Below are 55,215 nucleotides of genomic sequence, written 5' to 3'. Positions count from 1 at the left end.
GGTGCTTGAGCGAAACAAGGAGTTGTAGTTGCGGCTCCTTTTGCTTGTTCCACTACCGTGCAGGTTAGTATGACAAGCAAAATTGATACTATTATAAAATAGGTCTTGTTTTCAAGGAGGTAAAACATGGATTACATTTCACCGAAAGAAGCGGCGTTAAATGTGAAACGGTGGCCTAAAGATACCATAGCAGCCGGTCGTCGTCATACCGTTGGTCTTAAATCTGACGGAACGGTGACGGCTGTGGGTGATAATAAATATGGCCAATGTGATGTAAGCGGCTGGCGCGATATTGTGGCGGTTGCGGCTGGTAATGTTCATATGGCGACGAACACGGGTAATGCTCATACAATCGGTCTTAAATCTGACGGTACTGTGGCGGCTGTGGGTTGGAATAAGATATTTACTCCCTTGCAGAAGATGTGAAGTAATGTACATAAACTAACTGACAGGTTTGTTGAAGAAGGATATTTCCTGTTTTAAGCGAATTAGAATTTAAACAAACCTTACACGAATACAGGTATTGAAAATAACAGGAACATAGGAGGTATGAGATATGAAGATCAATAGAATAGATCATGTGAGTATAAACGTAAATGATCTTTCAGAGGCTAAAGCGTTTTTTCTTGATTTAGGACTTGTAGTGCAAGCGGAATGGGAATTGGATGGAGAACAGTTGGACAGAATAGTTGGGCTTAGTGATGTTAAAACGGCATGTGTAGGATTGGGGATGCCAGATGGTCAGGCATGGATAGAGCTAGTCAAATTTTACACGCCATCAGATGAAAAAGATATTCAGCAACCCTTTGCAAATACGCTGGGTATCCGACATATTTGCTTTGCTGTTGAAGATATTGAAGCTATTGTTGCAAAATTGAAAAAGAGGGGCACGGAAATCTTTAGTGAGATACAGCAATATGAAGAAAGCTATAAGTTATGCTACGTTCGTGGTCCAGAGGGAATTATTTTAGAGTTGGCGGAGAAAATCAGATAAATATTGAATGGGACTTTAAATGATTTAGATTTCCAACTTTAAAGATTTCTTCTGAAACCATCGGGTGCGTTGCATGTAAATTGTAGTTTTGCATCTTGTTGAGCTGCGTAGACAGGAAGATGGCAGGGAGCTATATAACGTGGGAAAAGTTCAATAAGATTAAGTCGATTTTTCCTCTAGAGCGTCCTAAACTTTCGATTCCATTTTCGGAATTAAAGATGTACGCGAAACTGTGAAGCAATTTCTGAAGAGCCCGGTGCGGGAAATCCGCACGCCGGGTTCTGTGGGGGTTTGAGTCGCCAATTGGGCGACCTTTCTCCCCGGAGGGTGGAGTACAATTTACAGCAAGGTAGAAAGGCTCCCTTCTACTCGACTAGTTTAGCAAGATTGATTAAGATACTTTATTTCGGCAAAAAATAAGACCCTTTGATTTAGGGAAATCAAGGGTCGTACCTTATAAATAAAAATAAGCTAATTATGAGTCTTTTCAAGAGCTAGTTTTATACCAAAACCTATCAGTATAGTACCTGTGATACCTTCAATAATATCTTGTGTTTTAGGTTTTTTCATAAAAGAACTAATCTGATTAATTAAATAGACATAAAGTAAAAACCATACGGCAGTCAATACAGTATAAGTTATACCCATTATAAGAAACGGTATAAAGGTATTGCTTCCAGAGTCCACGAATTGAGGCAAAAAGGTTAAGAAAAAGACAGCAACTTTGGGATTTAGGATATTTGTAATAAACCCTTGTTTAAAACAAGATGTGTTTACAAACTGGCTTTTTGTTTTCATCTCAACGCTTGCTGTTTCTTCCTTTTTCTTCATTGACCATAAGGTCTTAACACCTAGATAAATTAAATAAACAGCGCCAACGTATTTGAAGACAGAAAATAATATTGCTGATTTCACAATGATGGCTGAAAGTCCTAATACAGCAGCAGAAGTATGGATAAGAAGGGCACAACAAGTACCTAGAGCTGTTTTAAGACCTCCGATTCTCCCAACGGTGACAGTATTTTTTGTAGCAATTGCAGTATCAGGACCGGGTAAAATAATTAGTAAAATACACATTAGGACAAACAGATAAAAATTTTCCATTTTAATATCACCTTTCTGATTATGATGAGTACTGATCACGTGATTCTTACATTGTATTATATATAAATCGTGTTATTAATTGAACATAAACCTTATTGATTTCTATCTAATTATAAAATATTGATGACAAAAAATGACAGGTATGAATCTAACGAAATAGATTACACCTGTCATTTTATATTACAAAAAGTTATTTTAAATAACCTTAAATCACATGTGATTCATATGATTTATGAAGATAACGTTCTATAAACTCAGCTAATCCATCATTTTCGTGGTGTCCTGTAACAAAATCAGCTGCTGCTTTAACCTCTTCGCTAGCGTTCCCCATTGCCACACCAGTACCGACATGACGAAGCATCTCTATATCATTGGGTCCGTCTCCAATGGCTACGACTTCATTTGGACTAATTCGAAATGCGCGAAGTAAGCTTTTTATAGCAGACCATTTGGAAACATTAGGAGCAACCATTTCAAACCCGTCATTCCAATTGATGACTTCTGCTTCCTTTTTAAACAAAGCGGATAATTCAGAACTTGGTCCACCTGTTCGAACACTATATTTAAGAACATCTTGATAATTTGCCAGTCTTAAATCTCCAATATACCGTGGCGGAATTTGCCCAACTGTTGTCCAATAATCGATTTCTTCATTTGTTTTCTTACAATAAAGCCCATTTGCTGTATGGATAATAACATTACAAGGATTTTCAGCGGTCAGACGGTGGAATCGTTCTTCGTTCAGTCGGACGGTTTTCATTTGCATAGCTCTTCCTGTCTCTGCATCATGAATAGCGGCACCATTCAAACAGATCATAGGAGTTCGTAATCCAATTTCTTTATGGTAAGGAGCGGTTACTTCATAGTGTCGACCAGTAGCTAGAAAAACCTTGACTCCCTGATTAATGAGCTTATAAATGGCTTCCATATTTCGGCGTGAAATGTTGTTTGAGGCTTTTAGTAGTGTACCATCCATATCAATAAATATTGCACGAACATTCATTTATACTGCCTCCTCATCGTTGATAAACCAATCCTATCATCTGAATATTAAAGCCTTGTAAACTCAGTGTATAGATTAAATAAAGTTTCAGGATGGGAAAAAACATTGATAATAAGTGGAATAAACAGTACAACAATTATTGCGAAACTTCCGCTCCATGGAGGGCTAACGGGATAGTTTTGTCCCGATAACAAAAACTAACAAAATGAAAACGATAATATATAAAGGAGATTAAATATGCTGAAAAAGATACGGAAAATCCTTCAAGTACTCCTATTTGTATTTTTCGGCGCATGTTTTGTTATGCTTCCTTGGAGTAATATTGACAGAACAGCAGCCGAAAAAAGGATGGTATTTGACCAGCAGCCCATCCAATACCCGATTCGTCAAAGTAATATTACTATGTATACGGACGGGAAACAGTTAGACAATCAATTATTCTCAGATATAAGGAAAGCAAAACATTACGTGTATATCAACTTTTTCTCTATTGCTGATGATAAAGTAAGTCATCAATTTCTAGATTTATTGAGACAAAAAAGCCAGGAAGGTATAGAAGTATATTATGCAGTGGACAGGCTGGGTGGAATTTTACTAAAGAAGAGGGAAAGAGAATTATTGGTTAAAGCAGGAGTGCATTTTACGTATTACAATAAGCCTGCTTTACCTTATCTTTTTGCTTCTTTGGATCGTCGGAATCATCGCCGTATTTCAATTATTGATGGAAGGATTGGGTACATTGGCGGATTTAACATCGGCAAGAAGTATTTAGGAGAAAAAGTAAAACTCGGTCACTGGAGAGATTATCACCTTCAAATACGAGGAGAAGGAGTTCAAGATCTAGAACATCAATTTGTGTTAGACTGGAAGAAAAACACAGAGCAACATATTCCTATACACAGCGCGACAAAGGAAAAGGGAGCAACCTCGCATCGATTTACTGCATATTATAGCGGAGAGAAACTTGGGCAAGATTATGCAATGCTGTTTCATCAAGCAAAAGAGTCCATCATTATAGTAACACCTTATTTTATACTAAATGACAGAACTATTTGGAACTCATTAGTGGATGCAAGAAAAAGAGGAGTTCGTGTTAAAATTCTGTTCTCACCTCATTCGGATGCACTGTTAGTTAAAGAGGCAGCGTATCCATATATTCGAAAAGCATTAAAACAGGGAATAGAAGTATACGGTTATAAAAAGGGAGTGATACACGGTAAAGTATTCTTGATTGATAAAAACGTATTGATGGTAGGGACCGTAAATTTTGATTCGCGCTCGTTTCATTTAAATGAAGAAATGAACTGCTATATCCATGACCCTGTCTTTATTTCTAAAATAAAGCCAGTCATCAATGAAGACATCCAAAATTCAAAGCGAGTAACCTCCTCTGACGTCAATCAATTATCTATAAAAGAAAAACTGAAAGAAAAATTTGCAAAAATGATTGAGTATTATTTGTAAAAACTAAGTATTTTTATTTTAAGGAGTAGTAGACTGCATTTTATTAGAATAAAGTAAATTACTGATACTAAAATAGAATGCTATGGAGAGGGAACATTGTTTCCTTCTCTTTTTTATAATTTTCGAAAAAGTTATCGAAGATGGTTAATAAACTAAACAGATCCTTTAATAAGTTAATAATTCTGTTTTTTTATATGATATAAAAGAAAAAGGTAATTCGTAACCATAAATCTGAATATCGAGAATGCTGGAACCACTGGCAAGCGCAAGTGTTACCAATTTATCTTTCTTTTTCGAAAGAGATCAAATATTCCTACAAAAAAATAAAGCTGGAAATCCGGCTTTATTTGTTTATTGCTTTCTCCATATTTGTTGGAAATAGTAACGTGATGCCTGTCCCTTTTCCCTGTTCGCTTGTTACACTGACTTTTCCCTTCATCGTCTCAACAATTCGGTAAACAACCATCATACCAAGACCCGTCCCTTTGGTATCTTTCGATGAAAAGTACGGCTCCCCGAGCCGATTTTTCTGTTCTTCGTTCATGCCGATGCCTTCATCTTTAATGGTGATTTTAATGGTGGAATCTTTTTGAAAACAAGTAATCGTCAGCTCTCCACCGTTTGGCATTGCTTCAATACCGTTTTTAAGGATGTTAATCAACACCTGCTGGAACAGTCCTTTATTTCCCTTCAGGCTGCAAGCGATGATTTCCTTTTTCAATTGCACACCGTTCATGCTGGCAAGCGGCTCGATAAGATGCAAAGATTTTTCGATTTCTTCCTTTATCTCCAATTCCTCCATATTTTCCGGTGCAGGCTTGGCAAACGTCAAATAATCGCGGATGATGCTATCCGCCCTGTCCAACTCTTGCAGAGCGATACTGATGTATTCCTTTTGTCGCTCATCGGCATCTTTCATCTCGCAAAGAAGCTGCATGAATCCTCTTGCCGTCGTGAGGGGATTCCTCACTTCGTGGGAGATGCTCGCTGCCAAGTGGCTGACCACTTCCATTTTTTCCATTTTCACGACCCTGCTCATTAAAGCATGCTGCTGCCGTACGGTTTCAAGAATATAGCCAAAGACATAAAGTCCACCGGTTTGGCTGAAAATATAAGCGAGACAGAAAAGGGCGGTATAGGAAATATGGTAAAAATAATACACGCATGCCAACCACCAGATGCTGATAAACAGCATGAACGCGGCAAGAAAGAGCAGTCTCTCTTTCATCGCAAGAATTTGAAAGCGGTTTCGAAACAGGGTGAACAGTAGACAAAAAAGCAGAACCGTTGAAATAGTGAGCCATAAATAATCGTTGCCCTCCAGAAACCGCAGGACAAGGAACAGGAATAGGAGGAAAAACCAAACTCTGATAAATCTCATGGCATAGAAACTCCCAAAAGCCAGAGGGATTAGACTCAGGTTAAAGATGAATCCGTTTCCCAATTCGATGGGAAATAGGATGTTCGTTGCGATCATCACACCAATCATCACGAAAACCGCTCTTTCGATTTGAAGCTGCTCAATATTCCTTTTATATAAGGTGTATTGTAGAAATAGGATATTGAACAATATAGCGAGTATATTAATCAAAACATGAGTGGTGTTTTCCATTCTAGATGTCTCTCTCTTTCGACAATATATTTCTCTAAAGATTTCGAGTTTTAAATATAAATTAAAGAGTGATTTTAATACCTATCATTACGTTAATTATATTTGAATTTACATCTAATGAAAAATTAATAAAACTTAACACATTGTTAGTAAAACTGATAAGTAGGATTTTTCCTGCTCCCTTCACGGAGGAATTAAAATTAATTAGACAATGACCATTAAACGAGCATAGCGAACTGAACTTTTAATAAATTTGTTACTTCCTTATCAATAGAGGAAATCGACTTTTTTAGGTTGAAATTTGTATTTTTGACAAAATTCCCAAAATGTTGGTGAGTACTCCCTGTATAAAAAATCTTTCTATACAAAGAATATGTATAGTTTACTACCAGATCAGGAGGGAGTCCCATGGTAAATATAATGGAAACAATCATGGATGCCATGAAATCACTGACAGTTCAAGACGAAGACCAACCTCTTCATGTCGGAGAAGTGATGTCATGCTGGATTTACTTAGCTGGACTTGAATTAGCCAAAGTATCTGTTCAAGCAGGTATTAATACCACGACGGATGATGAACTAAAAGCAATACTTGAAGAAGATATGAAACTAGGGGCCAGTCAAAGGGAACGGCTCCATGATTTCATGATTAAGGAAGGAATTACGTTACCTCCTGCCCCTGAAGATATGCCAAAATCAGACCCTAACAGTATTCCACTTGGTGTTAGATTAACGGATGATGTGATTGCAAACGAATTATCTTTAAAAATCATTAGTTTAATTATGCGTGCTGCTGGTGCTGCTTCCGAATCAATTCGTACAGATGTCGGTTTATTGTTTATTCAGTTTCAAGCAGAGAAATTTGCTTTCGCAACTAGATTAAAACATTTAATGCGCAAACGCGGATGGATTAAGGTGCCACCGTTTTACGTTCCACATGGTTCCCAAAAGCCATTAAGTTAGGGGTAGCGTAGTGGGCAAGAACACACTAAACTCTCCCAAGGCTAGAAGAACCTGAAAAATACTAATAAAAAATATTAAGTTTTATGCAAAATAATTAATCTATTTGTTAAGCTAACGGGGGATTTAGTTTAAAAAAGAAAAAGCCTGTATCGATGATAACTTAGTTATCATCAATACAGGCTTTTAAATTTAATACTTATTGATACTTATCTATAGTTAACTTCCTAGATGGTCTTTAAACGCGTTTTGTCCCAATATATCTTGGATGCCAATATGGGTTGTTTGTGCTTGTAATCATGACTCCTTTTGATGAAGAAGACATAATCATTTTACCATTACCGATATACATGGCAACATGTGTCGGGCGACTTGCTTTGGTTGGAGCAAAGAACATTAAATCTCCTGGCTGGATATAATTATAGATACGATATCCGTTTCCATAGAACATTTGAGCCGCTGTACGGTTTAGCGTTCTTCCAGCTTTTGCATAGGAATATTTAACAAGTCCTGAACAATCAAAGCCATATTGTGACATTCCGCCCCAACGATAAGGTACTCCTAAATTAGACTTTGCAACCGAAACTGCTTTTGAATTATAATATGCTGCTTCCGCTTTATCACCCATGTTAGCAAACAAAGAGCCGCAAGAAACGATAATGACAAATGCTAGAATGAATTTCTTTAGCATGATTGTTACCTCCTAGTGTGATTTGATAGTTTAAATATACTAGGAAGGTGTAACAGTGACATCACAGCCAAATTACAATTTCATTACAAAGTTATATTGGTATAATTTGTATGCTTGTCTCCTTTGTTTAATAAGAAAATCTAACTAACGGTGCTCTAATGTCACAGATGTTTTAATTATTTATTCAGGTATAAATAATTTAATTTTTGGAATTTTTGTATTATAATGGTAGCGTAAAAAATTTTAAGTGGGTGAATAGTGTGCCGTTGTATCAGATGAAGGAAATTTGGACACCGTTGAAATTTATTAATATTAAATTCTTTAAAAGTGAAAACAGACAATTTTTTGTGAAAATTTGGAATGGTCGCAGAAAGAAAATTAGGTTCCTTTAAGACAGTTGGCATAGCCCCATCTGTTTTTTTTATTAGAAGGGGACCGCAATATAACTAACGGAGTTCTTTAGTTACAATGTGGGAGCCTATTGCGACATTTAGCCCTTCTTTAACTTGTCAAATAAATAAAGCTAATCCACTTAAATAATATTAGGGAGTAGCTTTCTTTCACTATATTTACTATATGATTCAACTCGATTGCGACCTTTTTGTTTTGCCTGATATAGTGCCCTATCTGCTTCACGGATTAAATCCTTTGGATTAGAATTAAAATCTGGAATTATTGTAGCAGCGCCAACACTGACTGTAAGGAATTTACTAACATTAGACCCGACATGAGGAATATGTAACTCTTCAACGGTAGAGCGTATTTTTTCTGCCACAATACAAGCATCATTTATAACTGTTTCCGGCAAAATGATTGCAAACTCTTCACCGCCATAGCGAGCAACTGAATCTGTTCGTCGCTTAATGGTCTTCTCTAAAATACTTGCTACTTGTTTTAAGCATTCGTCACCGCCCATATGACCATATGTATCGTTAAACTCCTTAAAAGAATCAATATCCATCAAGATTAGCGATAGTGGTTTACTTGAGTGTACAGCCTGTCTCCATTCTCGAATCAAAGATTCATCAAAATAACGACGATTAGCAATGCCTGTTAATCCATCTCTATTCGAAAGATCTTCCATCTCTTGATAAGCTTCTATAAGGTGCTGTTCAGCTACCTTTCGTTCAGTAATATCAGTTACCATTCCAATGACATAGGATAATTCATCATTTTTTCCAGGAAATAGAGATGAAGTTACTTTACCCCAAACCAATTGTCCGTCCTTACGATAATAACGCTTTTCTAATTGATAATGGTCGATTTTTCCTTCCAATAATTCATTCAAGAGTCCCAAACTTATAGTAGTATCATCAGGATGACTAATATCACCAAAAGTCATATTTCGTAATTCTTTCTCACTATACCCAAGCATATCTTGTAACTTTGGATTAGCCATAACAGGTCTGCTGTTTTTATCCAAGAGAGTAATACCAATAGGCGATTTCTCATATATAACTTGAAACTGTTCATTAATTCTTTGTAATTCCTTACTTTGAATCCTATCTTTTTCCATAAATAATTTCACTTTGTCAAACTGTTTACCACACCACCAAGCGAGTGTTAGCATTATTGGCAAACCTATAAATTCAATAGTATCAACGTATCCATCTCTAGAAAAATAATAGGTTATATACAAACAATTAGTAATTAGAACAAGAATAAACGCAGTTATGCTTCCTTTATATTTCATTTTCATCACTTATCCTGTAATAAACTCTTTTATCTTTTGACCTGTAGCTTTGCGTCCCAGTCTTTCGAAAGGTTTGCTTTTAACTAATTAACGAATTAAAGAATTAAAGCTCATAGTACAATGGTAATATATGTTTTCTAATAAACAAATAAATATAATTCTAAAAAGTTCGACATTAATTGACAGGAACGTTGATTTAACAATAAAAAAAGCAATGCGCTATCTAAAGCATTGCTTTTATAAATGTTTTTATAGTTGCGGGTACTCCAAATGAGAACGGCTTAATATGAACTGTAGGTATTTTCTATTGAAAACCTACTTAAAAATCAACCCCAAACAACTTAAGCTCCTCCGGATCATGAGCGAGCACAATCATCTCTTCAAACTTCATTCCGACCTTTTCAAGCAGTCTCGATGACCCATCATTGTCCTCAGAGGTAATCGCTACAATCCGCTTCAGACCCAGTTGTTCCCTTCCATAGATAAGCGTCGCTGAAGCTGCCTCAAAACCATAACCTTTAGTTTGAAACCTTGATAAAAAAGCAAAACCAAGATCGACATCCTCTAAAGAATCGCGTTTAATCAATCCGCAAATCCCAATCGGGGTCCTTCCTTCATCTTTTAGCTCCGTCATATAAAGACCAAAGCCCAGCCGGGAGTACATCTCCATCGGTCCCGTTACAATGTAGTTCCTAGCATCCTCTAACGTCCGCACCCCTCGATCACCGATGAACCGTATCCAAGAAGGATCATTCAAAAGCTCGAGAATAAACGCGGCATCATCTTGCGTTAACCAGCGAAGGATCAACCGTTCCGTTTCAATCACTTTCAACTAAATACACCTCATTTTATAGTTATTGATGATAAAATCATAACTAAGTCAAACTATATCATGTATCCTGGAAAGGAAGACGCTATATCAACTACCATATCCAAACACCATCTTAAAGGATGAATAATCACAGAGCAAATTAGAGAGGAGAGCAAAATGACGACTAATTTTATAAAATTAACTGAACCTACCTCAAACATCGTTGAGGTGTTTAATCGTTGGGAAAACGACCCAGCATTAATTCCGTTGACTCGCCCGAACCAAAACCAATCGGAAATGGAACGTCGTGATGAAATGTCCCTGGAGGACTTAACCAAACGCTTGGAAGACCATCATATCTATCTTATCTATCTCAATGACCAGTTAATCGGTGAAATGAACTATGTGGTCGATCCAAACTATCTCTACAAAAAAGAGCCTGGGACCGCTTGGATCGGAATCACTATTGGTGAATCCGAAGGACGAGGCAAAGGGATTGGTTATCTAGCGATTCAATATATGGAGGAACAGATTAAGAAGCAAGGGCTGAAGCGGATTGAATTAGGCGTGTTTGAATTTAACAAACAAGCACAGAAACTCTATCAGAAGCTAGGCTACAAAGAAATTGGCCGGATCGAAAAATTTACATATTGGCAAGGTAAAATGTGGACGGATATTCGAATGGAGAAGTATCTATGACACAGAAAGAGTTGTAGGTCGATTGCTGCTAATAATATGGATGAATACTATTTGTAGGGTAAAAAAACGTATGAATATAGTTTGGTTTCGATAGATATACATAAGCACAGGCACCTAAAACGAAATAGATTGGCATTAAGTGGTATTAAAAGATGAAACGAGGGAGAATCATTATGTATATACCTAAACATTTTAAAATCGATGATGAAGATATTATTTATGAATTTATGGAAAAGTACAGCTTTGCAACTTTGTTTTCTCAGCATAATGGAGAACCGTACGCTACTCATCTTCCGCTGATCGTAAATAAAGATGAACGATCTTTAAATGGTCATTTTGCACGACCGAACGAACAATGGAAAGATGTTGAAAATCAACAAGTTCTTGTGGTTTTCCACGGGCCACACTGTTATATTTCACCTTCTTGGTATGAAACCACTAAGGCAGTGCCTACTTGGAATTACGTATCTATCCATGTATATGGAAAGATGGAGATCATCGAAGATAGTAAGATAATATTCAATTCTTTAAATGATATGGTCATTAAATATGAAAGCCCAGATAGTCCATATAATTTAAAAGAAGTAGAACCGAGTTTTATCGAAGGAATGAGTAAAGGAATTGTACCGTTCAAAATAAAAATTACAAAAATAGAAGCAAAAGCTAAATTAAGTCAAAATCATCCTGAGGAACGACAAGAACTGATTATCAAGCATCTTGAAAGTACTTCCAATCAAAATAATCTACAAGTAGCATCCCTTATGAGGGAAAATATCCAAAAATAAGATTAAATCGATCGTTATCTTGTTGATTGATCTAAGGAGACTGTTAAAAAGCAGTCTCTTTTCTATTTATGTATACGTATGTGAAATTTTGTATTTTATTTATAGAATAAATCTCATGGAAAAAAAGAACTATAAAATTAGCTGCTAAAAATGTATGTCTTAGGAAGCAAACGAGCCTTCCTATGTTATTTCAACCTGTGGCTTATTTGAAACTTCAAGGAAAATCTACGCATGATGACAAAGGAGGAAATACAATGACAAACCGTAATAACAATCGAAATCAGCCCCATACTGGAAGTAATAAGGCAGATACAGAATTTGGAGGCGAGCTGACACAAAGTAAAAAAGCTAGGAAACAAGCGGCAAGAGATAGTAAAAAATAGTTAAGTGAAATGGATAACCATCGTCTAAGGAATGGTTATCCATTTTATTCTGTCTTGATGCTTTTACTTCCTGCGTTATCGACATCCCCCGGCTAATGGAGAATAGGCATGAACACCAATCCCGATCGATGCCTCCGTGTGAATCATCGACAGAGTGTCCACATCGGTCAGTACAGACAGTACGGACAGGAAATTTTTAAAAAATGTACTCGATCTTCGTTTCCTATACCTCACGCGAGGCTGGGACCAATCCTTGGCTTCGAGATAAATTCCAGACTCAGAAAACTCGATACTGCAATTGAATTGTTCGCGTGTATCAATCCTGGATACTGCAAAGGAAATCTCACGATTTCCTCCAAAACAAAAACCACCCTTTGTAAAAGAGCGGTTAAAAAACAGGTCTTATATGTGTGAATGACAAAAATTATCATTTAGCTTAGCACCTTTCGTCACCAGTTACCCCAGTTGTCTTTGTAGGTTAGCTTGTGGAACAACTAGTGAATCAAGATTTTTCGGGGGTTGACAGGCACAACTTACTATTTTTCTTGTGCAATCTCTTTTCGATTAGGTGCAAGAGGCGGTTGTTCGAGCCATTTATTTTGGACCATAATATTAAACCATTTCTTCGTTACCATAAGATTTTTTAGAATCGTCTTCTCATAAGCAGCGACAAGGTCTGTTCGCATGGCAGAGGCTAATCCTGTTCCGTGATAGTTTTGGGCTGCTTGAAACAAGAAACCGATATGATACAACATTAGCTTATCGGTAAAAGGAGAGTCGGTTGAATCCGTTACTTCTGTTTCCCATGACTTCGGAGCAGGTAAATTATCCGTTTGCATAATTTTTGAAAACGTTTTTATTTGTTGGTCCGCAACTTTTTCGGCCTCCTCTAAAAATTTCCTTACTTCTTTTGATTGTGCGACTTGACTGAATGCGATGGAAAGAGTTTTTGCCATAATACTTTTCTTAAGATTGAAAGAAATACTGATGATTTCTGTCGCTGTTAACGTTCGACCCTTTCCGAAAAATCCATCCAAGAAATCGTTGCTGGACACATACTCAGGGTTTTTAGCTGGATAAAATAAAGGGTCTCGCTGAAAATTTCCTTTCTCAAGCAATAACTCAATCGTTTGATGATACATTCTTTTCCCGTCATTATCACACGCGTCGTAAAAATACCGTAAATCCTTTCTTACAGAGACGCCTAATGAAGTGGAATGTCCGAGCAGCCCATGTAATGTCATGATATGTAAATAGTTGAGGCAAAATATATCCGTGAACAACCGCTGTTTCCCTTTATAAAGATCAGATTCAGTAAATCCAATCGGAACTGGAAATCCCTCGTTTTCTAAAAAAGTAACCATTTGTTCCCTTTGTATTCCGAAAGTCTCGATTGCATCCTCAAAAATGGCTTTGATTGCCGCGTCCTCAATAATAGTCAACATATATCGATTGATAATATCCACGGCTGTTCCATTGACATACTCTCCCCATAAAGTCCCTATTTCGGAAGATGTGAGTTTTAGATTATCCTTTTCCATGCTGTCACCTCTAGGATATTATTTACCAATTCAGCAAAAGTATGAAATATTATTGGATTTATACTTACTTCTTTTTGAAACTTAGGGACTTCTTTTTTTATATTTTAAGGATAAATTTCATGCCTCCAAAACAAAAACCGCCCTTCATAAAAAGGCGGTTAAAAAACTAGAACGTGGCTTTAGGGTTTGGCCCAAATTGGTTGTCATCGGCTTGGCTATCCATACACATAAAGACAATTAGGACAATCGCACCGATAAAAGGAATCAGAGCAATTAATATCCACGCGCCGCTTCTGCCGGTATCATGAAGTCTGCGGAAGGTCACAGCTAATCCTGGTAACAGGACAGCCAAGGAATAAAGCCCATATAAAAATGGGTCTGTTCCTAAGACTCGGTCTAACACGGTTAGGACAATCATTGCAATTGCATTGAATAGATAAAACATCCAGTATTCTTTCCGTCGTGCTCGTCCTGAAAAGCCTACATACTGCTTTAATACTTTCAAATACCAATCCATTAATGAGCCCCCTTAGTTGACCATGATATGATTAAAACATATTTACTATTGCTTTATTAGTTTAGTATTCTTTGAGAATCTTAAGAACTAAAAATTCGGACTAAATGTAAAATTGTTAATAAAATCTTTTAAAGCTCTCGAAGTGGGCTTGGTAATAAGGGCTTTGCAAATTGGAAATCATTACGCCTGAATCATTGGCGTGGATGAATTGGTTGTTGCCGAGGTAAATTCCCAAATGAGAAATACCTTTTTTATATGTATTTTCGAAAAAGACAATATCACCCGGTTTTGGCGTATCGACATAATAAGTACGGTCATAGAAGCCTGCAGCTGAAGTACGGCTAATCTCCATCCCTGATTGCTTGGCAGCATAATAAACAAACCCGCTGCAGTCAAAGCCAGCCGGAGTACTGCCGCCCCAGACATAAGGAACACCGATTTGTTTCTTGGCACTCGCGATTATCTTCGGCGCGAAATCAGAGTCAACCGTTGGTTCAGTCTTCGGCCCGGTCACAGTCACAGTCGCAGTCGCAGGAACCTTCAGCTTTTGGCCGACAAAAAGTCGATCAGAGCTTAGTTTATTGAGCGCCATTAATTCCTTGACGGTAAGCTGATAGTGCCCAGCGATTCCCCCAAGCGTATTCCCGCTTTTAACGATATAATCCGTCACTTCCGTCTGTACAACAGGTAGTGAAGTAGCCGGTGTTTTCGGCGGTGTGGTCGTCACGGGCGGCTTCGATGTGGCAGGTTTCACAGGAGCTACTGGAGCCTTCTGGGCTGGAACCTTAATCTTTTGGCCAACATAAATCATGTCGGATTTTAGGCTGTTAAGTGACTTCAAATTGCTCACCGTTGTTTTATGGTTCCCAGCAATCTTGCCAAGATAGTCGCCTCTTTTTACGGTATAGACACTGGTCGCTGTTGTAGTTGTCTGCGGTTTGGCTGCAACTGTTTTCGGCTTTACCGTTTGCGTAGTTGGGTTCGTAGCTGGTTTTACTGTGGTAGCTGTCTGTTTAGGGGCTGCCACCGTGAGCCTTTGCCCGATATGAATAATCGTCGTATCAAGCTTGTTCCACAGCTTTAGTTCACCAACAGTCACGTGAAAACGGTTGGCAATCTTAATTAAGGCATCACCTTTTACAACGGTGTAAGTGGCTGGCTGTGAAGCTTGAGCCTGTTTGCTAGCTACTGTAATCTTGAGCATTTGATTGACGGAGATAAAATCCGATTTCAATCCGTTTGCTGATTTTATATCTTTGACACTCGTATGGTATTTTTGAGCGATTTTCGATAAGCTATCGCCTTTTTGGACCTTGTATGTATCGGCCAGGGCAGTTCCTGCAAAAACGGTCGAAAGCAGGGCAGCTGTCGATAAGGCGCGAACAATGGTTTTCTTCATCTAGCAAATCACCTCTTTTTCTACACATTTTTTTAATTTTACCATAGTTTGCTAGTGTTTCGGTGAAAAAATTGTAAATCTTTCCTGATTTGATAGCGAAAAAGGCGATATTAGCGGAATTATCAATCAATTTAGCGAATTTAATAGAAAATCACCGCGATACTAGCGCCAGAATGGAAGTAACCTCCCAGTAATATACTCCTAAACCTATACCCCCTTTTCAGCTGACATCATTCCAAAGACCTAAAAACAATCTTTTACAAATTTCACTTAATTTCAACATAATCCTACTAAAAGGACATATACATCTTGCAATGGTTCTAGTAAAATAAGGAATTATAATAAACATAAGGAGGACGAGAGGTGGAGTTGAAGAAGGGGACTAATAGAGTCAATGTTGATAATTTCTCAGAGATCGTGAGAAAGGCATACGAAACGGGAAAAAGTGAGAATGGAATCACCCCAGAAAAACTAATTGCAGACTTAACAGCAGACCTGAAAAAGTTGATGGTCGGCTAATCACATATATAAACAAAGGGCTGTCGAAACAAAACTCGACAGCCTTTTGTTAGTTGAAGAATACGATAAAAAATCCTAGTTTCTTCTATTATATAGTGTATTAATATTGGTAACGTTTGCATCTGGTAAACAATAAACTAAATTCCACTTTAATAGGGTTGGCCTGTTTTTAAATAGCTTTGATCTTGCGATCACCTGAATAAAAAGCGATTCATTATTCTGATTCGTTCTTGCTGTTAGTTAAAAATTTCAGTATGTACTCACTCCACAATTGGTCGCCTTTTACATTTGGGGCACTCATGTCAGGTTGGAGATAGTCTTTCATTGCTACAGTATTTGAATCAGGCCATGCTGTCCAATGGTCGAGATAGGTAAGTTGCTTTTCCTGTGCATACTTCTTTAACTCGGCTACCTGGTGTGGGTAGATTTCTGCTTGATAAAGCGGGAAGGATGGCTGCAGGATAAAGGCTGTTTCAGGTTTGTCCGCTTGAATGTCATCAATAATCTCAGATGTATTTTGTAAGGTATCTTTAATTAGTACTTCCCCATTATTCTTTTGAATAAACGGCTCAAATATAATTAAATCTGCATTCACTGCCGCAATTTCCGCTTGTTTCTTCTGATAAAGAAATTGAGTGGATGTTAAGTTAAAGGTTTTGAGCTCTACTTTGATATGCTGCTCGCCAAATGTTTTGATTAGCTTCTCCTTAATGAGTGGAAAAGAACCAGCCGTCTCAGAACCAATCGCAGGAGAACCAGCAAAGAGAATTGTAAACGGCTTGTCCTCTTTTAAGGATTGCTTAAATTGATCTACGGCGTTGGCAGGCCAATTACTAGTGAGATTGAGTAATTCCTGTTCTTCAGGGTTCTGATCATCTATCTTGGATGTGGATGACTGATGAAATGGTTTGCTTTTTGCCGTTGCTTGGCGTTCTTGGTCCCAATGGGATTGACCTAAATAGAGCGTAATAAGGAATCCGACGGCTAATAATGCCGTTAAAAATTTCAGCATAACGATAGATACCCCCAAAAATAGATTGCATAACAATTATAGCAGAAGGGAATCGAAAATTTTCTCCATTTCGATTTTAATCTACAAATATTTACAAGGAAGTATTCATATTAGTTTAGCTAGTTAACAAAAAAGAAATTACTGCCAAATAGTCATTTGCTCTTCAAATTTCTGTAAAAAGGGTGTTTAATAGATAGAGTAATAATTAATTAGACAAAAAAACCAAAAAGATGACAATTTATGATATAATTAACAACGTTTTGTATCGTAATATTTAGGAGGCCCAAATGGAAGAGACAATTAGTTTAAAAGAACTGCTTGAAACATTAAAAAAACGATTGCTATTAATCGTGTCGATAACCTTAGTTGCTGCAATTGTTAGTGGAGTGGTAAGTTACTTTTTCTTAACCCCGATTTATCAAGCTTCTACACAAATTCTTGTGAACCAAAAGAAAGATGAACAATCTTTATACAACTCGAATCAAGTACAAACAAACCTTCAATTAATTAACACCTATAATGTAATCATTACAAGTCCGGCAATATTAGATAAGGTTTCAGAAGAACTTGATTTAAACCTGACGGCTGCACAATTAAAAGGAAAGATAACAGTGGGCAGTGAAAAGGATTCGCAAGTTGTCAACTTGTCGGTTCAGGATCCCAATGCAGATGTAGCCGCACAAATTGCTAACAAAACGGCGGAAGTATTCAAAAAAGAAATAAAGAATATCATGAATGTTGATAATGTAAGCATCTTAGCTAAAGCAGATATTACTGAAAACCCTAATCCAATTAAACCAAGACCATTATTAAATGTCGCAATTGCGATCGTTGTTGGGTTAATGGCTGGTGTCGGACTTTCATTCTTACTTGAGTACTTTAATAACACGATTAAAAACGAACAAGATGTTGAAAAAATCTTAGAACTTCCAATCTTAGGCGTGATTGCAACGATTGATGATCAAAAGATGGAAGAAGCGGCAGCACGTCGTGGAACTAAAAAATCAACAGTAAGAGGTGAGACACTTGGCTCTTAAAAAGAAAAAACTTACCAGTAAAGATGCAAGTCGTAAGCTTGTGACGGCGATCGATCCGAAGTCACCAATTTCGGAGCAATACCGGACGATTCGGACAAATATCCAGTATTCCTCGATTGATCAAGAAATAAGATCAATCATGGTTACTTCTTCAGGACCTGCTGAAGGGAAGTCAACGACTGCTGCCAATCTTGCGGTTACATTTGCACAGTTGGGTAAGAAAGTTTTACTTGTTGATGCCGACCTTCGTAAACCAACAGTTCACCATACTTTTGGTGTGAATAACTTGTTTGGCTTTACGACTGTATTAACAAAGCAAAGGGCACTTGAAAAAACGGTGCTTGAAACAGGAGAGCAGGATTTATATATCCTGACGAGTGGACCGATTCCGCCTAATCCTGCTGAGTTATTAAGCTCAAAATCAATGGAACAATTTATTGAGGATGCAAAGGCTGAATTCGAATATATTATTTTCGATACCCCACCATTATTAGCGGTAGCTGACCCGCAGATCCTTGCCAATCAGTGTGACGGTTCAATTTTGGTTGTGTATAGTGAAAAAACAGAAATCGATCAAGCAAAAAAGGGAAAAGAATTGCTTGAAAATGCCCAAAGCAAGCTACTTGGTGTGGTTTTAAATCATAAAGAAGTTCAAAATAGTGATTATTATTATTATTATGGATCCAAGTGACAAGTTTCGACAAATTCCTCCCACTCTAAGTGATACTATTAAAAAAGTTGTTGAAAAATAACAGTTTATTGGAAAAGGTGTGTGACCAATGATTGATGTACATTGTCATATCTTACCTAGTATTGATGACGGGGCAAGGGATTTGTCGGAAAGTATTGAAATGGCAAAGAAGGCTGTCGAACAAGGGATTCATACGATTGTTGCTACACCACATCATTTGAACAACCGTTATGAAAATCCTAAACAGACAATTATTGATAGAGTCAAAGAATTAAACAAGATATTACTAGATGAAAAGATAGATTTAAACGTACTTCCAGGTCAGGAAACACGGATATACGGGGAAATGGCTGAAGGCTATGAAAGAGGCGAAATCCTACCAATCGATAACACACAATATGTATTGGTAGAGTTTTCGTCTAGCCATGTTCCGAGATACACGGAGAAGTTGTTTTATGATTTGCAGACGAAGGGGCTTATTCCAGTGATTGTTCATCCGGAAAGGAACCAGGAAATCATTGAACGCCCAGAACGTCTATATCAGCTGGTAGAAAAGGGAGCGTTAACTCAGGTTACAGCTGCTAGTGTTTGTGGGGATTTCGGGAAAAAGATTAAGACATTTTCTCTGAAATTAATTGAAGCAAATCTCACCCACTTTATTGCGTCGGATGCTCATAATACGAGCAATCGTACGTTTAAGATGAAGGAAGCATTCGATATTATTCAAGCAAAGTATGGAAATGACATGGTGTATTTGTTTGAAGAAAATGCGGAGCTTGTGATAGATGGTAGTCATGTTTACAAGGAAGTACCGGAGAGAATTAAGAAGAAGAAGTTCTTTAACATTTTTTAACCGACTAAGCCGATAAGAGTTTGCAGATTACCATTTAACAACTTTATCAGGCTAATACTGCCTGATCGGCGAGGCTCCCTGCCCGTTATCGATGGGGGCACTCGATTGTGCTGTGGGTCTCTCAGAGGACCTTAGACGCATGTCGTCAAAAGCATGATGTGAGGCCGGGTTAGATGCCCGATTTAAATAAAACAATAAATACCTAATGAAAGATTAAGTGTGAAAGCACTTGCAATTCCATTAGGTATTTATTTTTTGCCCATAGCGCTTTAGTTAGTGAAAGTGTTTATTAGATAAGCGAAATATTATTTGGGGGTATACAAGATGAAAAGAGTAAGAAAAGCAATCATTCCAGCTGCAGGGCTAGGGACAAGATTTCTGCCTGCAACAAAAGCAATGCCAAAAGAAATGCTACCAATTGTTGATAAGCCTACTATACAATACATAGTGGAAGAGGCGGTTGCAGCTGGTATTGAAGACATTATCATCGTCACTGGTAAAGGAAAACGTGCGATTGAAGACCATTTTGACAATGCGATGGAGCTTGAACAGAATTTAATAGAAAAAGAAAAGTATGATCTATTAGAAAGAGTTCAGTATGCTACGAATCTAGCAGATATCCATTACATCCGCCAAAAAGAACCAAAAGGCCTCGGACATGCGGTCTGGTCTGCTCGTAACTTTATTGGCAATGAACCTTTTGCCGTTCTGTTAGGTGATGACATTGTTCAGAGCGAGACACCTTGCTTACGTCAATTGATTAATCAGTATGAAGAAACATTCTCTTCAGTAATTGGAGTGCAACAAGTAGCTGATAATGAAACACACCGTTATGGGATTATCGACCCTTCATACCAAGAAGGTCGTCGTTACCAAGTGAGTAACTTCGTTGAAAAACCAAAACAAGGAACAGCTCCTTCTAACTTAGCGATTATGGGCCGTTACGTCCTAACACCAGAAATCTTTATGTTCCTTGACCGTCAGGAAAAAGGGGCAGGTGGAGAGATTCAACTAACAGATGCGATTCAACGACTAAATGAGATTCAACGTGTGTTTGCATATGATTTTGAAGGAAAACGTTATGATGTTGGTGAAAAGTTTGGCTTTGTCAAGACAACGGTTGAATTTGCACTGCAGCACGAAGACCTCCATGATGAAATGATAGATTACTTGAGAAGTCTAGTTTCTTCATTAGATAAAGAAAAAGTAATGTTATAGAGAGAAGGAAGGGGTCAAAGTTGTCTAATTTGGCAAATCAAGAAGTATCTTATTTAGAAAACCAGAAGTTACCTGTTAATGATAGAAAAACATACTTATTAACAAAAAGATTAATTGATATTTTCGGTTCCTCATTTGGAATTATTCTCTTAGGTTTTCTTTTTATTATTATAGCCATTTTAATCAAATTGGAAGATCCAAAGGGAACCATTCTGTTTTCACAAAAAAGAATTGGGTTAAATGGAAAAGAATTTAAAATGTATAAATTTCGTTCGATGATATCTAATGCGGAGGAAAAGTTACAAGAACTGTTAAAGCATAATGAAGTATCTGGTGCCATGTTTAAAATGAAGGATGACCCAAGGATAACAATAATTGGGAAGTTTATTAGGAAAACGAGTATTGATGAATTGCCCCAGTTATTTAATGTGTTAAAAGGGGATATGAGTTTAGTTGGACCGCGGCCACCACTTCCAAGAGAAGTTGCATTGTACACTGAATATGATAAGCAACGATTAGTTGTAGTTCCAGGCTGTACTGGTCTTTGGCAAGTGAGTGGTAGAAATAGTATTGGTTTTAAGGAAATGGTAGAACTTGACCTTAAATATATCCATACAAGATCGTTATTGTTTGATATCAAAATTATTTTAAAAACAGTTTTAGTATTATTTGGTACAAAGGACGCATTTTAAGAACAGTAGTAAGTGTTCAAGTTTGTTAGGAACAATCTAGTAAACTTGAACACTTATTATTTTGTATTAATTTTGGGAATAACACATATTAATTTGTGATTGAACAAAGATTGGGATGGTTTACAATTTACTCATTAAAAATAGTATACAAATTTGCATTGAGGATTTATGTAAATTACTATGGCAAACGTAATTTCCTCTAATTATTAATTGCTGCTAACGTTAAGATAAATTCGTAAGTGTTATCCTGTTCCATTGTCAATATCACAAAATGTGGTGATGAATCTTAATAGAAGAGATGATGAAATGAAGTTAGTAATTGATTTAACAATAATAAAAAATATTAACCAAATAACTGGTATTGAAAGAGTTGCTTTGGAATCTTCCAAATATGTTATAGAAAAATTAGCAAGTTTTGAGGAAAACTCATTGCATATTATCTGTTCAAAAAAGGGATCTATGTATATTAAGAGAGAGTTTCAAAATCATATTAGTAAAAAGAATATAAAATTTTATAGCAGTCCTTATACTAATAGAATTTTTACTGATCAACTTTGGTTACCGTTTATTATTGATACTATAAAACCTGACAATGTCTATTATACTACTTTAGGCATTCCAATTATTAATAAATATCCTTTTTGCTTTATAATTCATGATGCAGTAGCATGGGCAATACCGGATACTATTTCAAAAGGAATGAAATATTACTATAGACCTTTATTGGAAAGAGCAGTAAAAAATAGGATGGTAAAAAAGGTTATAACTGTTTCAAATTTTTCTAAGAAGGAAATCGTTAATTATCTAAAAGTTGATGAGTCCAAAATAGTTGTTAACCACTTAGGGGTCTCTAATAAATTCAATTTTAGTAACAGAATGAAGGATGAAGTCCAAATAAGTAGAAATCCTATAATTAATACAAGTAAAGATTATATTATTACCATTGGGACATTAGAACCTCGGAAAAATCTCCAACGTTTAATTGAGGCATTTAGGATATTAAAACAAGAATATGGGTACTCTGGATCCTTGATGATTGTTGGGAGAGAGGGATGGTTAAACAGCTTAGTCATTCACGAGGATATTAAGGATTATGTCATCTTTACAGGATATGTTAAGGATATTGACCTGTATACACTATTGAAAAAGGCGCAGGTTTATGTATTTCCGTCCCTATATGAAGGGTTTGGGTTACCGTTAGTTGAAGCAATGCAACTAGGTATCCCTATTGCTTCCTCGAACAGTGGCTCCTTACCAGAGGTGGGACAGAGTGCATGTGAATACTTTGATCCCTACGATATAGACGATATGGCAGCTAAAATAAATATAATTCTTTCAGTAAATGGTAAAAAGGAAGAGTATAGTAAAATGGGTTTAACAATTGCTAAAAATTACACATGGGAAAAGCATGGGAAGAGACTTCTAAATGCTATTTTAGGAGAGACAATATGAAAAAAGAATTATTGTTTGGTGAGTACTTTGTTAAAGCAAATTTAGATGAGTTTATCAATGAACTTTCTAATATTGTAGTTAGTGGAAAAAGGGTTCATGTGCATACAGTAAACGTAGACCATTTAGTAATTGCAGAGGAAAACTACAAATTTAAGGACGTAATGAGAAAGGCAGAATATGTAATTGCAGATGGTATGCCGATAGTATGGTATTCCAAATTAGTGAAAAAACATCTACCTGAGAGAATTACCGGCGTTGATTTGTGTTACTCCATTATTAAAAACTCAAATACAATGGGGTTTAAGGTATTTTTGTTAGGTGCACAAGATGGGGTAGCGCAGAAAGCGAGAGAGAACTTATTAAAAGTTTATAAGGATGCTGAAATTGTTGGCGTATATAGTCCTAATCCTAGTGAATTAGTCAATGAAAAAGAGTCTTATAATATTATTGACATGATAAACAAAAGTGGTGCTAACGTTTTATTTGTGGCATTGGGTGCACCCAAACAAGAATTATGGATATATCAAAATCTTTCTAAATTAGAAACTAATATTAATATAGGAGTGGGAGCAACGTTTGACTTTATGTCAGGAAGTATAAAAAGAGCCCCTAAATTAATACAAAAGTCAGGTTTAGAATGGTTATATAGGATTTCACAAGATCCCAAGAGACTTATTATTAGATATTTAGTAAAAGATATACGATTTATTAAAATAGTTATTAAGGATTTGTACAAAAATTATGTATGTAAACCCGAATAGGATTGATTAAAATGAAAAACATATTAGTAATTTCACCAGAAAATCCTTACCCTGCCTATGGGGGAGGCCAATTAAGGATACTAAATATATTAAAGAAACTTCCTAAGGAAAAGGTAATTCTTGTAATTTTAGGAAACGAGCCTAATAAAGAGGCTACACAATATTTAAAATCTATTGTGAAGGAATTGTATTATTTTCCAATTACGAATGAGGGTTTTTCTTTAAAACTCAAGAAAGTAAAATCTATTTTTACTTTTAGATCGGTAGCAGCAGAAAGGCTTTTTAATATTAATATTGCAAAAGAGATGTTAAACATCTCATTGAAACATAAGATAGAATCCATTTTATGTTGTCATGTTTATACGATGCTTTATAGCAAGTTTATAAAAACAAGACTAGAAAGTCCTATTAAAATTTATCTTGATGCACATAATGTCGAATACAAATTAAGTCAAAGTTTCATGAAGAGTGAGTCTAATAAAATAAAAAAGGCAGTTCGTGGCATTTTTTATTTTAGCTCTCGTAATTATGAAAAGAAAATTTCGAAAAGTGCAGATCAAATTTGGTGTACTTCATTAATTGATTATAGCGAAATAGAAAGTTACAAAAAAAATGAAACTGATTTATTATTATTGCCCAATGGAGTAGATTGTTCTCAGTATGAAATAAGGATAGATGAAAAACCTAAAAAGCATACGATACTTTTTACTGGAACCATGGACTATTATCCCAATACCTATGGGGTAAAATGGTTTTATGAAGAAGTATTTAAAAAATTAAAAGAAAAAGAAATTGACTATCAATTTATTATTGCAGGTAAGAATCCAACTAGTGATATTATTAAGATTGGAAAAAATGATAAATCAGTAATTGTGACTGGTAAGGTTGAATCAATGAAACCTTACTGGGAAATGGCGACTTTTGTTGTTTGTCCATTATTCCATGGTAGTGGAACTAGTTTGAAAGTTTTGGAATCTTGGGCAAGTGGGAAAGTTGTAGTAGCAACTAGCAAAGCCTTGAGGGGTTTAGAATATATAAGTGGTAAACATGTAATAGAGTCTAATACACCAGAAGAATTCTTAGAAAGCATAGATTGGCTGCTTAAGAATGATGCATCTAGAAGAGCAATGGAAAAAGATGCTATGCTCCATGTTCAAACTAAATATGATTGGAATGTGATTTTAGATAAGCTTCCAGGTGAATGGAGAGAAAGGAAGAGGCAATGAATATCTTATGTTTATCAACAGATAAATGGGATGGAAGATGGAAAAGGAAGCAAGTGATCATGAAAGAATTAGGGGATTATAAAGAAGTAGATAGTATATGGTATGTCAATCCCCCTAGATATAAGAACTTCTTTTTCAAGAAATATAAATACAATGATAAAGTTACTATTTTAGAGTTATCTAGATTTCTTTGGTTTTTTCCAAAGGTTTATTACTTTGTTTTAATTTTTTTATTTAAGATTTTTAATAGAAAAATGGCACAGACTAAAGAAAACCTTGTTTGGCTTTATGGTATTAATGCAAGTGAAGTTTATGTAACTAATAAACTAAAAGAAAAAAAATGGAAAATTATTTATGATTGGACTGATGATTGGAGTCATATAACACCTAGGGTAGACTCTCAAGAAACGTATGATAATATTTTTAAAATATCAGACTTGATATTTACCGTCTCAAATGATTTATTTTCAAAAGCAAAAGTTAAAAATAAGAATGTTGTGAAAGTTCCTAATGGTACGTATCCTATACATGAACTTCAATTAAATGATGATAAGCCTTTTTGGGCTAACTCTACAAAAAAGGTTATAGGCTATGTAGGACAGATTACTGATAGACTTGATGTAGAAATTGTGGAAAACATTCTAAAGGAAAATGATTGTATACTTGTTTTAATAGGTCCGATAATGGAACAGAAAATAAAAACTATTTTAGAAGATTTGAAAACGGAGCATGGGGAAAAATTAATATTAACAGGGCTGGTTAATCACAATACCGCAGTAAGTTATACTAAGTATTTTGATGTTTGTGTGATTCCACATGTTGTAAACGAATTAACATTAAGTATGGACCCTATTAAATTGTATGATTACCTTGCATGGGGAAAACCAGTTATAACTACTAAGGTAGGTGGAGTAGATCTATATAGTGATATTATATATATAGTGGAAGAAAAAAAAGAATTTTGTGAAGTTATTAATAAAATTAATGAACTTGAAAATGAGGAATTAATTCAAAAAAGAATTAAAGTAACTAATGAAAATGATTGGAAGAAAAGAGTTGAGAATATTTTTACACATATAAACAAATTATAAAATAATAAATTTGGGTAAGTTTATAAATAGCATCCTTGATTTATTGCTCTTTTTATATTTATTATATGGAATATATTTATGACTAGATAATATCCTAGGTCCTGTTGTATTTCAATACCATTTTATGAATTGTTATGAATTTAATACAGATTGATAAGGAGTTTGAGATGTTAAATAATACGGTTTGGGTTTTATTTACAAATATTTTAGTTCAATCCGTATCTCTAGGTACTACATTACTATTAGCAAAAGTGCTTTCACCTGAATATTTTGGAATTTTAGCAATTTGTACAATTTTTATTAATTTAATCAATCTATTACAAGACGGTGGATTTAGTAATTACTTGATACAAAAGAAAAATGTCCAAAAAAAGGATATTTTTATAGTTAACGTAATTAATATAGTAAGTGGAATAATCTTAGGAGTAGTACTATGGAGCATTTCTCCATTCTTAGGGGACTTTTATAAGCAAGATCAAATCGGTTCACTTCTGAAGTTTTTATCAATTACACTTGCTCTCAGTTCAATAAGTTTAGTTCATAGGGCTATTATGATTAAAGAGATGCGATTTAAAGAATTAAGTATGATTGATTCAATTACTATGGTGTTAGGCGATTTAGTATCTTTAACATTAGCATACATGAATTTTGATTTCGTAGCTTTGTTAGTAAGAATAGGATTTAAACAATTAATATCAACATTATTATTATTATTAAAGAATCGAAGCTTAATTAGGATTGAAAAGTTTAATTTTAGGGAATTCAAAGAGGTTTATGAATTTGGTTTTAAAATATTAAATTTGCAGTTAGTAACTTTCCTAGGCAGAAATATTGATACTTTCCTAATTGGTAAGTTAATAGGTGTTAGGCAAGTTGGTATATATAGTATTTGTATTCAATGGAGTTTTTTAGTTAGGAATTATATTGCTCAGGGGATTTCAAAGGTTGCATTGCCCAATATATCAAAGTATCAAGATGATAACGATAAGGTAAAAGACATTTATTTAAATATGATTTCATGGGTAGCGTTCCTAGGATTTCCAATAATTTTGGGATTATTAATTACTGCTGATAAATTTGTATTACTTGCATATGGAGATAAGTGGAGTGCAGCTATAATTCCATTGCAAATTTTATTAGCTAGTTCAATATTTTCTACACTTGGGACTACAGTGGGCTCTATATTTATCGGGCTTGGTAAACCGGAAATAGAATTAAGAGTCAATATTCTATCAATTATTGGTTTAGTTGTAGGAATAGTTTTAGGAGCTGTTTTTGGAGGGTTAATAGGGGTAACAATAGCAATATTGCTTAAAGAAATAGTAATAGTATATATTTTTATGTTAAATGTTCTTAAATTAATAAAGGCAAGACCTAAAGAACTTTTACAAAGAATAATACCAGCCCTAATGAGTTCGATTATAATGGCAATCTTGATTAAGATGTTAGACGTGTTTTTAAACATCTTTGTTCATATTAATCCTATCCTTGATTATTTAGGTATAGTTTCTTTAAGTGTCTTAGTTTATTTTATATTAACTTTCCTTTTCAATAAACAAATAGTAAATCAGATAACGCCTTTTATACAATCTCAGATTTTCAAGGTATTTAAGTACAGGATTAGAGGGGGATAATAAAATTGTCAAATGTTATAGGAATATGTGTCCCTATGTTTCCAAAACTATCAGAAACATTCATTTTGTCCCAAATAGAACAGCTTATCTATAATGATTACAAAGTTAGAATTATTGCTTATTATCCATCAGGAGAAAAGAAGCAGCAACCTATAATCGATGAGCTAAATCTATTGGATCATACAGTTTATGTAAGTGGAAAAATGAATTTATTTAAAAGATTATTTCGTTTATATAATTACGAAGATTATATGTTGTTAAAGAAAATTAAGCAATATAATCTTTCTTATAATAATACAAGTATAAAGGACAATCTTAGAGATCTTTTAATTGCGAAGTCTATTATTAAGAATGGTTATCCTCAGATATTACATTGTCACTTTGGTCCAGTAGCAAAGAAGTACTTATTTATTAAAGCAATTTATGATATTCCTTTAATAGTGTCTTTTCATGGAATAGATGTTCTTCATGAGTTAAGTAAAGATCCTCATACTTACAAGGATGTTTTTGCTAAAGCAGATATAATCACAGCTAATAGTAACTATACAGCTAATGTTCTTAGAAAATTTGGTTGTCCTTCAGGTAAACTAAGGTTGTTACCTATGGGTATCAACCCTGATGATTTCCATTTTAAAACTCGTGAAATGCCTATTGATCAGAAAATAAATATAACAAGTGTCGGAAGATTAGTAGAAAAAAAAGGTCATGAATATGCAATTCGTGCAATGAAGTTATTAGTAAATAAGTATCCACTTATGAAATATAAAATTGCTGGTGATGGTCCTTTAAAAAATAAACTAGAGGGAATTATAAAGGAACTTGATTTAGAAAATAATGTTCTACTTTTAGGGAATTTAGACCAAAAGGAAATTGGTGATCTACTAGATCAAACACATATAGTTCTTTTTCCGAGTGTAACAGCTCGTGACGGAGACGAGGAGGGCCAAGGAGTAGTATTGTTAGAGGCTCAAGCTAGCGGCATACCTATTGTTTCTACTTTTCATGACGGAATTCCTGAGAGTGTTGTAGAAGATAAAACAGCATATTTGGTAGATGAAAGAGATGAAATTGGGCTGAGTCTTGCAATTGAAAAAATGATAGTTGATTCTGAGTTGTGGCCTAAGATGGGTTTGCACGGAAGAAATTATGTTAAAGAGAATTTTACTATCGAATTCCTTGCGAAAAATTTAATTAGAATTTATGAAGAAATTTTATCAAGATAATAATGTTTATACTAAAATTATTTATTTTTTGAAATGATTATCATTATTAGTTTCTTCGTGTACTAATAGTGATAATATAAATATTTAATTTTTTATATTATCACTTTATTCTTGCATATTTTGCTGCGTTTCCAAAACTACAGACGAGTAATGTAGGTTGTTTAAAGATTTTTAAGCGTAAGTTTAAGTTCTTTCAGTACTTCATTGTAAGTAAAAAAATGTAAATAAGGGAGTTTATTAATGTCTATACCAAAAATTATTCATTACTGTTGGTTTGGTGGAAAAGAAAAACCAAAGTTAATCGATAATTATATGAAAAGTTGGGGAATATTACAAGATTACCAAATAATCGAGTGGAATGAAAATAATTTTGATATTAATTCAAATCCATATGTAAAAAAAGCATATGAGTTAAAACAATATGCTTTTGTTTCGGATTACGTTAGACTGAAGGCTCTAAATGATATGGGAGGAATATACTTAGATACAGATATAGAGATAAAAAAGGATATTAGTGAATTTCTCAATCATAAATTATTTATAGGCTTTATGTATAATTGCCTTTTGGGGACAGCTATTTTTGGTGCGGAAAAATCTCATCCTACTATTAAGGGACTATTAGATAGATATAGTAATTTAGAATTGAAAATAACGCCTAATAACAATTTATATACAAGATACTTTTTGGATCAATTCCTTGGGTTTAAACTGAATAACCAGTTTCAACTTCTTGATTACGGAATTGCAGTGTACCCGAAGGAATATTTTGAACGGCCAACTTATAATAAAAAAATGGGTTATTCGATTCATCATTATAGTGCTTCATGGAAGGAAGAAAATAAATTTAAAAAAGTAATAAAACAGTCTGTTAAATTTTTAATTGGTGATGTTTCATACAGCATATTAACTCATAGTGCTTCAATCTCTAAAACGCCTTTCTATGAAATATATCTTGAACACAAAGAAAATAGGTAATCTTTTTTATTAATAAAGAGCCTTCACTAAAAAATGCTCTTTGAAAATAAACAAATTATTCTCTAAGTGGACAAAGTTTATTTTTTGACTAAGAAATTCAAAAATTAAATTAGGTGGATTAAAATGCTATCATTAAACAAAGGTTATATGCTTCACACGATTTTTTCCATATTAGCTGTTCTAATAGCTATTTCAGTTTCTATCAATCCGTTTTTATCTGCATCAATTATTATTGCTTTATTTTGTGGTATATTATTATTTTTATGGCCAAAAAAGTCCTTTGAACTTACATTGATTATAATGCTTTCAATTCCTGCAAACATAAGTAGTTATGAATTTTTCCATCTTAACATTCCAATGATTAATTTGGATATATTCAAAGCAATTTTACTTTTAGTATATTTGGTTTTATTAATACAAAGATTAATGAGAAAAAAATCAATTTTTTCTCAAACGGGATGGAGTACTGTAATATTATTTTCAACCTTTGTTTTGTATTACTTACTAGGGAAGTATTATGGAAATGGTTCCGTGTTTACTGATGCGAAAAACTTTATGTTTATACCTTTGGTTTTTACTTTGGGTGTGTCCTTTTATCAAAATGATGAAGATTCGATAAGATCCTTTATGAAAATAGTTTCTATTTCTTCTTTTATTTTGTCTGTTATAACAATATTTATGTTTTTTACTAAACATTCTCTTTTTCAACCAATTTTTGCTTCCTCTTTTGAAGCTAATACTACTAGAGTAGGGTTTGCCAACCATTCAAATTTTGCTTTTGCAATACCATTATTAATACTTACCTTAAAATTAAAATTGTTAAATAAGATCTGGACCAAATTTATACTCTTAACTTTATTGTTAATGATTATTAGTTTAATATTTGGGGAAAGTAGATCATTAATTTTTGGTGTGGTTATAAATACAATTTTCATTACATTTTATACGACTTATTTTGTTGATAAAAAATCTATCATTGATAAAACTGTTAGACTAATGTTTGTATTCTTTGTTATTCCAGTATTTCTGATAATAATCATATTTTTAATACCATCTGTTAATGAAAGGGTAGTTTCTGTTTTTGAAAGATTTAATTCTGTATACTCAGAAGGTGGTAGTGAATCATTGGATACACGAAATATATCAAATGAATATTACTATGATTTAATTAAACAGAAAATTTCAGGTTATGGAATGGGAAAAGAAATGTGGTTGATTAACAGTTTAGGGCATCCATTTGTACAAGGTATGAACATTGACAATGCTTTTATAACTCTTGCTTATAAATTTGGAGTTTTCGGTTTATTGGCATGGTCTTTCTTTTATTTTAAAAGGATTGTTAATGTATTTAAAAGTTTTAAAAATAAAAGGAATTCAATTGAGGAAAAATTCGCAAAATGTGTACTATTTTGTTTACCTATGGTTTTATTAAATTCAACATTCTTTACAGCACAGTTAGTGATGAATAGTACTGTGTATTCTTTTACTTTGGTCTTGTTAGCGTTATTCCATTCAGGTAATAGTAGTATTAACAAACTTAACGAAATCACAAAATTAGATTAATATATTTTATTGCATCATGAGTCAGGTCCATTATGTTTTGCACCCTGCAATGTGTACCAGTACTAAATTTTCCATCGGAATTTAGAGGTTATTTATCCTTATCATTCCAGTAATTTGACATTTTGCACCACGATAATATGTAATCAACCAACTTCTATAATTCTTAAATAAAAAGAATAATAGGCAAAATTAATAAAATCCGGTACCTAAATACTCATTTTGCAGCATAATAATGAGGATTAGCCAGCTAGTCAATTTTTATAAGCCCAACCTCCTCTTACTAATATTATTATATGGCTAATTAAATAAAATATTAGATTATTTAAATTCTTCAGTTGATTATAGAGATGATGTACTCATACTTTTTAAAAATAATATTAGAATCATTATTAAATAAATTTAGAATTACATGAGGTGTAAAAATGAAACTTGTTCTATTATCAGGGGGTTCAGGTAAACGCTTATGGCCCTTATCAAATGATGCAAGATCTAAGCAATTTCTGAAAGTATTGCGTAATGAGGAAAATAAATTAGAATCCATGGTTCAAAGAGTGTGGTATCAATTAGATAAATTAGGATTAACACAATCTGCTGTAATTGCTACAAGTAAAAACCAGGTAGAAATGATTCAAAGTCAAATTGGTAAAGATGTTTCTATAATTGTAGAACCGGAGAGAAGAGATACCTTTCCAGCTATAGCACTAGCTGCATCATATTTATTATCTCACGAAAATACATCCAGAGATGAAGTAGTAGGAATATTACCAGTTGATCCATATGTTGAGGATAAATTCTTTGCAAGATTATTAGATCTAGGAGATATTTTAAAATCCTCTAATGCAGACCTGGCATTAATGGGAGTACATCCAACTTTTCCTTCTGAAAAGTATGGGTATATTGTTCCAAATCAAGAGTTATCTACTGAAGAAGTTGTTAAGGTGAGTCACTTTAAGGAGAAACCAAAAACTGACGAAGCTAAAGAACTTATTGAGCAACGAGCTCTATGGAATTGTGGTGTATTTGCATTTAAACTAGATAAGATTATTTCTTTATTAGAGGAAAAAGGATTACCAACAAATTACGAAGAACTTTCTTCAAACTATTCTCTTCTACCTAAAATTAGTTTTGACTATGAGGTAGTGGAAAAAACGGAAGATATCATTGCAATTCCCTATGAGGGAAGCTGGAAAGATCTTGGAACCTGGAATACCTTAACTGAAGAAATGGGGACTAATATCTTAGGGAGAGCCAATGTAAGCAAAGATTCTAAAAATATTCATATTATTAATGAACTTGATATTCCTGTATCTGTTCTTGGATTATCTAATATTCTCGTAGCTACTAGTCCTGATGGTATTTTAGTTACAGACAAGGAAGCAAGCCCTCGTGTGAAAGAATTGGTTGGAGACTGGGATCAAAGACCGATGTATGAGGAACGCCGATGGGGTTGGTACCGAGTCCTTGATCATACAAAGTATGATGAAAGTAACGAAGTATTAACTAAACGCATTAATATTAAAGCTGGGAAAAACTTAAGTTATCAATATCACCTTCACCGTAGAGAAGTGTGGACCATTGTAAAAGGAGAGGGAGTACTCCTATTGAATAATGATTTTAGTGTCATTAGAGCTGGAGATGTAGTTGAAATTCCAGTGGGAATTAAACATGCAGTTAAGGCTGTTACGGATTTGGAATTTATTGAAGTACAAACAGGAACTCAATTAGTTGAAGAAGATAATCATCGACTCCTATTAACATGGGAAGAAATTGAGGAATCAGCCTACGAACTAGGTAAATAAAAACGTAGGAGCTACTAAGTTTTCGTAGCTCTTTTTTATACAGATTTATAAATATTAATAATGAAGCCAGCTTTTGTAGCCTTTTCATACTTCAATTTGGAAATTTAGTAAGAATTCATAATGAAAAAACATTGGAGATTATTTTTTAAACACTTAGAATTAGGTATTGGTGAATTGCTTGAGACCTTGTTCACGGGACTAACTGATTAGCTTAAATCTATAAATTTCCATAAGTTGGGGTTGTTGTATAGATGCTCATATATACTAGTGTTAATTTATGGTTTATAATAAGTTAGTTTTTAATTCTTAAAAAATACATTATAATAATTTGGAAAATAAATTATTTACTTAAAGAGTAATTAGACCATTTGCTATATTTAAAGATTTGAAAAAATCCTTTATAATAACAATCTCAAAGGTGGAATATAAATTGAAAATTGCTGTTGCAGGAACTGGATATGTTGGCCTAGTAACTGGTGTATGTTTAGCAGAAAATGGGCATTTTGTTTCTTGTGTTGATATAGATGATAGAAAAGTAGCTTTAATGAGTGCAGGAATCTCTCCTATTTATGAACCAGGTTTAGAGGATTTAATGGTAAAAAATATGGAAAGATTGAAGTTTACAACCAATTACAAAGCTGCATATAAAGATGCGGATGTAATCTTTATTGGAGTTGGAACTCCAGAAAAGCCAGATGGCTCAGCAAATTTAAGTTATGTCAATTCTGTCGCCATACAAATTGCTGAAAGTATTGAGAACGATTGTATAGTGGTTATTAAATCTACTGTACCAGTTGGGACCAACGATAAGATTGAGGACTTGATCAAAACAAACCTTGTTCATAATGTAAAAGTAAGTATTGCTTCGAATCCTGAATTCTTGTCACAAGGTACTGCGGTTAGAGATACCTTAAACGCCTCTAGGATTGTAATTGGCGTGGATGAACGACTTGCTGGTGAGATTTTAAGTGAAGTTTATAAAGACTTTGGAGCACCAATATTGGTTACAAATAGGAAAAGTGCAGAAATGATTAAGTACGCGTCCAATGACTTTTTAGCATTGAAAATTTCCTTTATCAATGAAATCGCTAATCTTTGTGAAATTATTGGAGCAGACATAGAAGATGTTGCGCTAGGAATGGGCTATGACAGTCGTATAGGTAATAAATTCTTGAATTCAGGTATCGGTTACGGAGGTTCATGTTTCCCTAAGGATACAAAGGCCTTACATTGGTTAGCAAATTTTCATGATCATGAATTAAAGACTATTAAAGCAGCTATCGATGTAAACGAAAACCAAAAGCTCAAATTAATTAAGAAATCCAGAAAGTATTTTGATAGTTTGAAAGGCTTGAATGTAGCCGTTCTAGGATTAACTTTTAAACCTGGTACAGACGATTTAAGGGAAGCTCCTTCATTAGTAAATATCCCAATTTTGCTTGAGGATGGTGCTAATGTAAAAGCATGGGATCCTGTGGGTATTGAAAACTTTGAGAAATTATACCCTGAGAATATAATTTACTCAACCTCCATTGAAGATACTCTTAAGGATGCAGACGTATGTTTTATCTTTACCGAATGGGATGAAGTCAAAGATTTTAATCTATCCAATTATAGCAAATTAATGAGAAAACCAATCATACTCGATGGTAGAAACTGCTATGACCTTACTAGTGCTAAGGATGCAAAGATTGTTTATGACTCAATCGGAAGAGAAACTGTTAATAGCTTAGAAGCTTCACTGGTTTAATAATTCTTTTTCGTAATGGTAGACGTCATTGAAATCAGTATCCATATGAAAAAGCAACAGTGGTTTTATTATAATTTGGGGAGGACATCTGTCCTCCCTATCTTTTTGCTTTTTATAGTTGAGAACAACCAATTATTTATCCGATTATTGTTTATAAGTATTATTACATAATAGACATCTTAGAGAAAAAGGGAGAATTTATGATTACTTGGTTAGATATTTCTGAAAATTGGTCTTCATTTTATAAATTAGATAAAGACCTTAAAGCTAAATTACATGAAATGGAAAGTAATAAAAAGTTACTAGAAGACTGTTTTTATAAACACTTAGAATTCGGCACGGGCGGAATGCGTGGAGAACTTGGACCTGGCATTAATCGCTTAAATACCTATACCATCCGCAGAGCTGCTGAGGGGTTAGCGCAGTATATTGTAGAACAAGGGGAAGCAGCTAAACATCGTGGTCTAGTTATCGCATATGATTCCCGTCATAAATCTCCAGAGTTTGCGTTAGAGGTGGCTAAAACCGTTGGAAAGCATGGCATAAAGGCTTATGTATTTGATGAACTTCGGCCTACTCCTGTACTATCTTTCGCGGTTAGATATCTAAATGCCGTTTCAGGCGTAGTGATAACAGCTAGTCATAATCCGCCAGAATATAACGGTTTTAAAGTCTACGGTGAAGACGGAGGCCAGATTCCACCAGAAGCAGCCGATACCATTATTCGTTATGTAGATGAGGTTGAAAATGAGTTAACTGTTGAAGTAGCAGAAGAACAAGGACTACTTACAAGCGGATTATTAACCTACATAGGTGAAGAGATAGATCAAGCTTATGTTGAACAATTAAAAACACTTCAATTAAACCCAGAAGTGGTTGCAGGCGTAGCAAAAGACACGCGAGTGGTTTATTCTCCATTACATGGGACTGGGAATAAACTAGTTCGTTCGGGACTAGAGGCATTTGGCTTTGTGAATGTCACCGTTGTTAAGGAGCAGGAGCTGCCTGATGCAAACTTCTCTACCGTGAAATCTCCGAACCCTGAAGAACACGCGGCCTTTGAATTGGCAATTCAGTATGGAGTAAAGATCAATGCAGATATCCTAATGGCTACGGACCCAGATGCAGACCGTTTAGGTGTGGCAGTCAAAAATGGTGAAGGTGAGTATGTGGTTCTGACCGGTAACCAGATGGGTGCCTTAATGCTGGAATATTTGTTATCACAAAAACAAGCAAAAGGGACGCTGCCTGAAAATGGTGTCGTAATCAAAACGATTGTTACCTCCGAAATCGGCCGAGCTATTGCAGAGCATTATGGAATACAAGCAATGGATACTCTAACCGGATTTAAATTCATTGGAGAAAAGATTAATGAGTTTGAGCAGACTGGCGCTTCTACCTTCTTATTTGGGTATGAAGAAAGTTATGGCTATTTGATTGGAGACTTTGTTCGTGACAAGGATGCGGTTCAATCAGCAATCTTTGCTGCCGAAGTTGCTGCGTTTTATAAGTCAAAGGGCATGACCATGTATGAGGGGCTCTTAGCTATTTTTGAAAAGTATGGTTTCTTTCAAGAATCTCTCCAATCGATTACCTTAAAAGGAAAAAATGGTGCAGAACAAATTTCTGGTTTAATGGATACATTTAGAAGTGAACGATTAAGGGAAGTGGCTGGAATTGAGGTAGCAGCTATTGAGGATTATTCAACTTCTGTAAGGTTCGCAAATGGTACAGAAAGCAAGATTGATCTGCCACAATCCAATGTCCTAAAGTATCATTTGGAGGATGGTTCATGGTTCTGTCTTCGTCCATCTGGAACAGAGCCAAAAGCGAAGTTTTATTTTGGGGTGAAAGGCACGTCTATGAAAGACAGTCAGGAGAAGTTATCTTCCATTCAAAATTCCGTAATGAATAAAGTGAATACTATTATAACTAATTGAACGATTCTCCCCCTTGCCTACTAACCTGGCATAGGGGGTTGTTATTTTTTAACAAAAGGGCTGGAGATTTACAGTTGAATATAGAAGATGGTGGATACTAGCAGCGATTTTTGAAAGACCATGGGGACGGTTCTACCGGCTTTATCCTGATTTTTTAAGCAGGGTATAAGCAAAAAGTGAATGAAGTATTTTGGAAATTAGTGTATGATAGGTTTGATAGAAATAGTTTACTCCTTTCTTTCCGCTAAAGATCCCCTCGTGTGTTTATCCACCAATGGAAACATATCATCTATCTGTTTCATTCCATTTCAACCTTACTACCCTATCCAATCCTTTATTTAAATTTTTCACCACTTGATCCCATGATATAACTACTCTTGAATACTTCACCATTGTGTACTAGTAACTATTCATAATCTCCACTTTGAGAAATAGAAAATATCCACTATATATTCGAGGAGGGAATTTAAACATGTCAGTAAAAGTTACAAGCATTGGACTAAAGGGCTTGGAGGGATACCGTGTCCAAGTGGAGGTTCAGGTGAAAGAGGGAATTGAATCCATTGTGATTGTCGGGCTCCCTGATGCGTCGGTAAAAGAATCAAAGGAACGGGTTGCAGCTGCCCTGCATAGTATGGGTAATTCTTTAGTAGATATGAAAGTAACCATTAATCTATCGCCTGCTGAACAAAAGAAAAATGGTCCATTATTTGATCTATCGATTGCTATTGGAGTATTAATAAGTGGGAAGTTTGTAAAGGAGAAAATTCCTAACGATACTGGTTTTATTGGAGCTATATCATTAGACGGAACAATACTTCCGGTGGAAGGAATGATTGCAGCTATCCTAGCAGCGAAAAAACTGAAGTTAAAAAAGCTTTTTCTCCCCTTTGACCCTACCATCCCTAAAATTGAATTGACTGATTTAGAGCTAGTTTACATAGAGACGCTTCAAGATGTCACGGACCATTTAGCGGGCAGGCCGATGCTTCCTCTTCTTCAACCAATTGAACTGCTGGAAGATCACATGGTGGTAGAAAGGGATTTTAACCAGATTATAGGCCATGAAATTGCAAAAAGAGCACTAGAAATTGCTGCAAGTGGTGAACACTATGTTTTGATGGACGGTCCACCCGGATGTGGTAAGAGTTTACTAGCTGAAACCTTCCCCTCGATCCTCCCTTCCTTATCCAAAGAAGCTCAGTTGGAGAAAATAAGTCTCTACCAACTAGCCGGTGCTCCCTATCATTCACTATCCTTACCTTCATTTCGTCATCCACATCATTCTGCCTCATCTGTTTCGATTATCGGTGGTGGTACCAATCCGAAACCCGGTGAAGTGTCGTTAGCCCATCGCGGTGTTCTCTTTCTAGATGAATTAGGGGAATTTTCAAAGAAAACATTAGATATGCTAAGACAGCCATTAGAAAATGAGAAGGTAACGATCAGTCGTGTCCATTCTACTGTGACGTATCCCGCAAAGTTTATTTTTATCGCTGCCATGAACCCCTGTCCTTGCGGTTATTTTGGTTCCAGTCAGCAATATTGTACCTGTTCTGAAAATCAAATTAAATCGTATCAAAATCGCGTCTCAGGTCCTATCTTAGATAGAATAGATATTCTGCTATCTTTAAAGCCAGTTAATCTGAAGGATCACGATTTCAAAGGAATTGAATCATCAGATGAAATACAAAAGCGGGTTATCGCTGCTAGAGAAACACAATATAAACGGTACTCTAAAGAGATTTGTAATGGAAGTGTCCCATTTGAACAGTTGATTGGTGAATCTCCTTTAACCAGCAGACAGCAGCAATTCCTACAAAGTATGTCAATCAAGCAAGGACTTAGTAACCGTGTGCAAATAAAGATTATCCGCTTAGCAAGAACAATTGCTGACTTAAATGGGGAAAAATCAATATCGAATGAGGCTCTTAGGGAGGCTATACAATTAAGGAAAATAGATAAGCCAAAAGAAATGGCGCCTCGTGAAACAAAGGCAGGGGAGAAGAGTTGTAACCGTCAAGTAGAAATCAACAGTTTTTAGTAAATAAGATTAAACAGTTTTCATCAATTAAGATTCAACACTTTGATTATCAAATAATGCTTTTCTGTATTTCATTCTGATACTGTCCTGTTCTTCGCTGAAAGTCAAAATTTCACTCCGATGAAGGAGACGATCCAATATTGCTGTCGTAAGTGTCGTATCCCCAAGGAACTTTCCCCATTCTCCAGGACCTTTATTAGATGTAAGGATAAATGCAGCTTTGTCATACATCTCATAAATAAACTGGAAGAATAAATGGGCATCCTGTGGTTCATAAGCCATATACATGACATCATCGATGATAATCAGGTCAGATTTGATAATACGGTTGTACCTTGTTTTAGATTTACTGATATACTCTCTTGATTTCAATACATAAATCAAACGATCCATTGATATAAAAGAAACCTGGTATCCACGCTCAATAGCGTGAATACCCAAGGCAGTTGATAGATGAGTCTTGCCGACACCCGTTGGTCCCATCATAATTAAGGTAAAATACTCATCGACCCATGATAATTGTTTTAATATATTCAGTTGTTTTTCTCCAATCGCTGTCTGTTCCTCAAGTCGAAAGTTCTCAAATGTGAAAAACGGTGTTAAAATCCCCAATATAAACGGTTAAAAATTCCCCGAAAATAACGGATAATTGTCTCGATACATCAAAATTTTTTTGAGTGGAGAGACAACATGTTGAAGGATGGGGAATTTTTTATGATCAGAGAGTTACATCAAAAAGGATGGACTCAGACTGCAATTTCAGAAGAAACAGGGTTCGATAGAAAGACTATTAGGAAGTACATAAACCAGAATCAACTTCCTAAAAGAAAGGGGGATAAAAAAAGTAAAGGAAGCAAATTAGATGACTATAAAGAGTATTTGTTAAAGAGACTTAAAGAAGGAACCACAAATTGTGTAGTTTTGTTAGAAGAGATACAGGGAATGGGCTATGATGGCCAAATGACAATACTAAGGGAGTTTATTAGTCCCTTTCGTGAAAAACCTAATAAGCAGTCAAGTATCCGTTTTGAAACTCCTCCAGGTAAACAAGCTCAAATGGATTGGGGTGAATTAGGAGAACACGAGATTGACGGTAAGAAACAGAAACTTTATGTATTCGTCATCGTCCTTGGATATTCAAGAATGAAATACATGGAGATTACAACAACAATGAACATGGAACAACTGATGAAGTGTCACATGAATGCTTTCTCGTATTTTAATGGTGTTCCATCACAAATTCTTTATGACAACATGAAGACTGTAGTGATTAAGCATAGCCCGACTGAAATTAGATTCAATAGAAAATTTGAGGAGTTTTTAGCTTACTATGGCATTGTTCCAAAAGCTTGTAAACCAGCTCGTCCTCAATCTAAAGGTAAAGTGGAAAGTGCAGTTGGATATGTGAAGAAAAATTTTATGCAGCGAAAGTTGGAGCCATCCCTAGTTAAGATGAATGAGAGTCTAATAGAATGGTTGGACAAAATAGCTAATAAGAAGCCTAATCAAACAACCAAGGAATCACCGTTTGAACGGTTTGAAGTGGAACAAGAGAAATTACTAAATTGGAACCAACGCCCTCTATTCCCAATGAGTAGATGGACAACTACTAGTGTTGACCAACAGGGTTATATCTCTTACGAGAATAAACTGTACTCTGTCCCCTACCGTTATAAGGGAGCAGAAGTGAAGATTAAAGAGACTTTAGAACACCATATCGAAGTTTACTATGAACTAGATTGTATTGCGACACATCCAATGATCAATGGGAATACCAAATCAATCGCTCAATTGAAACATTACAAAGAAAATAAAAAAGAAGAGACGAAAGTGACACCTAAAGGTTTGGCGACCGGTCACAATCCTCTCTCTGGTCCAAAAGTGGAACAACGTTCCCTCTTGGTGTATGAAGAACAGTCAAAGGTTGGTGAATATGAATGAACACTGACCTTCTAACTGAACGTCTTAAAAGTGTAGGTTTTCATTTAACCTCAAATCGAATCGAAGGCATTTTAGAGGATGCCTCTAAAGATAATGTATCATATTCTGACTTTCTTAACATCGTTTTATTACAAGAAATTGAAAGTAAAGAGAGACAAAACCTTGAAAGACGGCTTAAAAAATCTAAACTACCATTTTATAAAAAAATTGAGGACTTTGATTTTGAATTTCAAACAAGCGTCAATGAACGTAGAGTAAAAGAGGTAATGACTTGTCGTTTCATCCAAAATGGAGAAAACATCTTACTCCTGGGTCCGCCAGGAGTAGGGAAAACTCACCTAGCAATAGGTCTAACAATTGAAGCAATAGAACAAGGAAATACAGCCTATTACACCAGATGTGATGATTTTATTTTATCTTGTAAAAAGGCTGAGCAGCGTGGAACTACTGCCCGCCTAGTTAATAAATTGTGTGTTCCTGAAGTATTAGTTATTGACGAAATGGGTTATTTTCCATTTGATGAGCTTAGTGCTAATCTATTGTTTCAAATCATTTCAAAAAGGTATGAGCATGGATCTATAATCATTACGTCCAATAAATCCTATGTTGAATGGGGGAAAATATTTGGAGATGATGTTTTAGCTACGGCCGTTCTCGACCGTTTATTGCACCATTCAATAACGTTTAATATTAAAGGACAATCATATAGGTTAAGAGAAAAACAACGGGCTGGCGTTCAACCAATACAAGGTTGAACGCTGAAATTGGGGATTTTTTAACCGTTGGAAATGGGGAAAAATAAACCGTTGTTGACACAAATGTCAAAGCTTCTGGAAACTCTGCCCACTTCATTAGTCTTTCACTGTTTTTTCTTTCCCTACTACGCATTTCATGACTAAGAAACTCATGGATGAATTCATGATATGTCCATCCCTTTGCTTCAGCTTCCCTTAGAAGAGAAGGTAACTCCTTGGCTGTTTCAGCCAGACGTAAGGTTCGACATTTATCCTGTAGTGATTCGTAAGGTTGGCTCATCGGTTTGATCCTCCCTGAAGGACACTTAAATAAATATCTTCTCTTCGTTGGGGGGCAACTAAAGTCTTATATTTCTCATTCAGGATTCCAGTTTCTTTATGTTTCTTTCGGCTCTGTATTTCTAATGAGATGGCAATATCCCGAAGATCATTTGCACTAGTCAACCGTAAACGTCTCATTTCATTAAGTGCCTCATCAATGAAAGCTGGATATTTCAGAATGACAGATTGTACAACTTTAAGTTGATCTATCATATGGCGTGGATATTGATTAAAGAGAATTTCAATTAGCCAATTTGCAGCTTCTTTATCGGTTAACATTTCTTTGATTTGCTGTATTAATAAATCACGTTTAGATTGTTCACGTTCCCGATGGGAAGGGTCTGAAATAACAGCACCACTTCCTTGTGCGATTTTATGTTTAGCTAGTGGCTGCCCAGTTTGCCGTAGTCGTATGTATAGATACTCAGTATCCGTCTCGACATAAGCAATATTGGGAGCTCCTTTTCGGTAAGTGCCACGAGGTACGCTGTACCGATTCCCATCAAACCGGATAACATTGTCTTTGTTAATAGTTCTTGTTATACTAGAATCGAAGATATCTTCAAAAATGTAAGTACCGGAGACCGGTTGTAGGTGTGGCTTTTCCAGGGCGAACACCTCGACAGGTCTCTTTTTCGTATTATGATGAACCTTATAATTTCCTGTTCTCTTTGACCAACTCAAGCAAGATTCCTGCCAATCTAGTAGATTATCGAATGTACGGTTCTTCGCGAAATTATTTTTTACATACTTTACTACCTGCTCAATTTTCCCTTTAGATTCTGGATCAGATTTTCTACATAGGTAGACCTTAAACTTTCTTGTCTGTTGATACTTAGTAAATTCTACTGTCATAATTAGGTCTCCGGCATTTTCACTGACTGCCAGTAAACGATCTTGATCGTAGACGATTTCAATAGACATGCCCCCATAAAAACGGAAGGCATTTTCATGCATTCTAATAAGATCTGATGCTCGAAACGGCCGATCGAGCCATTCTACATATTTGTATCTGGAATGGGCCAGTACGAATCCAATAAAGTAGAGCCGTTTGAATGCTCCATTCGTTGTAGGGACCCTTATTTGACCAAAGTCTACTTGTAACTGCTGACCCATTGGAAGATCAGGTACTGTACTATAATTTCTTTCTGAGTTTATTTTAGGGATATGATAAAATTCACGTATCTCATTAACATAATTTCTTACAGTTCCTTCTGTAACAGAACTGACGTCTAATTTCTCGCCCAACCAGTCCAATACTTGCGCTCCTGATAAATCAGGATGCTCCTTTAACCATCCGAGTATTTCCTCCCGAAAGGGATCTAGCTTTTTACTTCTATTCTGTAATGACATGGCAAACGAGTAAAACTCTTCTGGGCTCATCCTTCCGTATTCTATCACCCTATTCCTAGAAATCTTTAATTTCCTAGCTATCGCGCTATTTGAAAATCCCTCACCGCGAAGCCTATGAATCTCGTTGTAAATCATCAGTCTTTCCACTCCTGTTTATTCCTCACTTTCCATAGACTGATTTAAGTATATAGAAAGTGGGTTAATTAAGGTAAACTGTTGATTCTTATTTGTCGAAATCTGTTTAACCTTATTTGCGGAAAACTGTTGATTCTAGTTTATCGTTTACAAGAGTGAATGGAACTATCAGTGAGCGGAGAAAAAGAAAATCAAATATTGGTGTTTGCTTGCTCTTTTAGGGGAGTAAAGCAAAAGAATAGGCCGATGTTTTCCTGTGGTGATTAAGATGCCTCGAAGAGCCAGAGTGAAAAGCGGGAGCGGAATCTACCATATTATGCTAAGAGGTGCCAATAGACAAGAAATCTTCCACGATGATGAGGATTGCCTGAGCTTTATTGAGATTTTACAAAAATATAAGTTGAAAACTAAGGTGAAGATTTACGGTTGGTGTTTGATGAGTAATCATGTACACTTGCTATTAAATGAGGGTAATGAAGATATATCGACTACAATGAAAAGAATAGGTGTTAGTTTTGTCTTGTACTATAACTGGAGGTACGGAACATCAGGACATCTTTTTCAGGACAGGTTCAAGAGTGAGAATGTAGAAAATGATCAGTATTTATTAACCGTGGTAAGATACATCCACCAAAATCCACTTAAAGCAAGAATCGTCAAAAGGGTAGATGATTGGAACTGGAGCAGTTGCCGTCAATATTACGGTACTCACGATGAGGTAAGGAAACTGCTGGACTCTGAATTCATTTTGGGAATGTTTTCTGAGGATAACATTCTGGCCAGAGAGAGATTTAAAGAATTTAATGAAAGGGTCAATCAGGACCAATGTCTAGATGATCAAATGAATGAAAGAAGATTAACAGATGAAGAAGCAAGGGAATTGATTAAAATGCTGCTTAACGGAATTGAAATCGCCCAAGTTAAGAGTTTACCAAGACTCAAAAGAAATGAAATTCTCAAAAAAGCAAAAGGAATCCAAGGCCTGTCACAACGCCAAATATCAAGAATCTTAGGCGTTTCACGAACACTTATATCTAAAGCGTGACCAGTAGACAATTCTTGTGGTCAGTACTAACATCATTAAAAACCATGAGAACCGTCTCTATGGATATGCTGTGGATATGGGAGGATGGCCTCTGATTACAGCCACAAGAATGTACCATCTCTGCCATGTTTTTTACCATCAGTTGCCACGAAATTTACCACTTGCTGTCAAAGTATTTACCAATAGAAAAACGTCAACGATTTTGAAGTAAAAAAGCCTAAATCCTCCTTATTTTTACCGAGGATTTAGGCTTTTGGTCATCCGCAATCACGCCGATTGTGGAATATCATTTTCTATTGAATAGTATATTTGTACTATGCATTAAATTAATTAAAATTTTTCTAATTAGACCTGATCCGGTTTGTGGTAACTTGAGTAGGAATGTGATAGAATTTATATAATTCTGAATATTTAAATTTTAAACTTTTAATCTTAATAAGAAAGGACGACTGATATTACAAATGATTATTGATTGCCATTTCCATGTTGATGAAACAATGTTAGCGCTAGAAAAAATGATTGAAGAGATGGATAAAAACAATGTTGAGAAAACCGCATTAATTCCACCTTTTAATGAAACCATGTATGATAAAGAAAGTACATACCAGAATAACCTCCACCACTTATTCCGCTTTTTAATCATGAATTTCCCCAAAATAGGCTTTAAGATTTATGACGGATTAGTTAAAGATGGCTACTTTAAAGTCAATGGAAGCTTTAAGATTTTTATCGAGCCAAATAATGATATTGTAGCAAATGCGATCAAACGCTATCCTGATCGTTTTCTAGGCTGGGCTGCCGTTAACCCCACGGTTCCAGTATCTGTGGAGACGTTAGAGACATACCTCAACCTACCTGGTTTTATTGGAGTCAAAGCCCATCCATTTATGCATAAATATAGTATAAAAAAACTCGATTCCATTGGATACTTTTGCCAAAACAGAGATATCCCAATGATTATTCATCTATCTTCGGAACCAGATTCCTATAAATACTTACCTGACAAATATCCCAATCTCAAAGTTATTTATGCCCATGCAGGTCTTCCTTTTTGGAAAAGCCTGTGGCAATATGCAAAGGAAAAACCCAATGTGTACGTGGACACATCAAGTGATTACCTTACCCCCTCTATCATAAGAAATGTAGTTCAGGCACTTGGATATCAAAAAGTATTGTATGGCTGCGATGGACCATATGGAATGAAAAAGTTTAATGAGTACGATTACTCGGATAAAAGGAGTTGGGTTGATTCTTTAGACATTCCAGGGGAACATAAGGAATTTATTCTAGGGAAGAATTTTATGGACTTAATTAAGAGTACAGAAAGCCGTTAATTTAAGTGAAATTCTTCACTAAGTTCTCTAAAACAGAAGTTGTTTATTGCGCAGTATGTCTACTACGTAATACAAGAGTTAATCTGGACCGTTTGCAGAAGACTGATCTTATTGAAAGTCAATCAATTTTTTATAACATTTTGATTCTCAGAACTGTGGTTTTATATCTTTTATCCCCAAATGGATTGCAGTGGTAAACAGTCTGTTATTCTTTGGTACATTCTTTGTCATTCGGTGGTAAAAACTATGTCAAAGGTGGTACATTTCAATGGCCGTAATCAGGCCTCCGGCAGAATTCGATCCAACTAGAGGGGAATAAACTATATGATACTGAAGGGGACGCCATTATTATTAAAAGTGAAAATCAGATTATGAAAGAAATATTCGTATGAAAAACTGCACAGGAATCTAATGGAGTTTGTCGTACATTCACCGCATCCACCAAAGATTAGCGATTTGGTTCAGATTACATCGGGGGGGGCACGCGCTATCCCTGGTCAATTTGTTTTAGATTTGACTGCCGGGGAAGAATGGTGATGACGATCCGACTTTATGGAAACCCATTGTAATAGGTGAATTAATCAAGGTGAACTGTATAATAAGAAAATCAATGTCATTCGATAATTTTGGGGTCAGGAACAGACTGCAGTTGGAGAGAAACAACTAAATAGATTAAAGCAGCTGACATGGGTTGATGAATGCATCACACTAATCATGATGGGGCCTTAATTACTATTACAATAGTATTAGGAAGAACTGGAGAGTTTTAAATCTTTTTAATTATAAATTTTAGACACGTTAAAAATTGAGACAAAAACAACCCTATTGGGTTAGTTTTTGTCTCTTTTATGTTTTTAATGTATTTGCTTATTCCATCCAGTTTGTATGGAATACTCAGCAATATCAGTCAAAAATTGGGTTTTTTTGAGCAGTTTTGGAGAATGAATTTTTAATGTATGTGCAATAAAATAAAACTAAGCTCAACTAAACCTTACACATTGATAGCGCCTACTTGTAAGGGTGTGAGCTTCAAAAAGCTGGGATTGGCGTTTCATCTATTGGCTCGCCATTAGTAAGGTATACATCAACGACGAAGAAGGCTTTACCAAACAAAAGCTTATGTTGGACACGCTTTGTCAAATTAGTAACTTGCTTAATTGCAAATATATTCGTATCTTCAGCTTCTATATACCTAAGGGTGAGGATGCCGATCACTATCGTGCAGATGTCATTAGCAAAATAAAAGAGTATGCAGCCATTGCGGAAAGATACGATGTTATTTTACTGCACGAAAATGAAAAAGATATCTTTGGTGATATTGCAAGACGCTGTCATGAGATTTTAACAGAAGTTGGTTCTCCTTATTTTGAAGGGATTTTCGACTTCGCTAATTTCGTCTAGTGCGGTGAAGATGCTCAAGAGTGTTATGATCTCTTAAAAGATGAGATTGTTTATATACACATAAAGGATGCTGTAACATCCGATAGTCAAAATGTTGTCTGTGGAACTGGCGAAGGTAAAATACCAGAAATCAAGGGGGGGGTTATTCTTAATTTATTAATTAGTTTAATAAACTAATTGGTAAATAGGATAATAATTTTTAGTGATAGGTTAATTTATTTATTTTTTTAAACTAAAATGAAAGGGCTTACAATTTAAGAAGAGTAGCGGTTAGTCAAAGGGGTATTGTTTGTTTGGTGAACAAGATTTGGCGGGTTTGATAGGGGTTATTGGAGAGTTAATTTTTTGTAATATTCGATAAAATGAAAGCGTTATATTACGAGGGGGCGGAATCATGTCAAGTGTAAAAATGGAAAGCGGTCAGCAATATAACAGAGCGAAATTATGGCAAATTGCTTTATTTACTCTAAATAATACTTCAACAAATCTTCATTTGTTTGTGTTAGGCTTTGTCACTTATTATGCAACGGGGATTGCCGGGCTTGCTGTTATGATGATCAGTTCAGTATTGATGGCGGCACGACTATTTGATGGGATTATTGACCCAGCTATTGGATTCATTATCGATAAAACAGAGTCCAAGTTTGGTAAGTTTACGCCATTGATTGTATTAGGAAATATTATTTCAGCTGGTACCATCATAGTTATCTACAATGTTACTCATCTATTGCCAGAATCAGCACAGTTTCTATTCTTTACGGCAATGTTGATTGTTAATAAAATTGGATATTCATTACAAACTAGTGTTACCAAAGCAGCACAAACTGTACTAACAAATAATCCAAAGCAGCGACCATTATATGCAATTTTTGATGGGATTTATAATGCTGGGATTTTCACTGGTGGTCAAATTTTCGTTGCTAGCTATCTAGTAGCAAAACACGGTGGTTTTAAACTTCCATTGTTTAGGGAATTAAATAGTTATGGACTTATTCTTTCGGCTGTATTTGCTGTACTAGCGATCGTGGGTATATGGTCAAAAGATAAGAAGGAATTCTATGGATTAGCAGAGGAGACAACAAAAACGACTGTACGTGAATATTGGAGCGTTGTTAAAGGAAACAGACCATTACAGTTGCTTTCACTTTCGGCTTCTTTCGATAAACTAGCAACTAGTATATCTCGATATTCCGTTGTTGGAGTTATGTTGTTTGGTATTTTACTAGGAGATTATGCATTAAGCGGTAAAATAGGTCTTATTACGTTGGTTCCAACATTATTAATTACTTTCTTAGTGGTTGGAGTAGCAAGAAAGACAGGGTTAAAGAAATCGTATGTTACTTCAGCTTGGATCGGGACGCTGTCCTTCTTGGGATTGATTGCTCTATTCTTGCTAATCGATAATCCGTCAGCAATCTCACTCGACAATATCGGGGTTGCCACTATCTTATTCTTGGTCTTATATTCATTAGCAATAGGCTTTGCAAGTATTCCGACGACGCTTGTCGTTCCGATGATTGCAGATGTTTCTGACTATGAAACAAATAAATCTGGACGTTATGTACCAGGTATGATGGGCACGATTTTCTCATTCATTGATCAACTTGTTTCATCGTTAGCTCCTACAATCGTTGGTGCAATCGTTGGAATCATTGGATACACATCAAAATTCCCTGAGGTTGGTGAAGCCTTAACACAACCATTGTTTGTTGTAACATTATTGTTAGCATTCGGTTTACCAGCACTTTGTTTAACAGTGTCAATTGCTGCAATGAAGTTCTATAAACTGGATCAAAAGGAAATGGAAAAAATTCAAGCAGGTATTGCAGAAATGAAAGCAAAAGGGAAAAATATAGATACAGCAGCAATATAAAAAAATCGGAACCCTGGCAAATGCTAGGGTTTTTTTGTATTAATTCATATTTAATTCGTCCTTTAATGGATATGGAACACCAAAAAAAATAAGCCTATAATTGTCATCAAAACTGAGAGGGAGTCGTTGGCTCAGTATAAGTTCGGAGGAAACCTGTTTACTGTCCCTTCGGTGGCCGGTATAAAGGCGGCGTAAACTTAATACAGGCTTTTGTGTGGAACGTGGGAACCTACGACATGGATGCCAAGGGAGAGATTCAAGTGGAAGGCGCATGAGAATCAGAGTACCAATGCCATGTATAGGGGCGGAATAACTCGTAGTAGCAGTTGTGTTTTAAGTGTGGTGGTACTATACGTAGAGCGATAAAAATCCCAAGTGATTTATCTTCACTTGGGACGTGGTTAAGTCGCGTTAGCGATTTTGTTCTTGAGTACGGGAAAGTCTAATACTCTGCAAATTTACGTGTAAACTTTTTTCAGATGTTTTTTCTTCTATGGGATCTTCCGCTTGTTTTGCCCGTTTGATAAAGAAGGAAAGAAGCAGGGCAAAACAAGCAATTAAGGCTGACAAAAAGAAAGTATAATTGATTCCTTCAAGCATAGCTTTCATGGCAATTTGCTCCTGTATTTCAGCCATTCCTGCTTCTGGTGCAGCTTTTAAAGCATCTTCCGTTAATTGCTCGGCGTATGATCTCGAATAAGTGGACATTACTGTGACCAATAAGGCAGTTCCGATGGCTCCGGATACCTGATTTATTGTGTTGTTCATGGCCGTACCATGTGGATAGAGACTTGCTGGCAATTGATTTAAGCCATTTGTTGAAACTGGCATCATCACCATTGATATACCTAACATCCTTATAGCGTGTAAAATCACTAAGTAATTGTAGGGAGTTGTATATGTTAACTTGCTGAAATAATATGTTGTAATTGTTGTGATAATTAAGCCGATGACCGCTAACATACGTCCCCCAAACTTATCAAATAATCTTCCTGTAATGGGTGACATAATGGCCATCAAAAGCGCTCCTGGAAGCAGCAATAATCCCGTGTCCAACGGCGATATTCCGCGTATTGTTTGGACATAGATTGGCAATAGTAAAAACCCTGAAAACATTGCCATATTAAGCACAATAGAAATCGTTGCCGAGAGCGAAAACATTGGGTATTTAAACACACGAAAATTAAGCATGGGAAGTTCTTGCTTTGTTTGCCGTAAAATGAACCATATTAAGGAAATAATCCCGATTAAAATCGGCATATACACTAGCGCACTGCTCCAGCCCTTACTGCCGGCAAAACTAAAACCGAATAATATCCCCCCAAAACCAATGCTAGATAACAAAAGCGAAAATAAATCAAGTTTAATATCACTTTTATCCTTTTTGTCTTTGAGCGAGAAAAGGCCAATCAAAATTACGATAATAGCGATAGGTGTGATAAAGTGGAAAAGCATTCTCCAGTGATAGTGTTCAATGATCCACCCTGATAAAGTAGGACCTATTGCTGGAGCGAACATTATAATTAAACCAAATACTCCCATTGCTGCCCCACGCTTTTCAATCGGGAAGCTCACTAGCATGACATTCATTAATACCGGCATCATGATCGCAGCTCCTGCCGCTTGAAAAATCCGTCCAATCAATAAAATGGTAAAGAAATCGGTACTGCCGGCTATAATCGTCCCTATTGCAAATATGCCCATTGCTCCCAAGAATAATTGCCGGACGGAAAATTTTTGAAATAAGAATGCGGTTGTTGGAATCAATACCCCGCTTACTAACATAAAGACTGTCGTTAGCCATTGAACGGTTGCTGTGTCAATATCTAAGTCCTTCATTATCGATGGCAGTGCGATATTTAATAACGTATTATTTAAAAATGTAATAAATGTTCCAACCATAAGCACAGCAAGAATCCCATATGGTGGACGATGAGTCTTTTTAATTGATTCATTCATGGTATCTCTCCTTAGTATAAAAAAGACTATCGGCATGCGCCAAATTGGATGGGAAAAGGCTTTTCTTAGAAATGAATTGTGTCTGGTTTACCCTTTACCTCTATTCCATAATCGGTGGATTTAAAAACGGTCTATTCCCACTACATCATGAGTTGCAAGTATCAAATACACCAGTTTCACCATAACCATAGTCAAGTACGGCAGTTAACCACTCCCTGGATTTGATAAAATGTAGAAATCCATTGATCCATAATGTTTCTTCTTTTATGGGCTACTTCTAATTTATCCAAAACACTCACCCTTACCTAAGTAAGCGTTATCAAATGTTACGTTTATTGTAACCTTCCCAATAATAAAAAACATTCTCCAAAACTGCTTGAATTTTAGTGTATATTGACTGATATTGCTTTCTATATTGTATTTTTAGATACAATTGTTTTCACGTCTTTCTTAAATCCCGGTGCCTGTCACGCCCCGAGTTTTGTCGAAGATTGATAGTCTTTTAGACAGATATAAAATGATAGAATTAAGTTGCAGCTGAATATTGTTGGGGTGGTTGGTTGTTACGCTTCTTTCCGTTTTGGGAGGGAGGTGATAATCATGGAAACATCTCTCGAAATTCTACGAGAGTTCTGAAGGGCTAGCTTTTCACTTGAACATCTTCGATTAGCAAGAAACGAAATCTACGCACGGCATGGCTATATTTTTAAATCGGAGGATTTAAATTCCTACTTTAAAAAGCTGGTATCATGCAGATACTTCTTTTGATGAAAGTGCCTTAAGCGATACAGAAAAATATAATGCTGAATTGATTCAGAGCAGAGAGAGGTCCTTGCAGTGAGGTATAAAACAATCAACTTGGGAATTATCCTACTTTCTCTGCTAATCCTAGTGGCGATATTTTTATATGTTACCCATTCAGCAGAGAAGGACAATATGTTAAAAGTTAATAATAAACAAGAGGACAAAACAATAGAAGTAAAAAAAGAGGTTGAACAGGTAAAAAATGATTCTGTTGCCTCCTTGAATGAGGAAGGGAAAAATAGCGCCCCTGGCAATAATGAGAAGGCATCTAAAAAAACAGCCCAGAAGAATGTGGTTCCTGATAGCACCCGTGCAACTGCGGTATCAGATAATTCTGAGGAAAAAAAGGTGGCTCAAAGTGAATTTCTAGTGGTGATTGATCCAGGTCATCAAAATCGAGCTAATACGGCACCGGAGCCTATTGGCCCTAGTGCTAAAGAAACGAAGATGAAGGTTACTGGTGGGACTTCAGGAGTGGCAACTGGGAAACCAGAATATAAGTTAACTTTGGAGGCATCACTTATTCTTGGCCAATTGCTGGAAAGCAGAGGGATTAAGGTTATTTTCACCAGAACAACGAACGACGTAAACATAAGTAACAGAGAAAGAGCTGAGGTTGCCAATCAAAATACCGCTGATCTATTTGTCCGTATTCACGCCGATGGCTCAACAGATCGAAATGTTCATGGTCTTTCGGTGCTCACACCGGCAAATAACAGTCCATATACAAAAACAATCTTCGATGATAGTTTAAAAGCTTCCCAGTTCATTATTGAAGAAACCAAAAAAAATTCATCCGTTAAAGTAAATGGGATTTCATACAGAGGTGACATGTCTGGGTTCAACTGGTCCAAGGTCCCGAGTACACTTGTGGAATTGGGTTTTATGACCAACCCAACAGAGGATAAGAACCTATCAGACCCACTTTACCTTAAAAATTTACTTACCAATATAGCAGATGGAATTTTACATTACGCAAGTTACAAGTAGAATGACAATAGCGGTACTATCGGAGAGAGTACTGCTGTTAGAGTGACATACACAGCAAAGGCTAGCAGCAATGGCTACTATAAGGTACTAATTCCAAAGCAAAAAGCAGGCACCAAGCTGTATGTGAGCGCGAAGGATAAAAACGGCAAGGTCAGCGCGACAAGGACCATAACAGTAATAAAGTAAACTAATTTAGTTAAACCATTTTTACACTTACTACTTAATTCCTATTGAAATAGGATGATATAATCGTTATATAATAAAAATGGAAAATTCATTATAACTAGAATGGGGAAGTTAAGTAGATGTTTAAAAAGGGATTTGCCATCTTTGTTGCCATGCTTCTTTTATTTACAGGCTTTCTTGTAGTTAAACCGGTTCAAGCTGCGGCAAGCGTAACAAAATATGTAACAGCGACTGCATTGAATGTCAGAACAGGTCCAGGGACGACCTACAAAATTGTAATAACCGTTAAGCAAAACCAAGCTGTCACTGTTTCACAAACTAAAGGCTCTTGGGATAAAGTAACTGTTGCTGGTAAAACAGGTTGGGCATCCAATCAATACCTAACTACAAAAAAACCTGCAGCCTCGATTAAGAATTTGGCGGAAGGTTTAAAGACAGTAGGAAGCAACAAACAGCTAATTCTTGTGACTTCTAATGGCTACAATACCTCAAATGCTGAAATTCGTACCTTTGAGAGAAACTCCCAAGGGAAATGGGTTCCTGTTTTAACCACAACAGGCCATATTGGTAAATATGGATTTGCCACTGCAGCAAATATGCAAGAAGGCGGTAAAAAATCTCCAATTGGGAAGTATTCAATTGGAACCACATTTGGACGTTATGGAAATCCAGGAACCAAAATGCCTTATAGAAAAATCACAAGCGATGATGTTTGGGTAGATGATCCAACTTCAAAACTTTACAACACTTGGCAATCAAGAAGTAAAACACAAGGTCAATGGAAGAGTGCTGAAAACATGAACATCGCAGCTTATACCTACGGTTTCGTTATCAACTACAATACACAACGAACTCCGAATAAAGGTAGTGCGATTTTCTTCCACATTGGAAGTGGCTATACGCTGGGATGTACTTCCACTTCTCAAACGAATGTTGTCAACATCCTGAAATGGTTGGATCCTAAAATGAATCCAGTCATCATTCAAACTTCGATTCAGGAGCTAAACAAATACTAATTTTCCACGGAGAAACAAAAAGCCAACAGATTTATTTTTCTGTTGGTTTTTTTGCAAAATAGGGATTACCCAGGCGGCCAAAGAAGAGAAAGGGACACATTTATGAATTGGGAGGGTATGATACGTGAAATAAGCACGTATTTCTTTCGGAAAAATGTTCTAGAAAACAGGAAAACCACCCTACGCCGTCGCAAGAAAAAGGGTGGTTCGAAAAAATAAAATAGCATAAACAACCATCACCCTGACGGTAGCAGTTGCATGGAGAAGTGTTAGCGCACTTCTCTTTTTTATTATATATCCATTATACATAAAAATATTCCTGCTGAGAGGGTATTATCCCGGGAATGCAGCCACCAATTCACGTAAATCTTGAACGGCTAGTTTTACACTTTCTTCTTTATTTTCATGAAATCCAGTTCCTAGTAAATCATAGTGGTGAAGATAGGAATTATTTGCGAAGCTTTTGTAGCCTTCAGGCACTGTGAAAGTTTCTACCGTAAATGTCAAACTCTTGTCTATGTAGATTTTGATAATTTCTAGTTCGTCACATTTTCTCTTTGTTACAACCCTCATACACTAGTCCTCTCTTCCTGAAGGCAATTGAATTCATAGATTTAATTCTATTAATTATATGTATATAAACTAGTATACGTTAAAATACTACCTTCTTCTTTATAATGATTTGACAATAATCGGAAACCTTTGAAAAGTCTCTACCGTTCCAGGTGGATTCAACTAGTCACGAAAGGATCAGGTCTAAATCTCAATCAATTTGTAAAATTCATGCCCCTTTTCTAGGGTCTTTCTCAAAAGAAAATGGATCCTTTTCTATTCCAATGGTCATTTTCATAAATTGTTCTGCCGTTTGCAGTTTACGGTTAAAGGAATAAAGTTTCATAGGAACCGTAATGGTTAGTCCGTTCGTAAACTCTATCAGTGCTTGTTGATTGGAACTAATGGTTCTTG

At 35.6% G+C, this 55,215-nt stretch carries 49 protein-coding genes, 3 pseudogenes and 1 riboswitch (1 of these 53 cut by a window edge); of the genes and pseudogenes, 35 read left to right on the top strand and 17 right to left on the bottom strand.

Going from position 1 to position 55,215, the window contains the following annotated elements:
* Window positions 1-126: 126 nt before the first annotated feature.
* Together ACSU6B_RS17715 and ACSU6B_RS17710 are read left to right on the top strand one after the other, a co-directional pair.
* Window positions 127-399 (top strand): annotated as a pseudogene (locus ACSU6B_RS17715) (chromosome condensation regulator); the annotation flags it as partial.
* A gap of 157 nt (window positions 400-556) precedes the next feature.
* Entirely contained in the window at window positions 557-994 is a 438-nt protein-coding gene (locus ACSU6B_RS17710; protein WP_410887224.1) for a VOC family protein, read from the top strand.
* A gap of 471 nt (window positions 995-1,465) precedes the next feature.
* On the opposite strand, the gene ACSU6B_RS17705 is transcribed toward ACSU6B_RS17710, so the two are convergent.
* The 3 genes from ACSU6B_RS17705 to ACSU6B_RS17695 all read right to left on the bottom strand — a co-directional run bounded on the left by ACSU6B_RS17705 (window position 1,466) and on the right by ACSU6B_RS17695 (window position 3,295).
* A complete protein-coding gene (locus ACSU6B_RS17705) occupies window positions 1,466-2,098 on the bottom strand; it encodes a LysE family translocator (protein WP_410887222.1) in 633 nt (210 codons plus the stop codon).
* Between the two features lie 205 nt (window positions 2,099-2,303).
* Entirely contained in the window at window positions 2,304-3,101 is a 798-nt protein-coding gene (locus ACSU6B_RS17700) for an HAD family hydrolase (RefSeq protein ID WP_410887220.1), read from the bottom strand.
* Between the two features lie 47 nt (window positions 3,102-3,148).
* Window positions 3,149-3,295, bottom strand: a complete 147-nt coding sequence (locus ACSU6B_RS17695) for a YjcZ family sporulation protein (protein ID WP_410887218.1) — start codon at window positions 3,293-3,295, stop codon at window positions 3,149-3,151.
* Window positions 3,296-3,338: 43 nt separating this feature from the next.
* Here ACSU6B_RS17695 and ACSU6B_RS17690 point away from each other — a divergent pair, with 43 nt between their 5' ends.
* Complete coding sequence (locus ACSU6B_RS17690) at window positions 3,339-4,565, top strand: phospholipase D-like domain-containing protein (RefSeq protein WP_410887216.1); 1,227 nt, start codon at window positions 3,339-3,341, stop codon at window positions 4,563-4,565.
* A gap of 343 nt (window positions 4,566-4,908) precedes the next feature.
* Here ACSU6B_RS17690 and ACSU6B_RS17685 read toward each other — a convergent pair whose 3' ends face one another.
* Window positions 4,909-6,177 carry an ATP-binding protein gene (locus ACSU6B_RS17685; RefSeq protein ID WP_410887214.1) on the bottom strand — a complete coding sequence of 423 codons (1,269 nt, stop codon included), beginning with the start codon at window positions 6,175-6,177 and terminating at the stop codon, window positions 4,909-4,911.
* A 408-nt stretch (window positions 6,178-6,585) separates the two neighbouring features.
* On the opposite strand from ACSU6B_RS17685, the gene ACSU6B_RS17680 reads away from it, so the two are divergent.
* Window positions 6,586-7,140 (top strand): DUF3231 family protein, encoded by a 555-nt coding sequence (locus tag ACSU6B_RS17680; protein WP_410887212.1) that lies wholly within the window; start codon window positions 6,586-6,588, stop codon window positions 7,138-7,140.
* A 235-nt stretch (window positions 7,141-7,375) separates the two neighbouring features.
* Here ACSU6B_RS17680 and ACSU6B_RS17675 read toward each other — a convergent pair whose 3' ends face one another.
* From ACSU6B_RS17675 to ACSU6B_RS17665, 3 genes are all read right to left on the bottom strand, one after another.
* Window positions 7,376-7,828 (bottom strand): C40 family peptidase, encoded by a 453-nt coding sequence (locus ACSU6B_RS17675; RefSeq protein ID WP_410887210.1) that lies wholly within the window; start codon window positions 7,826-7,828, stop codon window positions 7,376-7,378.
* A gap of 532 nt (window positions 7,829-8,360) precedes the next feature.
* The gene (locus tag ACSU6B_RS17670; RefSeq protein WP_410887208.1) at window positions 8,361-9,521 is read right to left on the bottom strand and encodes a GGDEF domain-containing protein; all 1,161 of its coding nucleotides are present in this window, start codon (window positions 9,519-9,521) and stop codon (window positions 8,361-8,363) included.
* Window positions 9,522-9,537: 16 nt separating this feature from the next.
* Window positions 9,538-9,609: riboswitch (cyclic di-GMP riboswitch) on the bottom strand.
* Between the two features lie 231 nt (window positions 9,610-9,840).
* The gene (locus tag ACSU6B_RS17665) at window positions 9,841-10,353 is read right to left on the bottom strand and encodes a GNAT family N-acetyltransferase (protein ID WP_410887206.1); all 513 of its coding nucleotides are present in this window, start codon (window positions 10,351-10,353) and stop codon (window positions 9,841-9,843) included.
* Between the two features lie 156 nt (window positions 10,354-10,509).
* On the opposite strand from ACSU6B_RS17665, the gene ACSU6B_RS17660 reads away from it, so the two are divergent.
* The 3 genes from ACSU6B_RS17660 to ACSU6B_RS17650 all read left to right on the top strand — a co-directional run bounded on the left by ACSU6B_RS17660 (window position 10,510) and on the right by ACSU6B_RS17650 (window position 12,199).
* The gene (locus ACSU6B_RS17660; RefSeq protein WP_410887204.1) at window positions 10,510-11,031 is read left to right on the top strand and encodes a GNAT family N-acetyltransferase; all 522 of its coding nucleotides are present in this window, start codon (window positions 10,510-10,512) and stop codon (window positions 11,029-11,031) included.
* 173 nt (window positions 11,032-11,204) lie between these two features.
* Entirely contained in the window at window positions 11,205-11,816 is a 612-nt protein-coding gene (locus ACSU6B_RS17655) for an FMN-binding negative transcriptional regulator (protein ID WP_410887202.1), read from the top strand.
* A 254-nt stretch (window positions 11,817-12,070) separates the two neighbouring features.
* The gene (locus ACSU6B_RS17650; RefSeq protein ID WP_285290454.1) at window positions 12,071-12,199 is read left to right on the top strand and encodes a hypothetical protein; all 129 of its coding nucleotides are present in this window, start codon (window positions 12,071-12,073) and stop codon (window positions 12,197-12,199) included.
* A gap of 536 nt (window positions 12,200-12,735) precedes the next feature.
* Here the strand turns inward: ACSU6B_RS17650 and ACSU6B_RS17645 are convergent.
* The 3 genes from ACSU6B_RS17645 to ACSU6B_RS17635 form a co-directional block, all read right to left on the bottom strand.
* A complete protein-coding gene (locus tag ACSU6B_RS17645) occupies window positions 12,736-13,740 on the bottom strand; it encodes a DUF3231 family protein (protein ID WP_410887200.1) in 1,005 nt (334 codons plus the stop codon).
* 166 nt (window positions 13,741-13,906) lie between these two features.
* Window positions 13,907-14,257 (bottom strand): DUF805 domain-containing protein, encoded by a 351-nt coding sequence (locus ACSU6B_RS17640; RefSeq protein ID WP_410887198.1) that lies wholly within the window; start codon window positions 14,255-14,257, stop codon window positions 13,907-13,909.
* Between the two features lie 115 nt (window positions 14,258-14,372).
* Window positions 14,373-15,656, bottom strand: coding sequence for a C40 family peptidase (locus tag ACSU6B_RS17635; RefSeq protein ID WP_410887196.1), 1,284 nt, complete (start codon window positions 15,654-15,656; stop codon window positions 14,373-14,375).
* Window positions 15,657-16,019: 363 nt separating this feature from the next.
* Between ACSU6B_RS17635 and ACSU6B_RS17630 the strand changes: the two genes are divergently transcribed.
* Window positions 16,020-16,175, top strand: coding sequence for a hypothetical protein (locus ACSU6B_RS17630; protein ID WP_410887194.1), 156 nt, complete (start codon window positions 16,020-16,022; stop codon window positions 16,173-16,175).
* Between the two features lie 214 nt (window positions 16,176-16,389).
* Here ACSU6B_RS17630 and ACSU6B_RS17625 read toward each other — a convergent pair whose 3' ends face one another.
* Complete coding sequence (locus ACSU6B_RS17625) at window positions 16,390-17,187, bottom strand: SGNH/GDSL hydrolase family protein (protein WP_410887192.1); 798 nt, start codon at window positions 17,185-17,187, stop codon at window positions 16,390-16,392.
* Window positions 17,188-17,474: 287 nt separating this feature from the next.
* Between ACSU6B_RS17625 and ACSU6B_RS17620 the strand changes: the two genes are divergently transcribed.
* From ACSU6B_RS17620 to ACSU6B_RS17540, 17 genes are all read left to right on the top strand, one after another.
* Window positions 17,475-18,224 carry a YveK family protein gene (locus ACSU6B_RS17620; RefSeq protein WP_410887190.1) on the top strand — a complete coding sequence of 250 codons (750 nt, stop codon included), beginning with the start codon at window positions 17,475-17,477 and terminating at the stop codon, window positions 18,222-18,224.
* Window positions 18,214-18,915, top strand: coding sequence for a CpsD/CapB family tyrosine-protein kinase (locus ACSU6B_RS17615; RefSeq protein WP_410887188.1), 702 nt, complete (start codon window positions 18,214-18,216; stop codon window positions 18,913-18,915). The genes ACSU6B_RS17620 and ACSU6B_RS17615 overlap by 11 nt, the downstream gene beginning before the upstream one ends.
* Before the next feature lie 88 nt (window positions 18,916-19,003).
* Complete coding sequence (locus tag ACSU6B_RS17610; protein ID WP_410887186.1) at window positions 19,004-19,768, top strand: tyrosine-protein phosphatase; 765 nt, start codon at window positions 19,004-19,006, stop codon at window positions 19,766-19,768.
* Between the two features lie 324 nt (window positions 19,769-20,092).
* Window positions 20,093-20,986, top strand: coding sequence for a UTP--glucose-1-phosphate uridylyltransferase GalU (galU, locus tag ACSU6B_RS17605; protein ID WP_410887184.1), 894 nt, complete (start codon window positions 20,093-20,095; stop codon window positions 20,984-20,986).
* A 20-nt stretch (window positions 20,987-21,006) separates the two neighbouring features.
* Window positions 21,007-21,678 (top strand): sugar transferase, encoded by a 672-nt coding sequence (locus ACSU6B_RS17600; protein WP_410887182.1) that lies wholly within the window; start codon window positions 21,007-21,009, stop codon window positions 21,676-21,678.
* A gap of 306 nt (window positions 21,679-21,984) precedes the next feature.
* On the top strand, window positions 21,985-23,130 hold the full coding sequence (locus ACSU6B_RS17595; RefSeq protein WP_410887180.1) for a glycosyltransferase family 4 protein: 1,146 nt from the start codon (window positions 21,985-21,987) through the stop codon (window positions 23,128-23,130).
* A complete protein-coding gene (locus tag ACSU6B_RS17590) occupies window positions 23,127-23,891 on the top strand; it encodes a WecB/TagA/CpsF family glycosyltransferase (protein ID WP_410887178.1) in 765 nt (254 codons plus the stop codon). The genes ACSU6B_RS17595 and ACSU6B_RS17590 overlap by 4 nt, the downstream gene beginning before the upstream one ends.
* 11 nt (window positions 23,892-23,902) lie before the next feature.
* On the top strand, window positions 23,903-25,117 hold the full coding sequence (locus tag ACSU6B_RS17585) for a glycosyltransferase (protein WP_410887176.1): 1,215 nt from the start codon (window positions 23,903-23,905) through the stop codon (window positions 25,115-25,117).
* The gene (locus ACSU6B_RS17580; RefSeq protein ID WP_410887174.1) at window positions 25,093-26,208 is read left to right on the top strand and encodes a glycosyltransferase; all 1,116 of its coding nucleotides are present in this window, start codon (window positions 25,093-25,095) and stop codon (window positions 26,206-26,208) included. The genes ACSU6B_RS17585 and ACSU6B_RS17580 overlap by 25 nt, the downstream gene beginning before the upstream one ends.
* 167 nt (window positions 26,209-26,375) lie before the next feature.
* Window positions 26,376-27,842: a lipopolysaccharide biosynthesis protein gene (locus ACSU6B_RS17575; protein WP_410887172.1), complete on the top strand. Its 1,467-nt coding sequence runs from the start codon at window positions 26,376-26,378 to the stop codon at window positions 27,840-27,842.
* Between the two features lie 5 nt (window positions 27,843-27,847).
* Window positions 27,848-29,065 (top strand): glycosyltransferase, encoded by a 1,218-nt coding sequence (locus tag ACSU6B_RS17570; RefSeq protein WP_410887170.1) that lies wholly within the window; start codon window positions 27,848-27,850, stop codon window positions 29,063-29,065.
* Between the two features lie 240 nt (window positions 29,066-29,305).
* Entirely contained in the window at window positions 29,306-30,040 is a 735-nt protein-coding gene (locus tag ACSU6B_RS17565) for a glycosyltransferase family 32 protein (RefSeq protein WP_410887168.1), read from the top strand.
* A 123-nt stretch (window positions 30,041-30,163) separates the two neighbouring features.
* Window positions 30,164-31,603 carry a hypothetical protein gene (locus tag ACSU6B_RS17560; RefSeq protein WP_410887166.1) on the top strand — a complete coding sequence of 480 codons (1,440 nt, stop codon included), beginning with the start codon at window positions 30,164-30,166 and terminating at the stop codon, window positions 31,601-31,603.
* Between the two features lie 422 nt (window positions 31,604-32,025).
* Window positions 32,026-33,402, top strand: coding sequence for a sugar phosphate nucleotidyltransferase (locus ACSU6B_RS17555; RefSeq protein WP_410887164.1), 1,377 nt, complete (start codon window positions 32,026-32,028; stop codon window positions 33,400-33,402).
* A gap of 430 nt (window positions 33,403-33,832) precedes the next feature.
* Window positions 33,833-35,152 (top strand): UDP-glucose dehydrogenase family protein, encoded by a 1,320-nt coding sequence (locus ACSU6B_RS17550; RefSeq protein ID WP_410887162.1) that lies wholly within the window; start codon window positions 33,833-33,835, stop codon window positions 35,150-35,152.
* Window positions 35,153-35,352: 200 nt separating this feature from the next.
* The gene (locus tag ACSU6B_RS17545) at window positions 35,353-37,092 is read left to right on the top strand and encodes a phospho-sugar mutase (RefSeq protein WP_410887160.1); all 1,740 of its coding nucleotides are present in this window, start codon (window positions 35,353-35,355) and stop codon (window positions 37,090-37,092) included.
* Between the two features lie 472 nt (window positions 37,093-37,564).
* Window positions 37,565-39,136, top strand: coding sequence for a YifB family Mg chelatase-like AAA ATPase (locus ACSU6B_RS17540; RefSeq protein ID WP_410887158.1), 1,572 nt, complete (start codon window positions 37,565-37,567; stop codon window positions 39,134-39,136).
* A 27-nt stretch (window positions 39,137-39,163) separates the two neighbouring features.
* Here ACSU6B_RS17540 and ACSU6B_RS17535 read toward each other — a convergent pair.
* Window positions 39,164-39,724 (bottom strand): annotated as a pseudogene (locus ACSU6B_RS17535) (ATP-binding protein); the annotation flags it as partial.
* A gap of 102 nt (window positions 39,725-39,826) precedes the next feature.
* On the opposite strand from ACSU6B_RS17535, the gene istA (ACSU6B_RS17530) reads away from it, so the two are divergent.
* Complete coding sequence (gene istA / locus ACSU6B_RS17530) at window positions 39,827-41,077, top strand: IS21 family transposase (protein WP_410887154.1); 1,251 nt, start codon at window positions 39,827-39,829, stop codon at window positions 41,075-41,077.
* Window positions 41,074-41,832 carry an IS21-like element helper ATPase IstB gene (gene istB / locus ACSU6B_RS17525; protein WP_410887152.1) on the top strand — a complete coding sequence of 253 codons (759 nt, stop codon included), beginning with the start codon at window positions 41,074-41,076 and terminating at the stop codon, window positions 41,830-41,832. Before istA (ACSU6B_RS17530) ends, istB begins: the two co-directional genes overlap by 4 nt.
* Before the next feature lie 61 nt (window positions 41,833-41,893).
* On the opposite strand, the pseudogene ACSU6B_RS17520 reads toward istB, so the two are convergent.
* Window positions 41,894-42,112 (bottom strand): annotated as a pseudogene (locus ACSU6B_RS17520) (ATP-binding protein); the annotation flags it as partial.
* Complete coding sequence (gene istA / locus ACSU6B_RS17515) at window positions 42,109-43,641, bottom strand: IS21 family transposase (RefSeq protein WP_410887148.1); 1,533 nt, start codon at window positions 43,639-43,641, stop codon at window positions 42,109-42,111. The pseudogene ACSU6B_RS17520 and the gene istA (ACSU6B_RS17515), both read right to left, overlap by 4 nt.
* 268 nt (window positions 43,642-43,909) lie before the next feature.
* Between istA (ACSU6B_RS17515) and ACSU6B_RS17510 the strand changes: the two genes are divergently transcribed.
* The 4 genes from ACSU6B_RS17510 (at window position 43,910) to ACSU6B_RS17495 (ending at window position 49,294) form a co-directional block, all read left to right on the top strand.
* Complete coding sequence (locus tag ACSU6B_RS17510; protein ID WP_410887146.1) at window positions 43,910-44,686, top strand: REP-associated tyrosine transposase; 777 nt, start codon at window positions 43,910-43,912, stop codon at window positions 44,684-44,686.
* A gap of 461 nt (window positions 44,687-45,147) precedes the next feature.
* Window positions 45,148-46,020 (top strand): amidohydrolase family protein, encoded by an 873-nt coding sequence (locus ACSU6B_RS17505; protein WP_410887144.1) that lies wholly within the window; start codon window positions 45,148-45,150, stop codon window positions 46,018-46,020.
* A 1,149-nt stretch (window positions 46,021-47,169) separates the two neighbouring features.
* Entirely contained in the window at window positions 47,170-47,421 is a 252-nt protein-coding gene (locus ACSU6B_RS17500) for a hypothetical protein (RefSeq protein ID WP_410887142.1), read from the top strand.
* A 394-nt stretch (window positions 47,422-47,815) separates the two neighbouring features.
* A complete protein-coding gene (locus ACSU6B_RS17495) occupies window positions 47,816-49,294 on the top strand; it encodes an MFS transporter (protein ID WP_410887140.1) in 1,479 nt (492 codons plus the stop codon).
* 411 nt (window positions 49,295-49,705) lie between these two features.
* On the opposite strand, the gene ACSU6B_RS17490 is transcribed toward ACSU6B_RS17495, so the two are convergent.
* On the bottom strand, window positions 49,706-51,253 hold the full coding sequence (locus tag ACSU6B_RS17490) for a DHA2 family efflux MFS transporter permease subunit (RefSeq protein WP_410887138.1): 1,548 nt from the start codon (window positions 51,251-51,253) through the stop codon (window positions 49,706-49,708).
* A 681-nt stretch (window positions 51,254-51,934) separates the two neighbouring features.
* On the opposite strand from ACSU6B_RS17490, the gene ACSU6B_RS17485 reads away from it, so the two are divergent.
* The 4 genes from ACSU6B_RS17485 to ACSU6B_RS17470 all read left to right on the top strand — a co-directional run bounded on the left by ACSU6B_RS17485 (window position 51,935) and on the right by ACSU6B_RS17470 (window position 54,249).
* The gene (locus ACSU6B_RS17485; RefSeq protein WP_410887226.1) at window positions 51,935-52,021 is read left to right on the top strand and encodes a YARHG domain-containing protein; all 87 of its coding nucleotides are present in this window, start codon (window positions 51,935-51,937) and stop codon (window positions 52,019-52,021) included.
* A 69-nt stretch (window positions 52,022-52,090) separates the two neighbouring features.
* The gene (locus ACSU6B_RS17480) at window positions 52,091-53,047 is read left to right on the top strand and encodes an N-acetylmuramoyl-L-alanine amidase family protein (RefSeq protein WP_410887136.1); all 957 of its coding nucleotides are present in this window, start codon (window positions 52,091-52,093) and stop codon (window positions 53,045-53,047) included.
* A 42-nt stretch (window positions 53,048-53,089) separates the two neighbouring features.
* The gene (locus tag ACSU6B_RS17475; protein WP_168241145.1) at window positions 53,090-53,233 is read left to right on the top strand and encodes an Ig-like domain-containing protein; all 144 of its coding nucleotides are present in this window, start codon (window positions 53,090-53,092) and stop codon (window positions 53,231-53,233) included.
* Between the two features lie 119 nt (window positions 53,234-53,352).
* On the top strand, window positions 53,353-54,249 hold the full coding sequence (locus ACSU6B_RS17470; protein ID WP_410887133.1) for an SH3 domain-containing protein: 897 nt from the start codon (window positions 53,353-53,355) through the stop codon (window positions 54,247-54,249).
* Window positions 54,250-54,582: 333 nt separating this feature from the next.
* On the opposite strand, the gene ACSU6B_RS17465 is transcribed toward ACSU6B_RS17470, so the two are convergent.
* Together ACSU6B_RS17465 and ACSU6B_RS17460 are read right to left on the bottom strand one after the other, a co-directional pair.
* Window positions 54,583-54,822 (bottom strand): hypothetical protein, encoded by a 240-nt coding sequence (locus ACSU6B_RS17465; RefSeq protein WP_410887131.1) that lies wholly within the window; start codon window positions 54,820-54,822, stop codon window positions 54,583-54,585.
* Between the two features lie 208 nt (window positions 54,823-55,030).
* Window positions 55,031-55,215, bottom strand: partial view of a competence protein ComK gene (locus ACSU6B_RS17460; protein WP_410887129.1) — the 3' end only. 319 nt of this gene lie beyond the right edge of the window; only the last 185 of its 504 coding nucleotides appear in the window; the start codon falls outside the window, past its right edge; the stop codon is at window positions 55,031-55,033.

Source organism: Neobacillus sp. C211, assembly GCF_051842875.1.
Lineage (GTDB): Bacteria > Bacillota > Bacilli > Bacillales > Cytobacillaceae > Neobacillus.
Note: the sequence above shows the minus strand (reverse complement) of the source record. Positions and strands in the feature narration are given on the sequence as shown.

Excerpts from the sequence above, each read along its gene's own strand:
- ACSU6B_RS17710 (WP_410887224.1), top strand. The coding sequence starts at position 557 with ATGAAGATCAATAGAATAGATCATGTGAGTATAAACGTAAATGATCTT.
- ACSU6B_RS17705 (WP_410887222.1), bottom strand. The coding sequence starts at position 2,098 with ATGGAAAATTTTTATCTGTTTGTCCTAATGTGTATTTTACTAATTATT.
- ACSU6B_RS17700 (WP_410887220.1), bottom strand. The coding sequence starts at position 3,101 with ATGAATGTTCGTGCAATATTTATTGATATGGATGGTACACTACTAAAA.
- ACSU6B_RS17690 (WP_410887216.1), top strand. The coding sequence starts at position 3,339 with ATGCTGAAAAAGATACGGAAAATCCTTCAAGTACTCCTATTTGTATTT.
- ACSU6B_RS17685 (WP_410887214.1), bottom strand. The coding sequence starts at position 6,177 with ATGGAAAACACCACTCATGTTTTGATTAATATACTCGCTATATTGTTC.
- ACSU6B_RS17680 (WP_410887212.1), top strand. The coding sequence starts at position 6,586 with ATGGTAAATATAATGGAAACAATCATGGATGCCATGAAATCACTGACA.
- ACSU6B_RS17675 (WP_410887210.1), bottom strand. The coding sequence starts at position 7,828 with ATGCTAAAGAAATTCATTCTAGCATTTGTCATTATCGTTTCTTGCGGC.
- ACSU6B_RS17670 (WP_410887208.1), bottom strand. The coding sequence starts at position 9,521 with ATGAAATATAAAGGAAGCATAACTGCGTTTATTCTTGTTCTAATTACT.
- ACSU6B_RS17660 (WP_410887204.1), top strand. The coding sequence starts at position 10,510 with ATGACGACTAATTTTATAAAATTAACTGAACCTACCTCAAACATCGTT.
- ACSU6B_RS17655 (WP_410887202.1), top strand. The coding sequence starts at position 11,205 with ATGTATATACCTAAACATTTTAAAATCGATGATGAAGATATTATTTAT.
- ACSU6B_RS17650 (WP_285290454.1), top strand. The coding sequence starts at position 12,071 with ATGACAAACCGTAATAACAATCGAAATCAGCCCCATACTGGAAGTAAT.
- ACSU6B_RS17645 (WP_410887200.1), bottom strand. The coding sequence starts at position 13,740 with ATGGAAAAGGATAATCTAAAACTCACATCTTCCGAAATAGGGACTTTA.
- ACSU6B_RS17640 (WP_410887198.1), bottom strand. The coding sequence starts at position 14,257 with ATGGATTGGTATTTGAAAGTATTAAAGCAGTATGTAGGCTTTTCAGGA.
- ACSU6B_RS17635 (WP_410887196.1), bottom strand. The coding sequence starts at position 15,656 with ATGAAGAAAACCATTGTTCGCGCCTTATCGACAGCTGCCCTGCTTTCG.
- ACSU6B_RS17625 (WP_410887192.1), bottom strand. The coding sequence starts at position 17,187 with ATGCTGAAATTTTTAACGGCATTATTAGCCGTCGGATTCCTTATTACG.
- ACSU6B_RS17620 (WP_410887190.1), top strand. The coding sequence starts at position 17,475 with ATGGAAGAGACAATTAGTTTAAAAGAACTGCTTGAAACATTAAAAAAA.
- ACSU6B_RS17610 (WP_410887186.1), top strand. The coding sequence starts at position 19,004 with ATGATTGATGTACATTGTCATATCTTACCTAGTATTGATGACGGGGCA.
- galU (WP_410887184.1), top strand. The coding sequence starts at position 20,093 with ATGAAAAGAGTAAGAAAAGCAATCATTCCAGCTGCAGGGCTAGGGACA.
- ACSU6B_RS17595 (WP_410887180.1), top strand. The coding sequence starts at position 21,985 with ATGAAGTTAGTAATTGATTTAACAATAATAAAAAATATTAACCAAATA.
- ACSU6B_RS17590 (WP_410887178.1), top strand. The coding sequence starts at position 23,127 with ATGAAAAAAGAATTATTGTTTGGTGAGTACTTTGTTAAAGCAAATTTA.
- ACSU6B_RS17585 (WP_410887176.1), top strand. The coding sequence starts at position 23,903 with ATGAAAAACATATTAGTAATTTCACCAGAAAATCCTTACCCTGCCTAT.
- ACSU6B_RS17580 (WP_410887174.1), top strand. The coding sequence starts at position 25,093 with ATGGAGAGAAAGGAAGAGGCAATGAATATCTTATGTTTATCAACAGAT.
- ACSU6B_RS17575 (WP_410887172.1), top strand. The coding sequence starts at position 26,376 with ATGTTAAATAATACGGTTTGGGTTTTATTTACAAATATTTTAGTTCAA.
- ACSU6B_RS17565 (WP_410887168.1), top strand. The coding sequence starts at position 29,306 with ATGTCTATACCAAAAATTATTCATTACTGTTGGTTTGGTGGAAAAGAA.
- ACSU6B_RS17560 (WP_410887166.1), top strand. The coding sequence starts at position 30,164 with ATGCTATCATTAAACAAAGGTTATATGCTTCACACGATTTTTTCCATA.
- ACSU6B_RS17555 (WP_410887164.1), top strand. The coding sequence starts at position 32,026 with ATGAAACTTGTTCTATTATCAGGGGGTTCAGGTAAACGCTTATGGCCC.
- ACSU6B_RS17545 (WP_410887160.1), top strand. The coding sequence starts at position 35,353 with ATGATTACTTGGTTAGATATTTCTGAAAATTGGTCTTCATTTTATAAA.
- ACSU6B_RS17540 (WP_410887158.1), top strand. The coding sequence starts at position 37,565 with ATGTCAGTAAAAGTTACAAGCATTGGACTAAAGGGCTTGGAGGGATAC.
- istA (WP_410887154.1), top strand. The coding sequence starts at position 39,827 with ATGTTGAAGGATGGGGAATTTTTTATGATCAGAGAGTTACATCAAAAA.
- istB (WP_410887152.1), top strand. The coding sequence starts at position 41,074 with ATGAACACTGACCTTCTAACTGAACGTCTTAAAAGTGTAGGTTTTCAT.
- istA (WP_410887148.1), bottom strand. The coding sequence starts at position 43,641 with ATGATTTACAACGAGATTCATAGGCTTCGCGGTGAGGGATTTTCAAAT.
- ACSU6B_RS17510 (WP_410887146.1), top strand. The coding sequence starts at position 43,910 with ATGCCTCGAAGAGCCAGAGTGAAAAGCGGGAGCGGAATCTACCATATT.
- ACSU6B_RS17505 (WP_410887144.1), top strand. The coding sequence starts at position 45,148 with ATGATTATTGATTGCCATTTCCATGTTGATGAAACAATGTTAGCGCTA.
- ACSU6B_RS17495 (WP_410887140.1), top strand. The coding sequence starts at position 47,816 with ATGTCAAGTGTAAAAATGGAAAGCGGTCAGCAATATAACAGAGCGAAA.
- ACSU6B_RS17490 (WP_410887138.1), bottom strand. The coding sequence starts at position 51,253 with ATGAATGAATCAATTAAAAAGACTCATCGTCCACCATATGGGATTCTT.
- ACSU6B_RS17470 (WP_410887133.1), top strand. The coding sequence starts at position 53,353 with ATGTTTAAAAAGGGATTTGCCATCTTTGTTGCCATGCTTCTTTTATTT.
- ACSU6B_RS17465 (WP_410887131.1), bottom strand. The coding sequence starts at position 54,822 with ATGAGGGTTGTAACAAAGAGAAAATGTGACGAACTAGAAATTATCAAA.